General features: G+C 70.6%; 60 protein-coding genes and 3 tRNA genes (1 of these 63 running past the window's edge). 60 read left to right on the top strand and 3 right to left on the bottom strand.

The annotated features are described in order from the left end of the window. The 57 genes from O7633_RS15055 to truA form a co-directional block, all read left to right on the top strand. Positions 1-506, top strand: partial view of a class I SAM-dependent methyltransferase gene (locus O7633_RS15055; RefSeq protein WP_282328222.1) — the 3' portion only. 31 nt of this gene lie to the left of the window's left edge; 506 of the gene's 537 nt are visible here — the last part of the coding sequence; its start codon lies off the left edge, out of view; it ends in the stop codon at positions 504-506. Between the two features lie 464 nt (positions 507-970). Then, the gene (locus O7633_RS15050) at positions 971-1,117 is read left to right on the top strand and encodes a hypothetical protein (protein ID WP_158229434.1); all 147 of its coding nucleotides are present in this window, start codon (positions 971-973) and stop codon (positions 1,115-1,117) included. A gap of 121 nt (positions 1,118-1,238) precedes the next feature. Next, positions 1,239-3,779, top strand: coding sequence for a bifunctional diguanylate cyclase/phosphodiesterase (locus tag O7633_RS15045; RefSeq protein ID WP_282328221.1), 2,541 nt, complete (start codon positions 1,239-1,241; stop codon positions 3,777-3,779). A 126-nt stretch (positions 3,780-3,905) separates the two neighbouring features. After that, a tRNA-Thr gene (locus O7633_RS15040) sits at positions 3,906-3,978 on the top strand. 25 nt (positions 3,979-4,003) lie between these two features. Then, positions 4,004-4,076 (top strand) — tRNA-Met (locus tag O7633_RS15035). Positions 4,077-4,209: 133 nt separating this feature from the next. Continuing rightward, the gene (gene rpmG / locus O7633_RS15030; RefSeq protein ID WP_013288652.1) at positions 4,210-4,377 is read left to right on the top strand and encodes a 50S ribosomal protein L33; all 168 of its coding nucleotides are present in this window, start codon (positions 4,210-4,212) and stop codon (positions 4,375-4,377) included. 122 nt (positions 4,378-4,499) lie between these two features. Further along, positions 4,500-4,946 (top strand): MaoC family dehydratase N-terminal domain-containing protein, encoded by a 447-nt coding sequence (locus O7633_RS15025; RefSeq protein ID WP_043965472.1) that lies wholly within the window; start codon positions 4,500-4,502, stop codon positions 4,944-4,946. 1 nt (position 4,947) lies between these two features. Next, positions 4,948-5,340: a MaoC/PaaZ C-terminal domain-containing protein gene (locus O7633_RS15020; RefSeq protein WP_282328220.1), complete on the top strand. Its 393-nt coding sequence runs from the start codon at positions 4,948-4,950 to the stop codon at positions 5,338-5,340. 127 nt (positions 5,341-5,467) lie between these two features. Next, positions 5,468-5,540, top strand: a tRNA-Trp gene (locus tag O7633_RS15015). A gap of 209 nt (positions 5,541-5,749) precedes the next feature. Continuing rightward, positions 5,750-6,145, top strand: coding sequence for a preprotein translocase subunit SecE (secE, locus tag O7633_RS15010; protein ID WP_074472508.1), 396 nt, complete (start codon positions 5,750-5,752; stop codon positions 6,143-6,145). 38 nt (positions 6,146-6,183) lie between these two features. After that, positions 6,184-6,906: a transcription termination/antitermination protein NusG gene (gene nusG, locus O7633_RS15005; RefSeq protein WP_074472509.1), complete on the top strand. Its 723-nt coding sequence runs from the start codon at positions 6,184-6,186 to the stop codon at positions 6,904-6,906. A 193-nt stretch (positions 6,907-7,099) separates the two neighbouring features. Next, positions 7,100-7,531 carry a 50S ribosomal protein L11 gene (rplK, locus tag O7633_RS15000; RefSeq protein ID WP_074472510.1) on the top strand — a complete coding sequence of 144 codons (432 nt, stop codon included), beginning with the start codon at positions 7,100-7,102 and terminating at the stop codon, positions 7,529-7,531. A gap of 85 nt (positions 7,532-7,616) precedes the next feature. Continuing rightward, positions 7,617-8,330, top strand: coding sequence for a 50S ribosomal protein L1 (rplA, locus tag O7633_RS14995; RefSeq protein WP_282328219.1), 714 nt, complete (start codon positions 7,617-7,619; stop codon positions 8,328-8,330). Positions 8,331-8,408: 78 nt separating this feature from the next. Next, on the top strand, positions 8,409-9,293 hold the full coding sequence (locus tag O7633_RS14990; RefSeq protein ID WP_282328218.1) for an ATP-binding cassette domain-containing protein: 885 nt from the start codon (positions 8,409-8,411) through the stop codon (positions 9,291-9,293). Beyond that, positions 9,290-9,979, top strand: a complete 690-nt coding sequence (locus O7633_RS14985; protein WP_282328217.1) for a hypothetical protein — start codon at positions 9,290-9,292, stop codon at positions 9,977-9,979. Before O7633_RS14990 ends, O7633_RS14985 begins: the two co-directional genes overlap by 4 nt. Before the next feature lie 331 nt (positions 9,980-10,310). Beyond that, entirely contained in the window at positions 10,311-10,859 is a 549-nt protein-coding gene (gene rplJ, locus O7633_RS14980) for a 50S ribosomal protein L10 (protein WP_074472513.1), read from the top strand. Between the two features lie 54 nt (positions 10,860-10,913). After that, the gene (rplL, locus tag O7633_RS14975) at positions 10,914-11,303 is read left to right on the top strand and encodes a 50S ribosomal protein L7/L12 (protein ID WP_074472514.1); all 390 of its coding nucleotides are present in this window, start codon (positions 10,914-10,916) and stop codon (positions 11,301-11,303) included. Positions 11,304-11,882: 579 nt separating this feature from the next. Further along, positions 11,883-15,314 (top strand): DNA-directed RNA polymerase subunit beta, encoded by a 3,432-nt coding sequence (locus O7633_RS14970; protein ID WP_282328216.1) that lies wholly within the window; start codon positions 11,883-11,885, stop codon positions 15,312-15,314. A 121-nt stretch (positions 15,315-15,435) separates the two neighbouring features. Continuing rightward, on the top strand, positions 15,436-19,323 hold the full coding sequence (locus tag O7633_RS14965; RefSeq protein WP_178066444.1) for a DNA-directed RNA polymerase subunit beta': 3,888 nt from the start codon (positions 15,436-15,438) through the stop codon (positions 19,321-19,323). 164 nt (positions 19,324-19,487) lie between these two features. After that, entirely contained in the window at positions 19,488-19,856 is a 369-nt protein-coding gene (locus tag O7633_RS14960; RefSeq protein WP_074472837.1) for a hypothetical protein, read from the top strand. Between the two features lie 1,001 nt (positions 19,857-20,857). Next, positions 20,858-21,226: a hypothetical protein gene (locus tag O7633_RS14955; RefSeq protein ID WP_074472517.1), complete on the top strand. Its 369-nt coding sequence runs from the start codon at positions 20,858-20,860 to the stop codon at positions 21,224-21,226. A 622-nt stretch (positions 21,227-21,848) separates the two neighbouring features. Further along, positions 21,849-22,223 (top strand): 30S ribosomal protein S12, encoded by a 375-nt coding sequence (gene rpsL / locus O7633_RS14950; protein ID WP_014440718.1) that lies wholly within the window; start codon positions 21,849-21,851, stop codon positions 22,221-22,223. A 1-nt stretch (position 22,224) separates the two neighbouring features. Continuing rightward, positions 22,225-22,695, top strand: a complete 471-nt coding sequence (gene rpsG, locus O7633_RS14945; protein ID WP_013735957.1) for a 30S ribosomal protein S7 — start codon at positions 22,225-22,227, stop codon at positions 22,693-22,695. A 75-nt stretch (positions 22,696-22,770) separates the two neighbouring features. Beyond that, positions 22,771-24,867 carry an elongation factor G gene (gene fusA / locus O7633_RS14940; protein ID WP_278129415.1) on the top strand — a complete coding sequence of 699 codons (2,097 nt, stop codon included), beginning with the start codon at positions 22,771-22,773 and terminating at the stop codon, positions 24,865-24,867. A 223-nt stretch (positions 24,868-25,090) separates the two neighbouring features. After that, positions 25,091-26,284, top strand: a complete 1,194-nt coding sequence (gene tuf, locus O7633_RS14935; protein WP_043965499.1) for an elongation factor Tu — start codon at positions 25,091-25,093, stop codon at positions 26,282-26,284. A gap of 357 nt (positions 26,285-26,641) precedes the next feature. Beyond that, on the top strand, positions 26,642-26,950 hold the full coding sequence (rpsJ, locus tag O7633_RS14930) for a 30S ribosomal protein S10 (protein ID WP_007073037.1): 309 nt from the start codon (positions 26,642-26,644) through the stop codon (positions 26,948-26,950). Positions 26,951-26,961: 11 nt separating this feature from the next. Then, positions 26,962-27,627, top strand: a complete 666-nt coding sequence (rplC, locus tag O7633_RS14925) for a 50S ribosomal protein L3 (protein ID WP_074472519.1) — start codon at positions 26,962-26,964, stop codon at positions 27,625-27,627. Then, a complete protein-coding gene (gene rplD, locus O7633_RS14920) occupies positions 27,624-28,274 on the top strand; it encodes a 50S ribosomal protein L4 (protein ID WP_074472520.1) in 651 nt (216 codons plus the stop codon). Before rplC ends, rplD begins: the two co-directional genes overlap by 4 nt. Then, complete coding sequence (rplW, locus tag O7633_RS14915) at positions 28,271-28,573, top strand: 50S ribosomal protein L23 (RefSeq protein ID WP_007073034.1); 303 nt, start codon at positions 28,271-28,273, stop codon at positions 28,571-28,573. Before rplD ends, rplW begins: the two co-directional genes overlap by 4 nt. A gap of 12 nt (positions 28,574-28,585) precedes the next feature. Next, on the top strand, positions 28,586-29,425 hold the full coding sequence (gene rplB / locus O7633_RS14910) for a 50S ribosomal protein L2 (RefSeq protein ID WP_278129414.1): 840 nt from the start codon (positions 28,586-28,588) through the stop codon (positions 29,423-29,425). A gap of 12 nt (positions 29,426-29,437) precedes the next feature. Beyond that, on the top strand, positions 29,438-29,719 hold the full coding sequence (rpsS, locus tag O7633_RS14905; RefSeq protein ID WP_007073032.1) for a 30S ribosomal protein S19: 282 nt from the start codon (positions 29,438-29,440) through the stop codon (positions 29,717-29,719). A 39-nt stretch (positions 29,720-29,758) separates the two neighbouring features. After that, positions 29,759-30,217 (top strand): 50S ribosomal protein L22, encoded by a 459-nt coding sequence (gene rplV, locus O7633_RS14900; protein ID WP_043965515.1) that lies wholly within the window; start codon positions 29,759-29,761, stop codon positions 30,215-30,217. Next, on the top strand, positions 30,217-31,071 hold the full coding sequence (gene rpsC, locus O7633_RS14895) for a 30S ribosomal protein S3 (RefSeq protein WP_074472522.1): 855 nt from the start codon (positions 30,217-30,219) through the stop codon (positions 31,069-31,071). Before rplV ends, rpsC begins: the two co-directional genes overlap by 1 nt. Positions 31,072-31,074: 3 nt before the next feature. Next, a complete protein-coding gene (gene rplP / locus O7633_RS14890) occupies positions 31,075-31,500 on the top strand; it encodes a 50S ribosomal protein L16 (protein WP_043965519.1) in 426 nt (141 codons plus the stop codon). Beyond that, positions 31,500-31,736, top strand: a complete 237-nt coding sequence (gene rpmC / locus O7633_RS14885; protein WP_007073028.1) for a 50S ribosomal protein L29 — start codon at positions 31,500-31,502, stop codon at positions 31,734-31,736. The genes rplP and rpmC overlap by 1 nt, the downstream gene beginning before the upstream one ends. Further along, complete coding sequence (gene rpsQ / locus O7633_RS14880) at positions 31,733-32,014, top strand: 30S ribosomal protein S17 (RefSeq protein WP_178066442.1); 282 nt, start codon at positions 31,733-31,735, stop codon at positions 32,012-32,014. The genes rpmC and rpsQ overlap by 4 nt, the downstream gene beginning before the upstream one ends. A 97-nt stretch (positions 32,015-32,111) precedes the next feature. Then, entirely contained in the window at positions 32,112-32,480 is a 369-nt protein-coding gene (gene rplN, locus O7633_RS14875) for a 50S ribosomal protein L14 (protein WP_007073026.1), read from the top strand. Continuing rightward, positions 32,477-32,797: a 50S ribosomal protein L24 gene (gene rplX, locus O7633_RS14870; protein WP_007073025.1), complete on the top strand. Its 321-nt coding sequence runs from the start codon at positions 32,477-32,479 to the stop codon at positions 32,795-32,797. The genes rplN and rplX overlap by 4 nt, the downstream gene beginning before the upstream one ends. Next, positions 32,797-33,366 carry a 50S ribosomal protein L5 gene (gene rplE / locus O7633_RS14865; protein WP_007073024.1) on the top strand — a complete coding sequence of 190 codons (570 nt, stop codon included), beginning with the start codon at positions 32,797-32,799 and terminating at the stop codon, positions 33,364-33,366. The genes rplX and rplE overlap by 1 nt, the downstream gene beginning before the upstream one ends. Position 33,367: 1 nt before the next feature. Then, the gene (locus O7633_RS14860) at positions 33,368-33,553 is read left to right on the top strand and encodes a type Z 30S ribosomal protein S14 (RefSeq protein WP_007073023.1); all 186 of its coding nucleotides are present in this window, start codon (positions 33,368-33,370) and stop codon (positions 33,551-33,553) included. Between the two features lie 118 nt (positions 33,554-33,671). Continuing rightward, on the top strand, positions 33,672-34,079 hold the full coding sequence (gene rpsH / locus O7633_RS14855; protein WP_018784557.1) for a 30S ribosomal protein S8: 408 nt from the start codon (positions 33,672-33,674) through the stop codon (positions 34,077-34,079). 16 nt (positions 34,080-34,095) lie between these two features. Continuing rightward, positions 34,096-34,638, top strand: a complete 543-nt coding sequence (gene rplF / locus O7633_RS14850) for a 50S ribosomal protein L6 (protein WP_043965528.1) — start codon at positions 34,096-34,098, stop codon at positions 34,636-34,638. 8 nt (positions 34,639-34,646) lie between these two features. Next, entirely contained in the window at positions 34,647-35,024 is a 378-nt protein-coding gene (rplR, locus tag O7633_RS14845; RefSeq protein ID WP_176734116.1) for a 50S ribosomal protein L18, read from the top strand. 33 nt (positions 35,025-35,057) lie between these two features. Next, complete coding sequence (rpsE, locus tag O7633_RS14840) at positions 35,058-35,672, top strand: 30S ribosomal protein S5 (protein ID WP_007073019.1); 615 nt, start codon at positions 35,058-35,060, stop codon at positions 35,670-35,672. Beyond that, entirely contained in the window at positions 35,672-35,854 is a 183-nt protein-coding gene (gene rpmD, locus O7633_RS14835; RefSeq protein WP_043965530.1) for a 50S ribosomal protein L30, read from the top strand. Before rpsE ends, rpmD begins: the two co-directional genes overlap by 1 nt. Beyond that, the gene (gene rplO, locus O7633_RS14830) at positions 35,854-36,297 is read left to right on the top strand and encodes a 50S ribosomal protein L15 (protein ID WP_074472526.1); all 444 of its coding nucleotides are present in this window, start codon (positions 35,854-35,856) and stop codon (positions 36,295-36,297) included. The genes rpmD and rplO overlap by 1 nt, the downstream gene beginning before the upstream one ends. A gap of 235 nt (positions 36,298-36,532) precedes the next feature. Then, the gene (gene secY / locus O7633_RS14825) at positions 36,533-37,861 is read left to right on the top strand and encodes a preprotein translocase subunit SecY (protein WP_074472527.1); all 1,329 of its coding nucleotides are present in this window, start codon (positions 36,533-36,535) and stop codon (positions 37,859-37,861) included. Then, positions 37,862-38,515 (top strand): adenylate kinase, encoded by a 654-nt coding sequence (locus O7633_RS14820; RefSeq protein ID WP_043965534.1) that lies wholly within the window; start codon positions 37,862-37,864, stop codon positions 38,513-38,515. A gap of 133 nt (positions 38,516-38,648) precedes the next feature. Beyond that, positions 38,649-39,500, top strand: coding sequence for a type I methionyl aminopeptidase (map, locus tag O7633_RS14815; protein WP_074472528.1), 852 nt, complete (start codon positions 38,649-38,651; stop codon positions 39,498-39,500). A gap of 287 nt (positions 39,501-39,787) precedes the next feature. Next, complete coding sequence (gene infA / locus O7633_RS14810; RefSeq protein WP_007073013.1) at positions 39,788-40,009, top strand: translation initiation factor IF-1; 222 nt, start codon at positions 39,788-39,790, stop codon at positions 40,007-40,009. 96 nt (positions 40,010-40,105) lie between these two features. Then, a complete protein-coding gene (gene rpmJ / locus O7633_RS14805; protein WP_043965539.1) occupies positions 40,106-40,219 on the top strand; it encodes a 50S ribosomal protein L36 in 114 nt (37 codons plus the stop codon). 256 nt (positions 40,220-40,475) lie between these two features. Next, positions 40,476-40,856 carry a 30S ribosomal protein S13 gene (gene rpsM / locus O7633_RS14800; RefSeq protein WP_043965541.1) on the top strand — a complete coding sequence of 127 codons (381 nt, stop codon included), beginning with the start codon at positions 40,476-40,478 and terminating at the stop codon, positions 40,854-40,856. 18 nt (positions 40,857-40,874) lie between these two features. Then, entirely contained in the window at positions 40,875-41,282 is a 408-nt protein-coding gene (gene rpsK, locus O7633_RS14795) for a 30S ribosomal protein S11 (RefSeq protein WP_007073011.1), read from the top strand. A 14-nt stretch (positions 41,283-41,296) separates the two neighbouring features. Further along, positions 41,297-41,923, top strand: coding sequence for a 30S ribosomal protein S4 (rpsD, locus tag O7633_RS14790; RefSeq protein ID WP_043965544.1), 627 nt, complete (start codon positions 41,297-41,299; stop codon positions 41,921-41,923). Between the two features lie 98 nt (positions 41,924-42,021). Then, positions 42,022-43,044 carry a DNA-directed RNA polymerase subunit alpha gene (locus O7633_RS14785; protein ID WP_074472529.1) on the top strand — a complete coding sequence of 341 codons (1,023 nt, stop codon included), beginning with the start codon at positions 42,022-42,024 and terminating at the stop codon, positions 43,042-43,044. A gap of 34 nt (positions 43,045-43,078) precedes the next feature. Beyond that, positions 43,079-43,645, top strand: coding sequence for a 50S ribosomal protein L17 (rplQ, locus tag O7633_RS14780; protein WP_278129411.1), 567 nt, complete (start codon positions 43,079-43,081; stop codon positions 43,643-43,645). A 71-nt stretch (positions 43,646-43,716) separates the two neighbouring features. Then, positions 43,717-44,562: a tRNA pseudouridine(38-40) synthase TruA gene (gene truA, locus O7633_RS14775; protein WP_278129410.1), complete on the top strand. Its 846-nt coding sequence runs from the start codon at positions 43,717-43,719 to the stop codon at positions 44,560-44,562. A 50-nt stretch (positions 44,563-44,612) separates the two neighbouring features. On the opposite strand, the gene O7633_RS14770 is transcribed toward truA, so the two are convergent. Then, on the bottom strand, positions 44,613-45,698 hold the full coding sequence (locus tag O7633_RS14770) for a hypothetical protein (RefSeq protein ID WP_282328215.1): 1,086 nt from the start codon (positions 45,696-45,698) through the stop codon (positions 44,613-44,615). Positions 45,699-45,853: 155 nt separating this feature from the next. Between O7633_RS14770 and O7633_RS14765 the strand changes: the two genes are divergently transcribed. From O7633_RS14765 to O7633_RS14755, 3 genes are all read left to right on the top strand, one after another. Next, a complete protein-coding gene (locus tag O7633_RS14765) occupies positions 45,854-46,459 on the top strand; it encodes a methyltransferase (RefSeq protein ID WP_282328214.1) in 606 nt (201 codons plus the stop codon). A 56-nt stretch (positions 46,460-46,515) separates the two neighbouring features. Further along, on the top strand, positions 46,516-48,192 hold the full coding sequence (locus O7633_RS14760) for an ATP-binding cassette domain-containing protein (RefSeq protein WP_074472533.1): 1,677 nt from the start codon (positions 46,516-46,518) through the stop codon (positions 48,190-48,192). A gap of 88 nt (positions 48,193-48,280) precedes the next feature. Beyond that, entirely contained in the window at positions 48,281-49,225 is a 945-nt protein-coding gene (locus tag O7633_RS14755) for an aldo/keto reductase (protein WP_282328567.1), read from the top strand. A gap of 106 nt (positions 49,226-49,331) precedes the next feature. Here O7633_RS14755 and O7633_RS14750 read toward each other — a convergent pair whose 3' ends face one another. Together O7633_RS14750 and O7633_RS14745 are read right to left on the bottom strand one after the other, a co-directional pair. Continuing rightward, entirely contained in the window at positions 49,332-49,880 is a 549-nt protein-coding gene (locus O7633_RS14750; protein ID WP_074472534.1) for a hypothetical protein, read from the bottom strand. A gap of 79 nt (positions 49,881-49,959) precedes the next feature. Continuing rightward, positions 49,960-55,782: a ThuA domain-containing protein gene (locus O7633_RS14745; protein ID WP_282328213.1), complete on the bottom strand. Its 5,823-nt coding sequence runs from the start codon at positions 55,780-55,782 to the stop codon at positions 49,960-49,962. Positions 55,783-56,150 lie beyond the last annotated feature (368 nt).

Raw genomic sequence — 56,150 nt, 5'->3', positions numbered from 1 at the left:
AGCGCGGATACGACGCGTTGTCGCACCACTACCGAGCGGACGATGCCGGGGACGGCCAATACGCTCCGTGGCTCGCCGCTTTGCGCCGACGCCTGCCGGCTGCGGTGGCGGTTCTCGACCTCGGCTGTGGCGTGCCGGCCGCCCGCTTCCTCGCCGCCGCCGGGCACCGCGTCACGGGCGTCGACATCAGCGCCGTGCAGGTCGGGCGGGCCCGCCGCCCGGTGCCCACCGGGACCTTCCTGCCCGAGCAGCCCCGCCTCATCGGGCGGATCGCCACCTGGCTGCGCCCGGGCGGCTGGCTGCTGGCCACCGCCGGCGACAGCGCCTGGACCGGCACCGGGGAGAAACTGGCTCGGCGGTCCCGCCCCGATGTGGTGGAGCCAGGCCGACGCGTCGACCTACCGATCCTGGCTGCGGGAGGCCGGGCTGCTGGTCGCCGCCGAGGAGTTCGTGCCCGAGGGGACGAGCGGGCACGCCCTCTTCTGGGCCCGCCGACCCCGGCCTGACCAGGCGTTCTGTCCGATCGTCCCGATGTCGGGGAGGTGGCGGTGTCCCGGCCGCCGGATGCCCCCAGGTCGCCGACGTGCCGGGGCCGGCCCGGCCCGCCCGGGCCCGTCGCGCACCGCCCTGGAGGGGTCGACGTGGGTTCGGGACGAAGGTCCCTTTCGATATCTCGTCGTCTGTGGTGTGCTGTTTCCCGATGCGTGGCGCCAGGGGGCTGGAGCATGCATTCAATGAATTTCCATGATTGGCGCGCTAGGTCCGAGTGTTCGCCAAATGAAGGACAGCGTGGAACGCGGGAACGCAGGGGTATCACCCCGCCAGGCAGGGCGTCCTGCCGATCGGTCGGACTTGTTGCCGTCCAGGCGGAGCCAGGCCACCGAGGGCTTTGTTGCCCTCAGTGCGTGTGGCACCATCATGGAATCTTCACGCCCCCCGTGCTGCCCGTTTCGTGACAGGAGCCCCACAGATGCCTACTCAAAAGCTGGGTCGGCTGCTCGGCATGACCCTGATGCTGTTCGCGCTCGCCTCCGGGGTCGCCTCGGTCGCCTCTGTCGCCGGTGCCCCGGCCTCAGCCTCGGGCGGCCTGGTGAACCTCGAGTTCGAGTGGAACTAGGTTCTTCGCAGTTCGTGTGACGCCGCCGTCGCCCGGCCACCCACCGGGCGGCGGCGGCAGCGGCGAGACACGGGCCAGGCATCGGCGCGGAGTTCACTCTCGGTGACAACAAGGGAGCAGGATGACGAGCCGAGCGGCAGCCGTGCGACGACGCGGGACTGACCTGGCCTGGCTGATCACCGGGCCGCTGGCGTTCCTGGCGGTCATCTGCTGCCTGCTGATCGCGCTGGTCACCGAGGACAAGAAGGACGCCTACGGCGAGTGGGGCCTGGGCCTGCTGCTGCTCACCGCCCTGGTCGCCGCCCACCTGCCGGTGCTGAGCTTCATCGTCCGGCGCCAGACACTCTCGGCCACGATCACCGAGATTCCCCTGGTCCTGGCGCTCTACTATCTCCCGCCGCTGACCCTGGTGCTGGTGGCCACCCTGGCCGCCCTGATCGCCCAGTTCCGGCGGCGGCTCGGCCCGGCCAAGTTCGCGTTCAACGTCGCCCGGTCGGCCGCGGCCACGTCCCTGGCCGGCCTGGTGCTGCTGGCGTTGCCCCCGATCCGGGGGGTGGGCCCCGGCACGTGGGGCATCCTCTTCGCCGCGGTCAGCACCGTCACCCTGGTCACCCTCGCCGCCGTGGTCGGCGTGATCACCCTGCTCCAGGGCTGGCAGGCCGGCCTCGAAGTGGTCCGGACGTCCACCGTGCCGCTGCTCGCGGCGGCGGTGAACGCGACCGTCGGCCTGATCATCCTGCTCGCGCTGAAGGCCACCTACTGGTCGCTGCTGCTGCTCGCCGCGCTCGCGCTCACGGTGGCGCTGGTCTACCGGGCGTACGCCCAGTTCCTCCGCCAGCACCGCACGCTTGCCGACATCTACGACCTGACCCGGGCGATGACCCGCAGCGGCCAGGACGGCACCCTGCCGGATGCGCTGCTCGGCCGGGTCCGCGCCCTCATGCAGGCCGAGTACGCGACGCTGTGGCTGCCCGCCCAGGGCCGGCACCCCGAGGTGCTGCTGACCGCCCGGATCGACGGGCGGGGGCTGCTCGACTTCTCGAAGATCCCGGCGTCGGTGCGGGAACAGGTCGTCCAGCAGCGGCAGACCGTCGCGCTCGGCGCGCGCCTCGGCGGTGACCGCGTGCAGTTGGCCATGCTCCGGGCGGAGTCGACCAAGGACGCGATCGTCGTGCCGCTGCGCTCCGGCGAGGCGGTCATCGGCACGCTGGAGGTGGTCAACCGGCTCAGCGACGTCGGCCACTTCACCCCGTCGGACGTGCCGGTGCTCGAGACGGTCGCCGCGCACGCGGCGGTGGCCCTGGAGAACTCCCGGCTGGTCGACCGGCTGCGCCACGACGCCTACCACGACACGCTGACCAAGCTGCCCAACCGGCGGCGGATCAGCGCGGCGCTCGACGAGGCCGTGAAGATCCGGGCCCCGGGCGAGGTGGTGGCCGTCCTGCTGTTCGACGTCGACGGGCTGCGCCAGGTCAACGAGTCGCTCGGCCACGCCGCCGGCGACCAGGTGCTCGCCGAGGTCGCCGTCCGGCTGCGTGACTCCGCGCCCTCCTCGGCGCTGGTCGGCCGGGCTGGCGGCGACGAGTTCCTGGTGACGCTGCGGCTGGAGAACGCCGAGGCGGCGCTGGACCTGGCCGCCCGGCTGCGCGAGGAGATCCGCGCCGAGATGGTCTTCGACGCGTTCACGCTCGACGTCGACACCGCCGTCGGGGTGGCCGTGCACCCCGACCACGGCAGCGACGCCGCGACCCTGCTGCAACGGGTCGACCTGGCCGCGACCGCGGCGAAGTCCATGCCGGGCAGCATCCAGCTGTTCAACCCGGCGCTGGAGTCACGCTCGCTGCGCCGCCTCGGCCTCGCCGGCGACCTGCGCAAGGCCCTCGACGACGGCGCGCTGGAGGTCTACTTCCAGCCGAAGGTGACGCTGCGGCACCGCCGCCTGGTCGGGGTGGAGTGCCTGGCCCGCTGGGAGCACCCGGCGCACGGCGAGGTCGCCCCGGAGGACTTCGTGGCCGTGGCGGAGCACACCGGCCAGCTCGGCCGGTTGACCGAGATCGTGCTGCGGGAGGGGCTGCGGCGCAGCCGGGACTGGGCGCACGCCGAGCAGCCGCTCGCCGTCGCGGTCAACATCTCCGCACGTACGCTCACCGACCGGCACTTCCCCGACCGCGTGCGCGAGCTGCTCGCCGAGTACGACGTGCCCCCGCAGCGGCTCACCTTCGAGATCCGCGAGGCCGGGGTGCTCGACGGCACCGACCGCCCGATCCCGACGCTGCACCGGCTGCGCGACCTCGGGGTGCGGCTGTCGGTGGACGACTTCGGCACCGGCTCCTCCTCGCTGGCCTACCTGCGCCGGCTGCCCGTGCACGAGGTGAAGGTCGACCGCTCCTTCGTGCAGGGCATGGCCACCGACCCGGGCGACCTGGCCATCGTCAACGCCGTGGTCACCCTCTCCCAGCAGTTCGGCCTCGCGGTGGTGGCCGAGGGGGTCGAGAGCGAGCTGACCCTGGAGCTGCTCCAGGACATCGGCTGCGAGATCGGCCAGGGCTTCCTGTTCAGCCGGCCGCTGCCGTACGAGCGGCTGGAGGCGTGGTTCGGGGCCCAGCTGGAGTCCGAGGCGTTCGTCACCCCGGACGTCCGGCGGCTGCGCATCGTCCCCTGAATCCGCCGCAAACACGGTGCTGAGCTGGGGAAACGTTGCGACGCGCAAGGGTGGGGGGATCCGATTTCACCTCCGGCGCGGGGCCGTGTACTCTTACCTCTGCGCGGCCACCGAGTGATCGCGCAGGCCCCCTTAGCTCAGTCGGCAGAGCGTCTCCATGGTAAGGAGAAGGTCTACGGTTCGATTCCGTAAGGGGGCTCAAAGGGTCCGGCTGGACCCGCCACGGCGGTGTAGCTCAGATGGCAGAGCAAGCGGCTCATAATCGCTGTGTCGCCGGTTCAAGTCCGGCCACCGCTACTCTCGTCCTCCGGGCCAGCTTCCGGTGGTCGGTGGGATGGGCGCCATAGGCGCCCACTTTGCATGTCCGCGTCGCCAGCGCGTAGGCTGAGGCGCTGTAGTTGTTGTCCGTTAGCGAGGAAGGCACTCCGCCGTGGCGAAGGCTACCGATGTCCGGCCGAAGATCACTTTGGCGTGTGTGGAGTGCAAGGAGCGCAACTACATCACGCGCAAGAACCGCCGCAACGACCCGGACCGCATCGAGCTGAAGAAGTTCTGCCCCCGGGACGGCAAGCACACGGTCCACCGCGAGACCCGCTGACCGTCGCCGGCACCCGCCGGCCAGCACGACACCCCGATCGCCGATCCGGGGCGAGACACGGCCACCCGGCCGACCGTCCGCCCCCGGGTCGGCTTTCGTGCTTCCCGTGTAGGTTCTCGGGCATGTCCCTGGACCCGTCCTACGTCGGCCGGACCTATCCGCCGACCGCCCCCTACCAGGTGGGCCGTGAAAAGATCCGCGAGTTCGCCACGGCGATCGGCGCCGCCGACCCGGCGCACCACGACCCGGAGGCAGCCCGCGCGCTCGGGCACCCGGACGTGGTCGCCCCGCCGACCTTCCCCGTGGTGATCACGATGGCCGCCACCCGGCAGATCGTCGACGACCCGGCCCTCGGGGTCGACTACAGCCGGGTGGTCCACGGCGACCAGCGGTTCGCCTACACCCGGCCGGTGGTGGCCGGCGACGAGCTGGTCTGCGTGAACACCATCGAGGACATCACCAGCCGGGGCGGGCACGACTTCCTGACCACCCGCACCGACGTGAGCACGGCCGCCGGCGAGCCGGTGGTCGCCGTCTGGTCCAAGCTCGTCGTACGCGGGGAGGCCTGACATGGAGCTGTCCACCCGGACCTTCCGGGTCACCCGGGCCGACCTGGTCCGCTACGCGGGCGCGTCGGGCGACTTCAACCCGATCCACTGGAGCGACCGGGTCGCCACCGGGGTCGGCCTGCCCGGGGTCATCGCGCACGGCATGTTCACCATGGCCCTGGTCGGCCGGGCGGTCGCCGAGTGGGCCGGCGCGCCCGACGCGGTGGTCGACTACGGGGTCAGGTTCGCCCGTCCGGTGGTCGTCCCCGACGACGACGCCGGCACCGAGATCGAGGTGTCCGCGAAGGTCCGCGAGGGCGCGGGGGAGGGCCTGACCAGGCTCGACATCACCGCGACGTGCCGGGGCGAGAAGGTGCTCTCGCAGGCCCGGGCGGTGATCCGCACGCCCCGCTGAGGGGGTCGCGCCACGCGCGGGGGCAGACCGGTTGGGAAAGTCGGGTCGGTACCCGTACACTGGTCCGCCGTGGGGCAAGTGACCCCGCCCGGTGCGTCATGGCCGGGTCGGGCGAGCGTTGCCGCACAGGGGTGTAGCTCAATTGGCAGAGCAGCGGTCTCCAAAACCGCAGGCTGCAGGTTCAAGTCCTGTCACCCCTGCGCCTCAGGCCTGACCGTTCCCGTGGGTCGCGCCGCCAACCGGCGGCGTCCGGCCCGTGGTGGTGGCATCGGCGGGGTGGTTCCGAGGCATCGGGGCCGTCCGTCGATCCGCCGGCCGCGGCCCGTCGCGGGACGGTTGGTCCGGCCGGCGTGACCAGCGCCGCGCACGCCGCACGGCGTGCGACCCGATTCCCGCGACGGAGGGCGAAGTGGCCGAGAACAAGCGGCGCAGCGAGGACGCCGGCGACGACGACCGTCTGAACGACGAGGTCGCCGACGACGTTGCCGCCGACGACGACGCCACCGACGCGGACGAGCCGGTCTCCCGCGGTGGCACGGCCACCCGGGCGCGGGCCAAGGCCGAGTCGGCCGACGAGAGGAAGACCCGCAAGGACACCGAGCGGATCGGGCTGTTCGCCCGCATCGCGCGGTTCTTCCGCGAGGTCGTGGCCGAGCTGCGTAAGGTCATCTGGCCGACCCGCAAGGAGCTGCTGACCTACACCGCGGTGGTGGTCACCTTCGTCGCCGTGATGCTGACGATCGTGGCCGGCCTGGACTACGCCTTCGCGAAGGGCGTGCTGTGGGTCTTCGGCAACCCCAGCTGACCGGCTGATCCAGCCGATAGTTACGGAAGTGAGCGAGCGTGCCTGAGTACGACGAGACCGCCGGGACCACGGACGAGCAGTCCGCGGTGGCGACGGCGGCCAACGATGAGTCGGTCGAGGCCGCCAGCGAGCCGGACTTTCCGACCACCGAGCCCGCCCCGGACGAGGACTACGACCCGGTCGCGGAGCTGCGCCAGAAGCTGCGCTACGCACCGGGCGACTGGTACGTGGTGCACTCGTACGCCGGCTACGAGAACAAGGTCAAGACCAACCTCGAGACCCGGATCACGTCCCTCGACATGGAGGACTACATCTACCAGGTCGAGGTGCCGACCCGGGAAGAGGTCGAGGTCAAGAACGGCAAGCGGTCCCAGATCCAGGCGAAGGTCTTCCCGGGCTACATCCTGGTCCGGATGGAGCTGACCGCCGAGTCCTACTCCTGCGTGCGGAACACCCCGGGGGTCACCGGCTTCGTGGGGGCGACCGACCGGGCCGACCGGCCCGCGCCGCTGAGCCTCGACGAGGTCCTCAAGTGGCTGGCCCCGGCGGTCGAGACCGAGCAGAAGAAGGCCAAGCCCGAGATCAAGGTCCTCGACTTCGAGGTGGGCGACTCGGTGACCGTCACCGACGGCGCGTTCGCGTCGCTGCCGGCGACGATCAGCGAGATCAACGCCGACCAGCAGAAGCTCAAGGTGCTGGTGTCGATCTTCGGCCGGGAGACGCCGGTCGAGCTGAACTTCAACCAGGTCACCAAGATCTGACGTTCCGTCTCGCCGGCGGTGGGCAACGGCCTGCCGCCGGCGAGGCCGTTTCCGTGCCCGGTGCCGGCCCCGGCGGACCTCGCCGCATCCGGTGGCGGAGCCTTGCGCTAACCTAGAACGTCGACCGTCGCATCGCGCTGACCGTGCGCGCCCCGGCCGGCACCTTTCCCAGTTCCAAGCCCCAGGAAGAGACATGCCTCCGAAGAAGAAGCTCGTCAAGACGTTCACGCTTCAGCTGAAGGCGGGCCAGGCGACCCCGGCGCCGCCGGTCGGCCCCGCGCTCGGCCAGCACGGCGTCAACATCATGGAGTTCTGCAAGACCTACAACGCGCAGACCGAGGCCCAGCGGGGCGACATCGTCCCCGCCGAGATCAGCGTCTACGAGGACCGCAGCTTCACCTTCGTGCTGAAGACCCCGCCCGCCGCCCAGCTGCTGATCAAGGCCGCCGGTGTGCAGAAGGGCTCGGGCAACCCGCACAAGGAGAAGATCGGCTCCGTCACCCGCGCCCAGCTGCGGGAGATCGCCGAGAAGAAGATGGTCGACCTCAACGCCAACGACCTCGACCAGGCTGAGAAGATCATCGCCGGCACCGCCCGGTCGATGGGCCTGACCGTCGGCGACTGACCGCACCCCACCGCCTCACCCGATCAGTTCGTGGGAGGGCACGCGGAGCGCCGCGGCCCGCCATAGACCACAGGAGTAAGCAGAGATGCAGCGCAGCAAGACCTACCGCAAGGCCGCCGAGGTCATCGACCGGTCGAAGCTCTACACGCCGGCCGAGGCGGTCAAGATCGCCAAGGACACCACCAGCACCAAGTTCGACGCCACGGTCGAGGTCGCCATGCGCCTCGGCGTCGACCCCCGCAAGGCGGACCAGATGGTCCGCGGCGTGGTCAACCTGCCGCACGGCACCGGCAAGACCGCCCGCGTGATCGTCTTCGCCGCCGGCGCGAAGGCCGAGGAGGCCGTCGCCGCGGGTGCGGACGAGGTGGGCACCGACGAGCTCGTCGCCCGGATCCAGGGCGGCTGGCTCGACTTCGACGCGGCGATCGCCACGCCGGACCAGATGGCCAAGATCGGCCGGATCGCGCGGATCCTGGGCCCGCGCGGCCTGATGCCGAACCCGAAGACCGGCACGGTGACCATGGACGTCGCCAAGGCCGTCTCGGACATCAAGGGCGGCAAGATCACCTTCCGGGTGGACAAGCACTCCAACCTCCACCTGATCATCGGCAAGGCCTCGTTCTCCGAGACCCAGCTGATCGACAACTACGCGGCGGTCCTCGACGAGGTGCTGCGCGCCAAGCCCTCGGCGGCCAAGGGCAAGTACCTCAAGAAGGTCACCCTCACCACCACGATGGGCCCGGGCGTGCCGGTCGACCCCAACCTGATCAAGAACCTCCAGGAGGGCGTCGAGGCCTGAGCACCACCGCCTCGCCGGGGCCCCGCCACGACTCGTGGCGGGGCCCCGTCCGTCTGTCCGGTGTGGCAGGCTCACCGCATGCGCTGGGAGGATGTCTGGCTCCGCTACCACCGGCGCGGTCCGTGGGTGCTGCGGCAGGTCGACCTGCGGCTGGGCGCCGGCGAGGCCGCCGTGGTGCTCGGCCGCAACGGCGTCGGCAAGTCCACGCTGCTCCAGCTCGCGGCCGGGGTGCTCCGGCCGGCCCGGGGCCGCGTCGTCGACCGGCCCCGGCACGTCGGCTGGGTGCCGGAGCGGTTCCCCGCCGACCAGCCGTTCACCGTGGGCCGCTACCTCGACGGCATGGCCCGCGTCGCCGGCCTGGGCGGGGCCGAGGCCGGCGCGGCCGTGCGGCGGTGGACCGAGCGGCTGGGCCTGGGCCCCTTCCACGGGGTGCGGCTGCCCGAGCTGTCCAAGGGCACCGCCCAGAAGGTCGGCCTGGCCCAGGCCATGCTGCGCCGGCCCGGCCTGCTCATCCTCGACGAGCCCTGGGAGGGCCTCGACGCCGCCGCCCGCGACCTGGTCCCGGCCCTGATCGACGAGGTGCTGGCGGCCGGCGGGTCGGTGCTGGTCAGCGACCACCGGGGCGAGACCGCCCGGTTGCCGGGCGCGGCCCGCTGGACGGTCGCCGACGGCACGGTCTCCGCGCAGGCTCCGGCCGACACATCGCCGGGGGCGCTCGTCGTGGTCGAGGTGGCGGTCCCGGCCGCGCGGGCCGCGGGGGCCGTGGCCCGGCTCCGCGCCGACGGGCACCACGTCCTTCGCGTACGCGCCGACCCCGCCCCGCCCGACGCCCCCGTGCCCGCCGCCGCCCCGCCCGCCCCGGCTCCCGGGGGCGGCCCGCCGATCGCCCCGCAGGCGGGGGAGGCCGGCCCGGCGACCGGGCCGGTGGACGCCGCCGGGGCGGGCGGGCAGGTGCCCCGGTGACCGCGCTCGTGCTGCTGCGGCTGGCGGGCTTCCTGCGTACCGGCCGGGCGGTCGCCCCGCTGCTGGCCGGCCTGCTCGCCCTCGGCATCCTCTACGGCGGCGGCCGGGCCCAGCCGGCGGAGGCCTACGGCGTGTCGGCGGTGGTGCTCTTCCCCGTGCTGGCGTGGCAGACCAAGCTCCTGCTCGACGTCGAGCCGGACGTCCAGCGCCGGCTGGCCCTGGTGCTCGCCGGCGCCGCCCGGGAGCGGGCCGCCGGGCTGCTCGCGGCGCTGGTGGCCGGGCTCGGCACGGTCGCCGTCGCGCTGGTCTTCCCCTGGCTGGTGGGCGGAGTGACCGGCCAGGCGGAGCCGGGCGGCCCGTCGGTGGCCGCCGGGGTGGCCCTCGGCGTCTGGGCGCACCTGCTCGCCCTGCCCGCCGCGGTGGCGCTGGGCGCGCTGGCCAGCCGGGCGGTGACGGGCAGCGCCGGCTATGGCGTGGCGGTGCTGGCGCTCGGCGCGGTCGGCTCCTTGGTCCTCGGCCTGTCGGACTCGGTGGCCCCCTGGCTCGCGCCCCCGGTGCTGCCGGTCGCCCGGGCCGCGGCCGCCGGCCCGTCCCCCGCCGCGGTGGCCCTGTTCACCGCGTGGGCCGTCGCCTGGAGCGCGGCGGCGCTCACCGGGTACGCCTGGCGGCGGCGCGCCCGCGCCTGAGGGGCGCGGGCGGCGGGGGAGTGACGGGGCGCACCCGGGGGCGATTTGGTGCTCACGGGGCGTGTCGCGTAACCTTGCGGCGAAGTACCACCCAGAGACCGCTGGTCACCGTGCCCCGGCACGGTCGAAGGTCCCGATCCGACGGGCGACCCGCGCAGGGCGGCAAGCGAAACTCGGCTGTGTTCCCGTGGTCCGCCGACTGCGGTGCGACCGGCCGGCCCTCGCCCCGTGCGCCCTGCGCCGGGGCTTTTCTCGTTGTCGTGGCCCTCCGGTACCGGGAGGCCTGCCGGCCTGCTGGTGGATCAGCCTGGAGCAACGAGAGAGGAGGGACATGGCGGACAAGCCGATCCGGGCCGACAAGGCCACGGCAGTCGCTGAGATGACCGACAGCTTCCGCAACGCGGGAGCTACGGTGCTGACCGAGTACCGTGGTCTGACGGTTTCCCAGCTCACCCAGCTGCGGCGCTCGCTCGGCAAGGAGACCACCTACACGGTCGCGAAGAACACGCTGGCGAAGCGTGCCGCGGCCGACGCGGGCATCTCCGGCCTCGACGAGCTGTTCACCGGTCCTACCGCGCTGACTTTCGTTTCGGGCGACGTCGTCGAGGCGGCGAAGGGGCTTCGCGACTTCGCGAAGGCCAACCCGAAGCTCGTCATCAAGGGCGGCGTCTTCGAGGGCAAGGCCATCTCGGCGGCCGAGGTCACGAAGCTCGCCGACCTGGAGTCCCGCGAGGTGCTGCTGGCCAAGCTGGCCGGCGCCATGAAGGGCAACCTGAGCAAGGCCGCGGCCCTGTTCCAGGCGCCGCTCTCCAAGGCCGCCCGCGCGGCGGCCGCCCTGGCGGACAAGAAGCGCGAGCAGGAGGGCGCCGAGGCGGCCTGAGGCCGCGTCCGGCGCACCCACGTTCTTAGACAACCGTTAGAAAGGACGCCAGCCATGGCGAAGCTCAGCACCGACGAGCTGCTCGACGCGTTCAAGGAGATGACGCTGATCGAGCTCTCCGAGTTCGTGAAGCAGTTCGAGGAGACCTTCGAGGTCACCGCGGCCGCCCCGGTCGCGGTCGCCGCCGCCGGTGGTGCCGGTGGCGCCGCCGCCGCGCCGGCCGAGGAGGAGAAGGACGAGTTCGACGTCATCCTCGAGGCCGACGGTGGCAAGAAGATCCAGGTCATCAAGGTCGTGCGCGAGCTGACCGGCCTGGGCCTCAAGGAGGCCAAGGACGCGGTCGAGGCCGCGCCGAAGGCCATCCTGGAGAAGGTCAACAAGGAGACCGCCGACAAGGCCAAGGCCAAGCTCGAGGGCGAGGGCGCCAAGGTCACCCTCAAGTAATTGAGGTAGGACTCAGGCGCGCGCCCGGCTCGCCACGTGAGCCAGGGCACATCGCGTCGCGGCGGGCGGTGATCCGAATCCGGATCACCGCCCGCCGTGTTCGTGTGGTGACTCCCTGACAGCGTCGTGAGCAGGGCGGCGACGCTCCACGCCCGACGGCGGGGCGCTTCGGGGCCGTCGCCCACGCGTGGGAAACACCTGTCGCGCACGAGACGGGCCCTTGACGCGGCCCCCGGCTGCCAGGCACGCTGACACCTGCAAGACCTTCCGCGCTTGCGACGGCCACCATCCGGGTAATGGCAGCGGCGGCACCATCGCCCGCTGCACCTGGGCGGTCCGTGGGTATGCCGCGTTCCGAGCGGCCCGGTGAGGCCCCGTTTCGGGGGCCCCGAGGCACGTTCCGCGGCGACCTGCGGGTTGGGCTGGACAGCGGTTAGCCTCTCGGCTACACTGCTAGTTTGCGCTGCCTTCCGACTTGACCCCTGCGCAGAAATGTCCGATTACGGGTATTTCTGGTGGGGTCATTGGAGTGCACGCGTACCAGCCGTTCTGCAGCACCGGTCCTCGGAAGGACGCATCTTGGCAGCTTCCCGCCCTGCGAAGACCAGTCGTACGTCGAGCGCTTTCGCACCCCGCCGAGTTTCATTCGGCAGGATCACCGAACACCTCGAGGTCCCCAACCTCCTCGCCATCCAGAACGAGTCCTTCGACTGGCTCGTCGGCAACGAGGCTTGGCAGGGCCGGTCGGCGGACGACCCGCACGCACGCTCGGGTCTCGCGGAAATCCTCGACGAGATCAGTCCCATTGAGGACTTTTCCGGCACCATGTCGCTCTCCTTCTCGGCGCCGCGCTTCGACGAGGTCAAGGCCTCGATCGAGGAGTGCAAGGAGAAGGACCTGACCTACTGCGCCCCGCTGTTCGTGACGGCGGAGTTCACCAACAACACCACCGGCGAGATCAAGAGCCAGACGGTGTTCATGGGTGACTTCCCGATGATGACGCCCAAGGGCACCTTCATCATCAACGGCACCGAGCGCGTCGTGGTCAGCCAGCTCGTCCGGTCCCCGGGCGTCTACTTCGACAAGCAGCCGGACAAGACCTCCGACCGCGACCTCTCCAGCGTCAAGGTCATCCCGAGCCGGGGTGCCTGGCTCGAGTTCGACATCGACAAGCGCGACACCGTCGGCGTCCGCATCGACCGCAAGCGCCGGCAGGCCGTCACCGTCCTGCTCAAGGCCATCGGTTGGTCGGCCGAGCGGATCCGCGAGAAGTTCGGCTGGTCCGAGCTGCTGATGACGACGCTCGAGAAGGACCACATCGCCGGCCAGGACGAGGCGCTGCTCGACATCTACCGCAAGCTCCGCCCCGGCGAGCCGCCGACCCGTGAGAACGCCCAGACCCTGCTCGACAACCTCTTCTTCAACCCGAAGCGGTACGACGTCGCCAAGGTCGGTCGGTACAAGTTCAACAAGAAGCTCGAGCTGGACGTGCCGATCACCACCGGCACGCTCACCGAGGACGACATCGTCGCCACCGTGGAATACCTCTGCCGGCTGCACGCCGGTGAGGACGGCTACGAGGCCGACGACATCGACCACTTCGGCAACCGGCGCCTGCGCACCGTGGGCGAGCTGATCCAGAACCAGGTCCGCGTCGGCCTGTCCCGGATGGAGCGGGTCGTCCGCGAGCGGATGACCACCCAGGACGTCGAGGCGATCACGCCGCAGACCCTGATCAACATCCGTCCCGTCGTGGCGGCGATCAAGGAGTTCTTCGGCACCTCGCAGCTGTCCCAGTTCATGGACCAGACCAACCCGCTGGCGGGCCTGACCCACCGGCGCCGGCTGAGCGCGCTCGGCCCGGGTGGTCTGTCCCGGGAGCGGGCCGGCTTCGAGGTCCGCGACGTGCACCCGTCCCACTACGGCCGGATGTGCCCGATCGAGACGCCCGAAGGCCCGAACATCGGCCTGATCGGCGCCCTGTCCACCTTCGCCCGGGTCAACCCGTTCGGCTTCATCGAGACGCCGTACCGGAAGGTCGTCGACGGTCGGGTCACCGACCAGATCGACTACCTGACCGCGGACGAGGAGGACCGGTTCGTCAAGGCGCAGGCCAACGCGCCGCTGAAGGCCGACGGCACGTTCGCCGAGGACCGGGTCCTGTGCCGCCGTAAGGGTGGCGAGACCGAGGACGTGGTCCCGGCCGCCGTCGACTACATGGACGTCTCGCCGCGGCAGATGACCTCGGTCGCGACCGCGATGATCCCGTTCCTCGAGCACGACGACGCCAACCGGGCCCTGATGGGCGCGAACATGCAGCGCCAGGCGGTGCCGCTGGTCAAGGCGGAGTCGCCGCTGGTCGGCACCGGCATGGAATACCGTGCCGCCGTCGACGCCGGTGACGTGGTCGTGGCCGAGGTCGGCGGTGTCATCGAAGACCTCTGCGCCGACTACATCACCATCCACCAGGACGACGGCCACCGCCGGACGTACCTGCTGCACAAGTTCCGCCGCTCCAACGCCGGCTCCTGCGTCAACCAGAAGCCGGTCGTCTTCGAGGGCGACCGCGTCGAGGCCGGCCAGGTCATCGCCGACGGTCCCTGCACCGACGAGGGCGAGATGGCGCTCGGGCGCAACCTGCTGGTCGCGTTCATGTGCTGGGAGGGCCACAACTACGAGGACGCGATCATCCTGTCGCAGCGCCTCGTGCAGCAGGACGTGCTCACCTCGATCCACATCGAGGAGCACGAGGTCGACGCGCGGGACACCAAGCTCGGCCCGGAGGAGATCACCCGGGACATCCCGAACGTCAGCGAGGAGATGCTCGCCGACCTCGACGAGCGCGGCATCATCCGGATCGGCGCCGAGGTCGTCCCCGGCGACATCCTGGTCGGCAAGGTCACACCCAAGGGCGAGACCGAGCTGACCCCGGAGGAGCGGCTGCTCCGCGCGATCTTCGGCGAGAAGGCGCGCGAGGTCCGGGACACCTCGCTGAAGGTGCCGCACGGCGAGACCGGCACGGTCATCGGGGTGCGGACCTTCTCCCGCGAGGACGGCGACGAGCTGCCCCCGGGCGTCAACGAGCTGGTCCGGGTCTACGTCGCCCAGAAGCGCAAGATCCAGGACGGCGACAAGCTCGCCGGCCGGCACGGCAACAAGGGCGTCATCTCGAAGATCCTGCCGATCGAGGACATGCCGTTCCTGGAGGACGGCACCCCGGTCGACATCGTGCTCAACCCGCTGGGTGTGCCGTCTCGGATGAACATCGGCCAGGTGCTGGAGACGCACCTCGGCTGGGTGGCCAAGACGGGGTGGAGCGTCGACGGTGACGACGCCGAGTGGAAGCGCCAGCTGCGCTCCATCGAGGCGCACGAGTCCGAGCCGGACACCAACGTGGCCACGCCGGTCTTCGACGGCGCCCGCGAGGAGGAGATCTCCGGTCTGCTCGCGTCGACCCTGCCCAACCGGGACGGCAAGCAGCTGATCGGTTCCTCCGGCAAGGCGCAGCTGTTCGACGGTCGCTCCGGCGAGCCGCTGCCGGACCCGATCGCGGTCGGCTACATCTACATCCTGAAGCTCAACCACCTGGTCGACGACAAGATCCACGCCCGGTCGACCGGTCCGTACTCGATGATCACGCAGCAGCCGCTGGGTGGTAAGGCGCAGTTCGGTGGCCAGCGCTTCGGCGAGATGGAGTGCTGGGCGATGCAGGCGTACGGCGCCGCGTACGCCCTGCAGGAGCTGCTGACCATCAAGTCCGACGACGTCCTGGGCCGGGTCAAGGTCTACGAGGCGATCGTCAAGGGCGAGAACATCCCGGAGCCGGGCATTCCGGAGTCGTTCAAGGTGTTGCTCAAGGAGCTCCAGTCGCTGTGCCTGAACGTCGAGGTGCTCTCCAGCGACGGCGTGGCCCTGGAGATGCGCGAGACCGACGACGAGGTGTTCCGGGCCGCGGAGGAGCTGGGCATCGACCTGTCCCGGCGCGAGCCGAGCTCGGTCGAAGAGGTGTAAGTGGTGTGGGTTGGGGGCCGGCCGCCCCGCTCCGGGCGGTCAGGCTTGATCCCTCCGCGGGGCGGCCGGCCCCCAACCCCGCCCGTGATCTAGCTGTAAAGACGACGACATAGGGGACATAGTGCTCGACGTCAACTTCTTCGACGAGCTGCGCATCGGTCTCGCCACCGCCGACGACATCCGTCAGTGGTCGCACGGCGAGGTCAAGAAGCCCGAGACGATCAACTACCGCACCCTCAAGCCGGAAAAGGACGGGCTCTTCTGCGAGAAGATCTTCGGTCCGCAGCGGGACTGGGAGTGCTACTGCGGTAAGTACAAGCGGGTCCGCTTCAAGGGCATCATCTGCGAGCGTTGCGGCGTCGAGGTGACCCGCTCCAAGGTCCGCCGTGAGCGGATGGGGCACATCGAGCTGGCCGCTCCGGTGACCCACATCTGGTACTTCAAGGGCGTGCCGAGCCGGCTGGGCTACCTGCTGGACCTCGCCCCGAAGGACCTCGAAAAGATCATCTACTTCGCCTCGTACGTCGTGACGAGCGTGGACGCCGAGTCGCGTCACCGTGACCTCTCGACCATCGAGAACGAGATCCTCGCCGAGAAGCGGCAGTCGGAGAACAGCCGCGACTCGGAGATCGAGAAGCGGGCCGCCAAGCTGGAGGCCGACCTGGCCGAGCTGGAGGCCGAGGGCGCGAAGGCGGACGTCCGGCGCAAGGTCAAGGAGGGCGGAGAGCGCGAGATGCGCCAGATCCGCGACCGGGCCCAGCGCGAGATCGACCGCCTGGACGAGGTGCTCGACACCTTCCGCAAGCTGGAGCCGAAGCAGCTCGTCACCGACGAGCTGCTCTACCGGGAGCTGCGCGACCGGTTCGGCGAGTACTTCACCGGCGGCATGGGCGCCGAGGCGATCAAGGCGCTGGTCCAGAACATGGACCTCGACGCCGAGGCCGAGAGCCTGCGCGAGACCATCCGCTCCGGCAAGGGCCAGCGGAAGATCCGGGCGCTCAAGCGACTCAAGGTCGTCGCGGCGTTCCTGAACACCCGCAACTCGCCGCTCGGCATGGTGCTGGACTGCGTCCCGGTCATCCCGCCGGACCTGCGCCCGATGGTGCAGCTCGACGGTGGCCGCTTCGCGACCTCCGACCTGAACGACCTGTACCGCCGCGTGATCAACCGGAACAACCGCCTCAAGCGGCTGATCGACCTCGGCGCGCCCGAGATCATCGTCAACAACGAGAAGCGGATGCTCCAGGAGGCCGTCGACGCGCTGTTCGACAACGGCCGCCGCGGCCGGCCGGTCACCGGCCCGGGCAACCGCCCGCTCAAGTCGCTGTCCGACATGCTCAAGGGCAAGCAGGGCCGGTTCCGGCAGAACCTGCTCGGCAAGCGCGTCGACTACTCCGGCCGTTCGGTCATCGTGGTCGGCCCGAAGCTGAAGCTGCACCAGTGCGGCCTGCCCAAGCAGATGGCGCTGGAGCTGTTCAAGCCCTTCGTGATGAAGCGGCTGGTCGACCTCAACCACGCGCAGAACATCAAGTCCGCCAAGCGGATGGTCGAGCGGCAGCGCCCGGTCGTGTGGGACGTGCTGGAAGAGGTCATCGGCGAGCACCCGGTGCTGCTCAACCGCGCGCCGACCCTGCACCGCCTGGGCATCCAGGCCTTCGAGCCGCAGCTGGTCGAGGGCAAGGCCATCCAGATCCACCCGCTGGTCTGCACCGCGTTCAACGCCGACTTCGACGGCGACCAGATGGCGGTGCACGTGCCGCTGTCCGCCGAGGCGCAGGCCGAGGCGCGGATCCTGATGCTGTCGTCGAACAACATCCTCAAGCCGGCCGACGGCAAGCCGGTCACCATGCCCACCCAGGACATGGTCATCGGCCTCTACCACCTCACCCACCTCACCGCCGGTGAGAAGGGCGAGGGCCGGGCGTTCAGCTCGGACGCCGAGGCGCGGATGGCGTTCGACGCCGGCGAGCTGCACCTGCAGGCGCCGGTGCGGATCCGGCTGCGCGGGCTGGTCGGGGTCGACAACGGCGCCGGCGCGCAGCCGTGGGTCGCGCCGGAGGGCTGGGTCGAGGGTGAGCCGCTCACCGTCGAGACCACCCTGGGCCGGGTGCTGTTCAACGAGACGCTGCCGCAGGGCTACCGCTTCGTGAACTACGAGATCCGCAAGGGTCAGCTCTCCGCGATCGTCAACGACCTCGCCGAGCGCTTCCCGAAGGTCGCCCTCGCCGCGACCCTCGACGGGCTCAAGGAGGCCGGTTTCCACTGGGCCACCTGGTCCGGCGTGACGATCGGCATGGAGGACGTCATCGCTCCGCCGCGCAAGCGGGAGATCCTGGAGCGGTACGAGAAGGAAGCCGACCGGATCGACAAGCAGTACCAGCGTGGTCTGATGACCGCCGAGGAGCGTCGCGGCGAGCTCATCGAGATCTGGACCAAGGCGACCAACGAGGTCGCCAAGGAGATGGACACCGCGCTGCCGCAGGAGAACCCGCTGTGGAAGATGATCAACTCGGGTGCCCGCGGTAACCTGCTCCAGCTCCGCCAGATCGCCGCGATCCGTGGTCTGGTGGCCAACCCCAAGGGCGAGATCATCCCGCGACCCATCAAGGCGTCGTACCGCGAGGGTCTCTCCGTGCTGGAATACTTCATCTCCACGCACGGTGCCCGTAAGGGTCTCGCCGACACCGCGCTGCGGACCGCCGACTCGGGTTACCTGACCCGTCGTCTGGTGGACGTCTCGCAGGACGTCATCATCCGCGAGGAGGACTGCGGCACCGACCGGGCCATCCCGATGCAGATCGGCGAGCGGCGCGACGGCAAGCTGTACGTCCACGAGCACGCCGAGACCAGCGTCCACGCCCGGACCCTGGCCGACGACATCAAGGGCCCGGACGGCACCGTCGTCGCCCACCGGGGCCAGGACATCAACTCCATCCTGGTCGACGCGATCGTCGCCGCCGGGACGGAGACGGTGCGGGTGCGCAGCGTGCTCACCTGCGAGTCGAAGCTGGGCGTCTGCGGTGCGTGCTACGGCCGCTCGCTGCCGACCGGCAAGACCGTGGACGTCGGCGAGGCGGTCGGCATCATCGCCGCCCAGTCGATCGGTGAGCCCGGTACGCAGCTGACGATGCGTACGTTCCACACCGGTGGTGTCGCGGGTGAGGACATCACCCAGGGTCTGCCCCGGGTGCAGGAGATCTTCGAGGCCCGCGTCCCGAAGGGCAAGGCGCCCATCGCCGACACCCCGGGCCGGATCCGGATCGAGGACGGCGAGCGGTCGCGGAAGATCATCGTGGTGCCGGACGACGGCTCCGACGAGATCGTCTACGACAAGATCTCCAAGCGGGTCCGGCTGCGGGCCCACGACGGCGACCACGTCGAGGTCGGCGAGAAGCTCACCGAGGGCACCATCGACCCGCACGAGCTGCTGCGCATCCTCGGCCCGCGCGCGGTCCAGGTCCACCTGACCCAGGAGGTCCAGGAGGTCTACCGCTCGCAGGGTGTGCTCATCCACGACAAGCACATCGAGATCATCATCCGCCAGATGCTCAAGCGGGTGACGGTCATCGACTCCGGCTCGACCGAGTTCCTGCCGGGCGTGCTGGTCGACCGGGCGCTGTTCGAGTCGGAGAACCGCCGGCTCGTCGGCGAGGGCGGCGAGCCCGCCGCCGGTCGCCCCGTGCTGATGGGTATCACCAAGGCCTCGCTGGCCACGGACTCCTGGCTGTCGGCGGCCTCCTTCCAGGAGACCACCCGGGTGCTGACGGACGCGGCGATCCACGCCCGCAGCGACTCGCTGATCGGCCTCAAGGAGAACGTGATCATCGGTAAGCTCATCCCGGCCGGTACGGGCATCAGCAAGTACCGCAACGTCCGGGTCGAGCCGACCGAGGAGGCCAAGGCCAAGGTCTACTCGATGACCGGATACCCGGAGACCGACTACGGCTTCGGGCCGGCCAGCGGGCAGGCTGTGCCGCTGGACGACTTCGACTTCGGGTCGTACCGCTAAGGATCACGCACTGACGACGAGGCCCCCGGCGCACCGCCGGGGGCCTCGTCGCGTGGGGCCGTGCGCCCGCCATGTCGCCGACCTGGCGGGGACGCAGGCTCGGGATACCGCCATCTGTCCGGGGTCGACTGGAGTCGACGCGGGGGACGGGCATGATGGAGGGCATGACGATCGCACCCGGGCAGGTGCCCGTCGCCCCGCACGGGGCACGCCATCCGCTCGACCCCGACCCGGTGCGCTCCAGCAAGGCGCGGGCGGTCTTCGCGCTCGGCCTGATGGGCGCGCTGACCGGGCTGTTCGTCGGCGGTGTGGTGCCGGCCACGCTCGCTCTCGTGCTCGCCCGGCAGGCCCGCCGCGAGGCGTACGCCTCGGGGGGCTTCCTCACCGGCGCGGCCTGGTTGCGGCGCGGGGAGCGCCTGGCCTGGGCCGGGCTGGTCCTGGTCGCGGCGGTCGTGGTGGCGGCCCTGGTGATCGGCCTGGTCCGGTCGGCCGGCACGCCGTTCGGCCACGACTACGCCCCGAACGTGGACTGACCGCCCCGCGCGGGGGAGACGTCGACGCGCGACCACGGGGCTGGCCGGGCGGCGGTAGCCTGGCCGGTGTCCGTCGCGCGGCGACGGGCGACGACCGGTGACAGGAGGCCCTCGTGACGGAACCGGCGCGGCCCTCGGGCGAGTCGGCGGAGGGATCCGCCGCGCTCCCGGATCCGGCGGGGTCGCCGGCAGCGCCGGAGGAGTCCCCGTGGGCCCGGCCCCCCGCCGACGCCGATCCGCAGGCACCGGGCGTGCCCGCCACCGACGCCTCCTCGGTCTCCCCGCCGATCGGGAGCACCGGGCCTTCCGCCGGCGAGTTCCCGCAGCCCGATCCGTTCCCCGGGCCCGGTCCCGGCCCGTCGGCCGGCGCTCCGCCGCAGTTCGGTCCCGGTGGGGCGGCCGGCTCCCCACCGCAGCTCGATCCTGGCCGGGCGGCCGGCGCTCCGCCGCAGCTCGATCCTGGCCGGGCGGGCGGCTCGTCGCCGCAGTCCGGCCCCTTCGGCCCCGGCCCCGGTCTGGGAGCCGGCGACGTCGCGCGGTCGAGTTCCGGGGCACCGCCGGCCTCCGCCGTGCCGCCGGGTCCTTCGGCGGCGCAGCCTGACTCCTCTGCGCGGCCGGCTTCCCCTGCTCAGGCTGGTCCTCCTGTGCAAGCTGCTTCGCCTGTGCAAGCTGCTTCGCCTGCGCAGCCGGGTGCCTCGGCGCCGCCCGCCTCCTTCGGGCAGCCGTTCTCTCCCGTGCAGCCGGGCCCTGCCACGCAGTCGGCTCCTGCCACGCAGCCGGCTACCGCTGTGCAGCCTGGCCCAGCCCCACAGCCGCCGGCCTGGCCGCAGCCGGGTTCCGCCCCCTGGGCGGGACATCCCGTTGCCGCCCAGGCGGGGAGCGCGCCGGGGGGATACCCGGGCCAGGCGCCGGGCGGCGCCTGGGGCGGGCCGGGCACCGGCTGGGGGGCGGTGCCCCCGCCGCCGAAGGAGGCGGCCCGGCCGCCCAAGCGGGTCGACCCGGTGCCGGGCACCCCGTTCGGCGTGGTGCACCTCGACGTGCCCCCGGTGACGTCCGGGCTCGCGATCGGGTCCCTGGTGGCGGGCATCGCCTCCACCCTCGTGTCGTTCCTGGTGATCTGTCTCGGGGCGACCGCGGGCAGCCAGGGGGCCTGGGCCGCCGGCGTGTTCACGGTCCTGGGACTGCTCGCGGGCACGGCGGCGGTGGTGGCCGGCCTGCTCGGCCGGCGGCAGATCCGGCGTCCGGCACCCCCGCCCGCGGTGCGCTTCACCGGCGGTGGCCTGGCGGTGGCCGGGATCAGCTGCGGCGCGGTGGGTATGGTGCTCAGCCTCCTGGGTCTCGGCCTGGCCCTGCTGCTCGCCCTGGCCTGAGCCTCCGCCCTCCGGGTGTGGCCCGGCTTGATCGACTCCATGTCGGCGACATGGTGGGGTCGTGGGTGCCGGGATACCGCCATGTCGCCGACATGGCGGCTCAGCCCGGGGGCGGCTCGGGCCTGAACCGGGCAGGTGGCGGGCGGGGCGGGAGGCGTTCCCAGGGCCGACGGGCCGGGTGCCGGGGTAGCCGTTACACTTGTTTCTGTAGGTGCCCATCGCGGGTGGGCAGGCGCGACGGTTCGGCCGGCAGGGCGGTGACGCCGATCTCCGGGACCTCTCCGTTTTGACCTGTGCGGCTGTGATAGGTACTCTTTCCCCTTGTGCCCGGGCTCGCCCGGGCAACTCGTGCGTGCGTTGGAACCGGATGCCCGGTGATCGCGCGGCAGCACGACAGAGCCAAGAAGACCCGGCGCGCGGTGACCGTGTGCCGGTGACAGAAAGCCGGCGCGCGCGCGAGCGACTGCGCCGGGACCGTGAGTCGGGCGACACGCCCGACCGCGGGTGCCGGGACCTCCGCAAGGTGGGCCTGGCCGGAATGTAGGAGAGCCTTTCCACGAGGGATGGCTACGAGCAGACGGCGCGGTCGCCGGAAGGCGGCCGAAGGGAGCGGAGAAACCCGGTGCCCACGATCCAGCAGCTGGTCCGAAAGGGCCGCCAGGCGAAGACGAGCAAGACCAAGACCCCGGCGCTGAAGGGTTCCCCTCAGCGGCGCGGCGTGTGCACCCGCGTGTACACCACCACCCCGAAGAAGCCGAACTCGGCGCTGCGCAAGGTCGCTCGTGTCAAGCTCAGCAGCCAGATCGAGGTGACCGCCTACATCCCGGGCGTGGGTCACAACCTGCAGGAGCACTCCATCGTGCTCGTCCGCGGCGGCCGGGTGAAGGACCTCCCCGGCGTGCGTTACAAGATCGTCCGCGGCTCGCTGGACACCCAGGGTGTCCGCAACCGCAAGCAGGCGCGCAGCCGTTACGGCGCGAAGAAGGAGAAGAGCTGAGATGCCGCGTAAGGGACCTGCTCCGCGGAAGCCGCTGGTCGCTGACCCGGTGTACAACTCGCCGTTGGTCACCCAGCTGGTGAACAAGATCCTGCTGCGCGGCAAGCGCCAGCTCGCCGAGCGCATCGTGTACGCGGCCCTGGAGGGCTGCCGCGAGAAGTCCGGCACCGACCCGGTCGTCACCCTGAAGCGGGCGATGGACAACGTCAAGCCGACCCTCGAGGTGCGCAGCCGCCGTGTCGGTGGCGCCACCTACCAGGTCCCGGTCGAGGTCCGCCCGGCCCGGGCGACCACCCTGGGCCTGCGCTGGCTGGTCACCTACTCCCGCGCCCGGCGCGAGAAGACCATGGTCGAGCGGCTGATGAACGAGCTGCTGGACGCGAGCAACGGCCTCGGCGCCGCCGTCAAGCGGCGCGAGGACACGCACAAGATGGCCGAGTCGAACAAGGCCTTCGCGCACTACCGCTGGTAACACATCTGGTTCCGGCGCCCGCGGGCGCCGGAACCACCACCAGTTGTGTCGAGACGACGATAAGTAGGGATTGAAGTGGCCGCCGCAGACGCGCTCGCCAACGTACGCAACATCGGCATCATGGCGCACATCGATGCCGGTAAGACCACTACCACCGAGCGGATCCTCTTCTACACCGGTATCACGTACAAGATCGGTGAGGTCCACGAGGGCGCTGCCGTCATGGACTGGATGGAGCAGGAGCAGGAGCGTGGTATCACCATCACCTCCGCTGCCACCAAGTGTGAGTGGAAGGGCCACACGATCCAGATCATCGACACGCCCGGTCACGTCGACTTCACGGTCGAGGTCGAGCGGTCGCTGCGGGTGCTGGACGGTGCGGTCGCGGTCTACGACGGCGTCGCCGGTGTGGAGCCGCAGACGGAGAACGTCTGGCGTCAGGCGGACAAGTACAACGTCCCGCGGATGTGCTTCGTCAACAAGCTCGACCGGACCGGCGCGGACTTCTTCCGTTGCGTCCAGATGATGATCGACCGGCTGAACGCCACCCCGCTGGTGCTCCAGATCCCGATCGGTCTCGAGGGCGACCACATCGGCGTCGTCGACCTGATCGGCATGCGTGCCCTCACCTGGCGCGGGGAGACCCAGAAGGGTGAGGACTACGCGATCGAGGAGATCCCGGCCGACCTCGCCGACTCCGCTGCGGAGTGGCGCGAGAAGCTGATGGAGACCCTGGCCGACGTCGACGACGCGGTGATGGAGAAGTACCTGGAGGGCGAGGAGATCTCCGTCGAGGAGATCAAGGCCGCCATCCGGCGGGCCACGATCGCCAGCAAGGCCAACCCGGTGCTGTGCGGCTCGGCGTTCAAGAACAAGGGCGTGCAGCCCATGCTCGACGCCGTGGTCGACTTCCTGCCGTCGCCGCTGGACATCCCGGCCATCGAGGGCACCGCCACCGACGGCGAGACGCCGCTGCAGCGGAAGCCGTCGAAGAAGGAGCCGTTCTCCGGTCTCGCCTTCAAGATCCAGACCGACAAGCACCTCGGCAAGCTCACCTACGTCCGGGTCTACTCCGGCGTGGTCGAGTCCGGGTCCCAGGTGGTCAACTCCACCAAGGACCGCAAGGAGCGGATCGGCAAGATCTACCAGATGCACGCCAACAAGCGGGAAGAGCGCGGCTCGGCCCAGGCTGGCGACATCATCGCGGTGCAGGGTCTGAAGCAGACCACCACCGGTGACACGCTGTGCGACCCGGCGAACCCGGTCATCCTGGAGTCGATGACCTTCCCGGAGCCGGTCATCGAGGTCGCCATCGAGCCGAAGACCAAGGCCGACCAGGAGAAGCTCAGCACCGCCATCCAGCGGCTGGCCGAGGAGGACCCGACCTTCCGCGTCAAGCTGGACGACGAGACCGGCCAGACGGTCATCTCCGGCATGGGCGAGCTGCACCTGGACATCCTGGTCGACCGGATGCGCCGCGAGTTCAACGTCGAGGCGAACATCGGCAAGCCGCAGGTGGCGTACCGCGAGACCATCCGCCGCAAGGTGGAGAAGGTCGAGTTCACCCACAAGAAGCAGACCGGTGGTTCCGGCCAGTACGCCCGGGTCATCATCAGCCTGGAGCCGCTGCCGCTGGACAACGACGCGCCGACCTACGAGTTCGCGAACGCCGTCACCGGTGGCCGCATCCCCCGGGAGTTCATCCCGTCGGTGGACGCCGGCGCCCAGGACGCCATGCAGTACGGCATTCTCGCCGGCTTCCCGCTGGTGGGTGTCAAGCTGACGCTGGTGGACGGCCAGTACCACGAGGTCGACTCGTCCGAGATGGCGTTCAAGATCGCTGGCTCGATGGCGCTGAAGGAGGCGGCCCGCAAGGCCGACCCGGCGCTGCTGGAGCCGGTGATGTCCGTCGAGGTCACCACTCCCGAGGAGAACATGGGTGACGTCATCGGCGACCTCAACTCCCGCCGTGGCATCATCCAGGCGATGGAGGAGCGCAGCGGCACCCGCATCGTGAGGGCGCTGGTGCCGCTGTCGGAGATGTTCGGCTACGTCGGCGACCTGCGGTCGAAGACCCAGGGCCGGGCTAGCTACAGCATGCAGTTCGACTCCTACGCCGAGATTCCGGCCTCGGTGGCCAAGGAGATCATCGCCAAGGCGACTGGTGAGTGACGCTCGCCTGAGCTGATCCGATGAACCAGGGCTGGTCGCGGGAGGGTGCTCCCGCCCGCGGCCACCTCGGTCGGGTTGTGTGAGACCGGGCCTGTAGGCTTCATCGCCGCAGAACCCACAAAAGCTCTCCGGCCGCAAGGCCGGAAAGGCTGTCGACAGAGTCCTAAGCGCCTACCTGGCGTGCCGGGGCGAGAAGAACCAAGAAGTCCACAGGAGGACACCAGTGGCGAAGGCGAAGTTCGAGCGGACTAAGCCGCACGTCAACATCGGCACCATTGGTCACATCGACCACGGTAAGACGACGCTGACGGCGGCCATCACCAAGGTCCTGCACGACCAGTTCCCGGACCTGAACCCGTACACCCCGTTCGACGAGATCGACAAGGCGCCGGAGGAGAAGGCCCGCGGCATCACGATCTCCATCGCGCACGTCGAGTACCAGACCGAGGCGCGGCACTACGCGCACGTCGACTGCCCCGGGCACGCCGACTACATCAAGAACATGATCACCGGTGCCGCGCAGATGGACGGCGCGATCCTGGTGGTGGCGGCGACCGACGGCCCGATGCCGCAGACCCGCGAGCACGTGCTGCTGGCCCGTCAGGTCGGTGTGCCGTACATCGTCGTGGCGCTCAACAAGAGCGACATGGTCGACGACGCCGAGCTCCTGGAGCTCGTCGAGCTCGAGGTCCGCGAGCTGCTCTCCTCGCAGGAGTACCCGGGCGACGACCTGCCGGTCGTGCAGGTCTCCGCGCTGAAGGCGCTCGAGGGCGACCCGGTGTGGACCGAGAAGCTGCTCGAGCTGATGAACGCGGTCGACACCGCGATCCCGCAGCCGGAGCGCGAGACCGAGAAGCCGTTCCTCATGCCCGTCGAGGACGTCTTCACGATCACCGGTCGTGGCACCGTCGTCACCGGTCGTGTCGAGCGTGGCGTGCTGCTCCCGAACGAGGACGTCGAGGTCGTCGGCATCCGCGAGAAGGGCTTCAAGACCAAGGTCACCGCGATCGAGATGTTCCGGAAGACCCTGGACGACGCGCGCGCGGGTGAGAACGTCGGTCTCCTGCTGCGTGGCACCAAGCGCGAGGACGTCGAGCGCGGCATGGTCGTCATCAAGCCGGGCACCACGACCCCGCACACGGAGTTCGAGGCGACGGTCTACATCCTCTCCAAGGAGGAGGGCGGCCGGCACACCCCGTTCTTCCAGAACTACCGCCCGCAGTTCTACTTCCGCACCACGGACGTCACCGGCGTCGTCACGCTGCCCGAGGGCACCGAGATGGTCATGCCGGGCGACAACACCACGATGAGCGTCAAGCTCATCCAGCCCATCGCGATGGAGGAAAACCTCAAGTTCGCGATCCGGGAGGGTGGCCGTACGGTCGGCGCGGGTCGGGTCACCAAGATCGTCAAGTGAACTGGGTAACCCCGATTAGCGTGGCCGCCGGTCGTGCGGCATACTAGTCAGGTTGCGTAACGGCAGTTCCTCGCCCGTGTCCGGCATCCGTTGGACCTCCGGGTCGTTGAACAGTCGCGCGTAGGGTGGTTGGCCTGCCACTGGGCGGCCAACCACCCTCGCACGGCGTCCGGGTCGCGGTGAACGCGATCGGCGCCATCGACCCACCGCATGGCCAGCAGAGCTCCGGGGTCCCGGGGCGGAGCCTGGTCCGAGGGCGCGACACGCCCGACCGCGGGGGTCGGCGGAAGTGGGCCTGCACCAGCCGGTGCAGGCGCCCGCAACACAGCGGCATCGAGAGAAGGAACAGAAGCCACCATGGCGGGACAGAAGATCCGCATCCGGCTCAAGGCCTATGACCACGAGGTCGTCGACTCCTCGGCTCGGAAGATCGTCGAGACGGTGACGCGTACCGGGGCGCAGGTCGCTGGCCCGGTGCCGCTGCCCACGGAGATCAACCGTTTCTGCGTTATCCGCTCGCCGCACAAGTACAAGGACTCGCGCGAGCACTTCGAGATGCGTACGCACAAGCGGCTGATCGACATCATCGACCCGACCCCGAAGACGGTCGACTCGCTCATGCGCCTCGACCTGCCGGCTGGCGTCGACATCGAGATCAAGCTGTAGGGACCGGACAAATGGACAGGCAAGTCAAGGGGATCCTGGGCGCCAAGCTCGGCATGACCCAGGTCTGGGACAACAACAAGGTTGTGCCCGTGACCGTGGTTCAGGCCGGCCCGTGCGTCGTCAGCCAGGTTCGTAGCGCCGAGAAGGACGGTTACTCCGCGGTCCAGCTCGCGTACGGCACGATCGACCCGCGCAAGGCCAAGAAGCCGCTCGCCGGGCACTACGCCAAGGCGGACGTGGCGCCGCGCCGGCACATCGTCGAGCTGCGCACCACGGACGCCGCGGACTACTCGCTGGGCCAGGAGGTCACGGTCGAGGAGTTCCCGGTGGGCGTCACCATCGACGTCACCGGCAAGACCAAGGGCAAGGGCTACGCCGGCCCGATGAAGCGGCACGGCTTCCACGGTCTGCGCGCCAGCCACGGTGTCGAGCGCAAGCACCGCTCGCCGGGCTCCATCGGCGCCTGCGCCACCCCGGGTCGCGTCTTCAAGGGCACCCGGATGGCGGGTCGGATGGGTGGCGTGCGCTACACCGTCCAGAACCTGACCGTCCAGGCGGTCGACACCGAGAACAACCTCCTGCTCGTCCGCGGCGCCATCCCCGGCCCGAAGGGCGCGCTGGTCCTGGTCCGCACCGCGGCCAAGGTCAAGGCGAAGAAGGGCGGTGCGGCCAAGTGACCACCGTTGACGTGCTCAACGTCGAAGGCACGAAGAGCGGCACCGTCGAGCTGCCCGCCGACGTCTTCGACGTCCAGGCCAACATCGCGCTGATGCACCAGGTCGTGGTGGCCCAGCTCGCGGCCGCCCGGCAGGGCACGCACAAGACCAAGACCCGCGGCGAGGTCGCCGGTGGCGGCAAGAAGCCGTACAAGCAGAAGGGCACCGGTCGAGCCCGCCAGGGTTCGATCCGCGCGCCGCAGTTCGCCGGCGGTGGCGTGGTCCACGGCCCGGTGCCGCGCGACTACAGCCAGCGGACCCCGAAGAAGATGAAGGCCGCCGCCCTGCGTGGCGCCCTCTCCGACCGGGCCCGCGCCGGCCAGGTGCACGTCGTCGAGGCGTTCGTCTCGGGCGAGAAGCCGTCGACCAAGGCCGCCCTGGCCACGCTGACCAAGCTGACCGAGGCGCGGCGCGTCCTGGTCGTGCTGAGCAGCACCGACGAGCTGAACTGGGTGTCGCTGCGCAACGAGCCGCGGGTGCACCTGATCGAGGCTGGCCAGCTCAACACGTACGACGTGCTGGTGGCCGACGACGTGGTCTTCACCAAGGACGCCCTGGACGAGTTCCTGGGTGTGCCGGCCGAGACCACCGAGGAGGGTGACAAGTGAGCACGATCGCCGATCCGCGTGACGTCATCATCGCGCCGGTCGTCTCGGAGAAGAGCTACAGCGAGCTGAACCGGAACTGGTACACCTTCCTGGTGCACCCGGACGCCAACAAGACCGAGATCAAGATCGCTATCCAGCAGATCTTCAACGTCCGCGTCCTGACGGTCAACACGCTCAACCGCGAGGGCAAGCGCAAGCGCACCAAGACCGGCTTCGGTCAGCGCAAGGCCACCAAGCGGGCGATCGTGAAGCTGGCTGACGGTGACCGTATCGAGGCCTTCGGCGGCCCGGTCAGCTGAGGGGTGTAGACAATGGCTATCCGTAAGTACAAGCCGACGACGCCGGGCCGGCGTGGCTCCAGCGTCGCCGACTTCGCCGAGATCACCCGGTCGACGCCCGAGAAGTCGCTGCTGGTGCCGCTGCCGAAGAAGGGCGGGCGTAACGCCCACGGCCGGATCACCGCGCGGCACCACGGTGGCGGCCACAAGCGCCAGTACCGTCTGATCGACTTCAAGCGGGTCGACAAGGACGGCGTGCCGGCGAAGGTCGCGCACATCGAGTACGACCCGAACCGCACCGCGCGTATCGCGCTGCTGCACTACGCCGACGGCGAGAAGCGGTACATCATCGCGCCGAAGGACCTGAAGCAGGGCGACGCGGTCGAGTCCGGTCCGGGCGCCGACATCAAGCCCGGCAACAACCTGCCGCTGCGCAACATCCCGGTCGGTACGACGATCCACAACGTGGAGCTGCGTCCGGGTGGCGGCGCCAAGCTGGCCCGCTCGGCCGGCGTCGGCATCCAGCTGCTCGGCCGCGAGGGCGTGTACGCGACCCTGCGCATGCCGTCCGGCGAGATCCGGCGCGTCGACGTGCGCTGCCGCGCCAGCGTCGGCGAGATCGGCAACGCCGACCAGTCGAACATCAACTGGGGCAAGGCCGGCCGGATGCGGTGGAAGGGCAAGCGCCCGACCGTCCGTGGTGTCGCCATGAACCCGGTCGACCACCCGCACGGTGGTGGTGAGGGCAAGACCTCCGGTGGTCGCCACCCGGTCAACCCGCAGGGTAAGCCCGAGGGCCGCACCCGTCGTAAGGGCCAGCCGAGCGACCGGCTGATCGTCCGCCGCCGCTACGCCACGCGTAAGCGCGGCTGAGGGAGATAAGACATGCCTCGCAGCCTGAAGAAGGGCCCGTTCGTCGACGACCACCTGCTCAAGAAGGTGGAGACGCAGAACGACAAGGGCTCGAAGAACGTCATCAAGACCTGGTCGCGGCGCTCGACGATCATCCCCGAGATGCTCGGCCACACGATCGCCGTGCACGACGGACGCAAGCACGTCCCGGTGTTCGTCACCGAGGCGATGGTCGGGCACAAGCTCGGCGAGTTCGCGCTGACCCGCACCTTCAAGGGTCACGAGAAGGACGACCGGAAGAGCCGCCGGCGCTGAGCCGCGGGCATACGGATAGAGGAACAAGGGGTTACAGCGATGCCAGGAAAGGGCGACGCTCCGGTGCTTCCGGGCGCGCGGGCGGTTGCGCGGCACGTGCGCATCTCGCCGATGAAGGCGCGCCGGGTGGTCAACCTCGTCCGCGGCCTGCCCGCGAAGGAGGCGCTCACGGTGCTGCAGTTCGCGCCGCAGGCTGCGAGCGAGCAGGTTTACAAGGTGCTCGCTAGCGCGATCGCCAACGCGGAGAACAACGAGCGGCTGGACCCCGACGCGCTGCTCGTCAGCGAGGCGTTCGTCGACGAGGGCCCGACCATGAAGCGGTTCCGGCCGCGGGCGCAGGGCCGGGCGTACCGGATCCGCAAGCGCACCTGCCACATCACCGTGGCGGTCGAGGCGGTCGCGCCGGCCGCGCCGAAGAAGTCCGCGGCGAAGAAGGCCGCCCCGGCGCAGCAGCCTGCGGCCGCTGAGACGGAGAGCAAGACGGAGGGCGCCGAGTAATGGGTCAGAAGGTTCACCCCACTGGGTTCCGGCTCGGCATCTCGACCGACTGGAAGTCCCGCTGGTTCGCGGACAAGCTCTACAAGGACTACATCGGCGAGGACGTCAAGATCCGCCGGATGATGTCCAAGGGCCTGGAGCGGGCCGGCATCTCCAAGGTCGACATCGAGCGCACCCGGGACCGGGTCCGCGTCGACATCCACACCGCCCGGCCGGGCATCGTCATCGGCCGTAAGGGTGCGGAGGCCGACCGGATCCGCGGCGAGCTGGAGAAGCTCACCGGCAAGCAGGTGCAGCTGAACATCATCGAGGTGAAGAACCCCGAGTCGGACGCGCAGCTGGTCGCCCAGGGCGTCGCCGAGCAGCTCTCCAGCCGGGTCAGCTTCCGTCGGGCGATGCGCAAGGCGATGCAGTCGGCGATGAAGAACCCGGTCTGCAAGGGCATCCGGGTGCAGGTCTCGGGCCGCCTCGGCGGCGCCGAGATGAGCCGGACCGAGTTCTACCGCGAGGGCCGGGTTCCGCTGCACACGCTGCGGGCCAACATCGAGTACGGCTTCTTCGAGGCCCGTACCACCTTCGGCCGGATCGGCGTGAAGGTCTGGATCTACAAGGGCGACGCGGTGCCGGGTCGGGAGACCCCGGCCGAGGCTCCGTCGCGCCCGCGCCGTGAGCGCGGCGACCGCCCCGAGCGGCCGCGCCGTGGTCGGTCCGGTTCGTCCGGGACGACCGCCGGTGGCACCGAGGCCGGCCGGGCTGCCGCGACCACGATCGCGCAGCAGGCCGAGACGCCGAGTGGCGAGCCGGTGGACACGTCCGCCGTCGCCGCCGCGGCAGAAACGCAGCAGGAGGGCTGACAGATGCTGATGCCGCGCAAGCCCCCGAAGGGCTTCCGCAAGCCGCACCACCCGGACCGCCACGGCGCGTCCAAGGGTGGCAACCGCGTGGTGTTCGGCGAGTTCGGGATCCAGGCTCTCGAGCCGGCGTACGTGACGAACCGGCAGATCGAGTCGGCGCGTATCGCGATGACCCGTCACATCAAGCGTGGCGGCAAGGTCTGGATCTCGATCTTCCCGGACCAGGCCCTGACCAAGAAGCCGGCCGAGACCCGGATGGGTTCCGGCAAGGGCTCGCCCGAGTGGTGGGTCGCGAACGTCAAGCCGGGGCGGATCCTGTTCGAGATGTCCTTCCCCAACGAGCAGATCGCGCGAGAGGCGATGCGTCGCGCGATCCACAAGCTCCCGATGAAGTGCCGCATTGTTACGCGCGAAGTGGGTGAATCCTGATGGCAGCGGGCGTTAAGGCCTCCGAGCTGCGTGAGCTCTCCGAGGAGGAGCTGGTCACGAAGCTGCGCGAGGCCAAGGCGGAGCTGTTCAACCTCCGCGTGCAGGCCGCAACCGGTCAGCTGGACAACAACCGGCGGTTGCAGGTCATCCGTCGGGAGATCGCCCGGATCTACACGATCATGCGTGAGCGCGAGCTGGGTCTCTCGGCCGCGCCGACTGAGGTGACTGCGTCATGAGTGAGAACACCGCCACCACCGCCGCCGCGCGGGCCCGCCGTAAGGTGCGCGAGGGCCTCGTGGTCAGCGACAAGATGGACAAGACCGTCGTCGTCGAGGTCGAGGACCGGGTCAAGCACGCGCTGTACGGCAAGATCATGCGCCGTACCAGCAAGCTGAAGGTGCACGACGAGCAGAACGCCGCCGGCATCGGCGACCGGGTCCTGATCATGGAGACCCGGCCGCTGTCCGCCACCAAGCGGTGGCGGCTCGTGGAGATCCTGGAAAAGGCCAAGTAGCGAAGGCTCGAGCTCGCCCGGCGTCAGCCGGGCGCAGGTTCCGCCAGGCTCCGGCCGCGGCAGGCGGCCGGAGAACCGGCAGACATAGGAGATAGACGTGATTCAGCAGGAGTCGCGACTGCGCGTCGCCGACAACACGGGTGCCCGGGAGATCCTGTGCATCCGGGTTCTCGGTGGCTCCGGTCGGCGCTACGCGAGCATCGGCGACGTCATCGTGGCCACGGTCAAGGACGCGATCCCGGGTGCCGGTGTGAAGAAGGGCGACGTCGTCAAGGCCGTCGTCGTTCGCACCGCCAAGGAGAAGCGGCGGCCGGACGGCTCGTACATCCGCTTCGACGAGAACGCCGCCGTCATCATCAAGGACGGCGGGGACCCGCGCGGTACCCGCATCTTCGGCCCGGTGGGTCGGGAGCTGCGGGACAAGCGGTTCATGAAGATCATTTCCCTCGCGCCGGAGGTGTTGTGACCGTGAAGGTCAAGAAGGGCGACACGGTCGTCGTCATCGCCGGCAAGGACAAGGGCGCCAAGGGCAAGGTCATCGCGGCCTACCCGCGGCAGGACAAGGTCCTGGTCGAGGGCGTGAACCGGGTCAAGAAGCACACCCGCATCAGCACCACCCAGCGTGGCGCCAAGACCGGCGGCATCGTCACCCAGGAAGCCCCGATCCACGTCTCCAACGTGATGGTCGTGGACTCCGACGGGAACCCGACCCGCGTCGGATACCGCATCGACGACAACGGCCAGAAGGTCCGCATCGCGCGTAGCACCGGTAAGGACCTGTGATGACCACGGCTACCGAAACCAAGACCATGCCGCGCCTCAAGGAGCGGTACCGCAACGAGATCGTGGCCAAGCTGCAGGAGCAGCACAGCTACGGCAACCCCATGCAGGTGCCGCGGCTGGTCAAGATCGTCGTGAACATGGGTGTCGGCGAGGCCGCCCGGGACGCCAAGCTGATCGACGGCGCCGTCCGGGACCTGGCCACCATCACCGGCCAGAAGCCGCAGGTGCGGCGGGCGACCAAGTCCATCGCGCAGTTCAAGCTCCGCGAGGGCATGCCGATCGGCGCGAAGGTCACCCTCCGCGGCGACCGGATGTGGGAGTTCCTGGACCGCCTGCTCTCCATCGCGCTGCCGCGTATCCGCGACTTCCGCGGGCTGGACGGGCGCAAGCTCGACGGGCACGGCAACTACACGTTCGGCCTGACCGAGCAGTCGGTGTTCCACGAGATCGACCAGGACAAGATCGATCGCCAGCGGGGCATGGACATCACGGTGGTCACGACCGCCACGACCGACGACGAGGGCCGGGCGCTGCTCAAGCTCCTGGGCTTCCCGTTCAAGGAGAACTGAGATGGCCAAGAAGGCGCTGATCCTCAAGGCGGCCGCGAAGCCGAAGTTCTCGGTTCGCGCGTACACCCGCTGCCAGCGGTGCGGGCGTCCCAAGGCGGTCTACCGCAAGTTCGGTCTCTGCCGGGTCTGCATCCGGGAGATGGCCCACCGCGGTGAGCTGCCGGGCGTGTCCAAGGCTTCCTGGTAAGGGCGACCGCGCCCCGGCTGCCGGCCGGGGCCCCCTTGCACCGATCATGTATTGCTCTTCGCCGTAGGCCCGGGGCTGACCGCCCCGGGAACCCCGGCGAGAAAGGCTGACGAAATCCATGACGATGACCGACCCGATCGCAGACATGCTCACGCGTCTGCGTAACGCCAACCAGGCGTACCACGACCGGGTGACGATGCCCTACTCCAAGATCAAGGCGAACATCGCCGAGGTCCTGAAGTCCGAGGGCTACATCGCCACCTGGTCGGTCGAGGAGCCCGAGGAGGGCGCCGTCGGCAAGCGACTGGTCGTCGAGCTGAAGTACGGCCAGAACCGCGAGCGGAGCCTGGCCGGCATCAAGCGCGTGTCCAAGCCCGGTCTCCGGGTGTACGCCAAGTCGGACGGGCTCCCGCGGGTGCTCGGCGGGCTGGGCGTGGCGATCATTTCGACGTCCCAGGGGCTGCTCACCGACCGGCAGGCCCGCAAGCGGAGCGTTGGCGGGGAAGTCCTCGCCTTCGTCTGGTAACGGGAGACAGGTAGAAATGTCGCGTATTGGACGTAAGTCGATCCCGGTGCCTGCCGGCGTCGACATCACGATCGACGGCCAGGCCGTCAAGGTCAAGGGCCCGAAGGGCGAGCTCACGCACGTGCTCGCCGAGCCGATCACCGCGGAGCGGGCCGAGGACGGCCAGCTCCAGGTCAACCGGCCGAACGACGAGCGCAAGGCCAAGGAACTGCACGGCCTGAGCCGGACCCTGATCGCCAACATGATCGTCGGCGTGACCGAGGGCCACCGCAAGAGTCTGGAGATCGCCGGCACCGGTTACCGGGTCACGGCCAAGGGCAAGGACCTGGAGTTCGCGCTCGGGTTCTCGCACCCGGTGCTGGTCCCCGCGCCGGACGGCATCACCTTCACGGTGGAGAAGCCGACCGTGTTCCACGTGGCCGGCATCGACAAGCAGCTCGTCGGCGAGGTCGCCGCCAACATCCGGAAGATCCGCCCGCCGGAGCCCTACAAGGGCAAGGGCGTGAAGTACCAGGGCGAGGTCATTCGTCGTAAGGCCGGAAAGGCAGGTAAGAAGTGAGCGCCACGCTGCTCAAGCGTCGCCGCGGCGTCGCCGCCAAGCGCGCCGTCGGCCGTGCGCGTCGACACTTCCGGGTCCGCAAGAACGTCAGCGGCACCCCCGAGCGTCCCCGCCTGGTCGTCACCCGGTCGCTGCGGCACATCGTCGCGCAGGTCGTCGACGACACCAAGGGTCACACCCTGGCGTCGGCCTCGACCCTCGACGCGTCGGTGCGCGGCACCGAGGGCGACAAGAGCGCCCTGGCCGGCAAGGTCGGCGCCCTGCTCGCCGAGCGGGCCAAGGCCGCCGGCGTCTCGAAGGTCGTCTTCGACCGCGGTGGCAACCGGTACGCGGGGCGGGTCGCCGCGCTTGCCGACGCCGCCCGCGAAGCCGGGCTCGAGTTCTAGAAACCCCGTCACGAGAGATAAGGAAGGCTGCTGATGCCAGGTCAACAGCGCCGTGGCGGCGGGTCCGGTGGCAACGAGGGTGGTCGCCGCGACAACCGCCGTGAGGGCGGCCGCGGAAACGCGCCCGTCGAGAAGACCCCGCACCTCGAGCGGGTCGTCGCGATCAACCGCGTCGCCAAGGTCGTGAAGGGTGGTCGTCGCTTCAGCTTCACCGCCCTGGTGATCGTCGGCGACGGCGACGGCACCGTCGGTGTGGGCTACGGAAAGGCCAAGGAGGTGCCCGCGGCGATCGCCAAGGGTGTCGAGGAGGCCAAGAAGCACTTCTTCAAGGTGCCGCGGATCGCTTCCTCGATCCCGCACCCGGTGACGGGTGAGGCCGCCGCCGGTGTGGTGCTGCTCAAGCCGGCCTCCGCCGGTACGGGCGTCATCGCCGGTGGCCCGGTGCGTGCCGTGCTGGAGTGCGCGGGCATCCACGACGTGCTCTCCAAGAGCCTCGGCTCGTCCAACCCGATCAACATCGTGCACGCCACGGTGGCGGCGCTGAAGGGGCTGGAGTCCCCGGAGGCTGTCGCGGCCCGTCGTGGCCTGCCGGTCGAGGACGTCGCGCCGGCCGCGATGCTCGCGTCGCGGGCGGGGGTGGCGTCCTGATGGCTCGCCTGAAGGTCACCCAGCTCCGGTCCGAGATCGGTGCCAAGCGCAACCAGCGTGAGTCGCTGCGTTCGCTCGGCCTGAAGCGGATCAACGACGTGGTGGTCAAGGAGGACCGTCCCGAGATCCGGGGCATGATCTTCGCGGTCAACCACCTCGTGAAGGTCGAGGAGGTCGAGTAATGACGATCAAGGTCCACCACCTGCGCCCGGCGCCCGGTGCCAAGACCGCGAAGACCCGCGTGGGTCGCGGTGAGGGCTCCAAGGGCAAGACCGCCGGTCGCGGTACCAAGGGTTCCAAGGCCCGCAAGAACATCTCGGCGGCGTTCGAGGGTGGGCAGATGCCCATCCACATGCGCCTGCCGAAGATGAAGGGCTTCAAGAACAAGTTCAAGGTGGTCTTCCAGGTGGTCAACCTGGACAGGCTCGCCGAGCTGTTCCCGAACGGCGGCCAGGTCGGCCCGCAGGAGCTGGTCGAGGCCGGCGCGGTCCGCAAGGGCCACCCGGTCAAGGTGCTCGGCACCGGCGACCTCAACGGCGTGTCCCTCCAGGTGTCGGCGCAGGCGTTCAGCGCGTCGGCCAAGGAGAAGATCACCGCCGCCGGTGGCTCGGTCACCGAGCTGTAAGGCTGTGTCCGTGGCGCCCGCTCAGTTCTTCGTGACTGGGCGGGCGCCTCGGTCTACCCCGGGCGTCACCACCGGGTAATATCGGATTCGATTTATGTAGCCGGGCACACCTGCCCGGACCGGGACGGGGCTGTTAGGCTCCCATCCCAGCTATGGATATCGGGCGCTCGCCCGGCACCCACCCCGATCCGCCAGGGACCACCACCGGCGGCCCGCCTCGCGCAGGAGGAAGAAGTTGCTGTCCGCCTTTCTCAGTGCGTTCCGTACGCCTGACCTGCGCAAGAAGCTGCTGTTCACGGTAGGCATCATCGCGGTCTACCGGCTCGGCGCCACCCTGCCCAGCCCTGGTGTCTCGTACGGCAACGTCCAGAAGTGCCTCGACACCATCGGCAGCGCGAACACCGGGGTGCTGAACCTGCTGGACCTCTTCTCCGGCGGGGCGCTGCTGCAGCTCTCGGTCTTCGCGCTGGGCATCATGCCCTACATCACAGCGTCGATCATCCTGCAACTGCTCACCGTGGTCATCCCGCGGCTGGAGCAGCTCCGCAAGGAGGGGCAGGCCGGCCAGGCGAAGATCACCCAGTACACCCGCTACCTGACGCTGGGCCTGGGCATCCTCCAGTCGTCGGCGTTCGTGGCGCTGGCCCGGTCCGGGCAGCTGTTCAACAACCAGTGCGACCAGTTCCCGATCGTGCCCGAGGGCACCGGCATCCCGGACTGGCTGACGCTGACGATCCTGGTCATGACGATGACCGCCGGCACCGGCGTGGTGATGTGGCTCGGCGAGCTGATCACCGACCGGGGCGTCGGCAACGGCATGTCCGTGCTGATCTTCACCTCGATCGCGGCCCGCCTCCCCAGCGAGGGCTGGCGGATCAAGACCCAGCAGGGCTGGTGGAAGTTCTTCCTGGTGCTGGCGCTGGTCCTGGTGGTCATCACCGCGGTCACCTTCATCGAGCAGGCGCAGCGCCGGATCCCGGTGCAGTACGCCAAGCGGATGATCGGCCGGCGGATGTACGGCGGCACCTCGACCTACATCCCGCTGAAGGTCAACCAGGCGGGCGTCATCCCGGTCATCTTCGGCTCCTCGCTGCTCTACCTGCCGCAGCTGGCGCTCCAGTTCTTCGACCAGACGAACCCGGGCAAGACCCAGGCCTGGATCCAGAACAACGTGGTCGACCCGTCGAGCCCGCTGCACATCGCGATCTACTTCCTGCTGATCATCTTCTTCACGTACTTCTACGTGTCGATCACGTTCAACCCGACCGAGGTCGCGGACAACATGAAGAAGTACGGCGGCTTCGTGCCGGGCATCCGCCCCGGCAAGCCGACCGCCGACTACCTCGACTTCATCCTCAGCCGGATCACTCTGCCGGGCGCTCTCTACCTGGGCATCGTCTCGATCCTGCCGAACTTCTTCTTCATCTGGCTGAACAGCGAGCAGTTCCAGAACTTCCCGTTCGGCGGCACCGCTGTGCTCATCATGGTCGGCGTCGGTCTGGAGACCGTGAAGCAGATCGAGAGCCAACTCATGCAGCGGAACTACGAAGGGTTCCTGCGGTAGATGCGACTCGTTCTGGTTGGCCCGCCGGGCGCGGGCAAGGGCACACAGGCGGAGTTCATCGCCGCTCACCTCTCGGTGCCGAAGATCTCGACCGGTGACATCTTCCGGGCGAACGTCTCGCAGGGCACGCCGTTGGGTGTCGAGGCGAAGCGCTACATGGACGCGGGCAAGCTGGTTCCGGACGAGGTGACCATCAACATGGTCCGGGACCGGCTCGCCGAGCCGGACGCCTCGGAGGGCTTCCTGCTCGACGGCTTCCCGCGCACCACGCCGCAGGCCGCCGCGCTGGACAAGCTCCTCGCCGACCTGGGCACCGCGCTGGACCTGGTGCTGGAGCTGGTCGTCGACGACGACGAGGTGATCCGGCGGCTGTCGGGCCGGCGCACCTGCCGGGGCTGCGGCAAGATCTGGCACGTCGAGTTCGACGCGACGACCCGGGACGGCATCTGCGACCGCTGCGGCGCCGAGCTGTTCCAGCGCGACGACGACAAGCCCGAGACGATCGCCGCCCGGCTGCGCGAGTACGCCGACAAGACCGCGCCGCTGGTCGACTACTACGGCGCCCAGGGCAAGCTGGTGGGCATCGACGCCACCGGCCCGGTGGAGGACGTCACCGTCCGCGCCATCGACGCCCTGCGCTCGTACGGCGGCTGACGAACGGCCGCGCTGCGGCTGACGGAAGGTCGTCCGGCGACTGGCGGACGCCGGGGTCCCGGCGGATAGAGTGCGAACAGCGGGGTACGTGCGACGTGCCCCGCTGCTCCGCGCGACGAAAGGTAACGGCCCCATGCGTCGTCCCCAGCTGGACATCCAGCTGAAGACCCCCGACCAGATCGAGAAGATGCGCGCCGCCGGCCTCGTGGTGGCCGAGGCGCTGCGTCGGATGCGGGAGGCGGTGGCCCCCGGGGTCAGCACCGCCGACCTGGACGCGATCGCCGAGTCGACCATCCGGGAGGCGGGGGCCGTCCCGTCGTTCAAGGGCTACCACGGCTTCCCGGCCTCGATCTGCTCGTCGGTCAACGAGCAGGTGGTGCATGCGATCCCGTCGCCGGCCCAGGTGCTCCGCGAGGGTGACCTGATCTCGATCGACTGCGGCGCGGTGCTGGATGGCTGGCACGGCGACGCGGCGATCACGGTTGGCGTGGGGGAGGTGGACCCGGCGCTGCTGAAGATGGCCGCGGTGGCCGAGGACGCGATGTGGGCCGGGATCGCCGCGGCGGCGCGCGGGGCGGCCAGCGGCCGGGGCCGGCTCACCGACATCTCGCACGCGGTGGAGAACGCGGTCCGCCGGGGCGGCCGGTACGGCATCGTCGACGGGTACGGCGGGCACGGCATCGGCACCGAGATGCACCAGGACCCGCACGTGCTCAACCACGGCCGGCCCGGCAAGGGCCCCCGGCTGGTGCCGGGCCTGGCGCTGGCCATCGAGCCGATGATCACGATGGGCTCGCCCCGGACGGTGGAGCTGGCCGACGGCTGGACCGTGGTCACCCGGGACGGGTCGATGGCGGTGCACGTCGAGCACTCGATGGCGCTGCTCCCGGACGGGGTCTGGGTGCTCACCGCGTTCGACGGCGGCCGGGCGCGCCTGGGCGACCTCGTGACCGCCCGCCAGCCCGCCGACTCGCCGGCGATCTGACCGTCGGGTGGCCCCTCCGGTCGGCGAGCAGGGGTGACCCCGGTCACTCCCTGCCCCGGGCGGGGCGGGAAGTAACCCGGCCGGGTGACCTGGCGGGTGGCCGGTTTGGCGGCGGCGCGCAGGCGGGCGTACACTTTCTGATCGGCGCACAGCGTCCACTCCGGCATGCCCACCCTGCGCTTCGGTGGGGCCGGAGCCGCGGCTGGCGCGGGCACCCGATCACCGTCGGGGCCCGTGTAAGACGTTGTGGGCCGTCCGGAGTAACCGACGTCAGGACAGCGGAGGACATGCCGAAAAAAGACGGAGCCATCGAGATCGAGGGTCGGGTCATCGAGCCCCTGCCGAACGCCATGTTCCGGGTGGAGCTCGCGAACGGTCACAAGGTGCTGGCTCACATCAGTGGCAAGATGCGGCAGCACTACATCCGCATCCTGCCGGAGGACCGCGTCGTCGTCGAACTCTCGCCGTACGACCTGACCCGCGGGCGCATCGTCTACCGCTACAAGTAAGCGACCTGACGACGGCCGGGTAGTCCCCGTGTCCGTCCTCGACGTCCGGCGTCGCGCGTCGTCGCGCCTCCGGGCCAGATGGGAAGTAAGGCAACCGTGAAGGTCAAGCCGAGCGTCAAGAGGATCTGCAACAAGTGCCGGGTCATCCGCCGGCACGGCCGGGTCATGGTCATCTGTAGCGACCCGCGCCACAAGCAGCGCCAGGGCTGATCCAGCCCGACCGACCGTGAGTCCACGGCCGGTCGGTCCGGTCCCGGCGTCGCAGATCCAGCCAACACATCATCAGCTCGTCCCAGCCGCGAGCGGTGCGCATCGCGTACCCCTGCGTGGTTGACCCCCGGTCGGAGGCCGGGGCCCGCTCGGGCAGCGGTCGTTCCTCCCGGCGCCACGGCGCCGGTCGGACGACCGGAGCGGGGTGGGGCGGGTGCAGACCTCCGCCAGGAAACCACAAGGAGTACGCCCGCACATGGCTCGTCTAGTCGGCGTGGACCTCCCCCGCGAGAAGCGGATGGAGATCGCGCTCACCTACATCTTCGGGGTCGGCCGCACCCGTGCCCTGGAGACGCTCGCCGCGACCGGTATCTCGCCGGACAAGCGCGCTCGGGACCTCACGGACGAGGAGCTGGTCCAGCTCCGCGACCACATCGAGGGCAACTACAAGGTTGAAGGCGACCTGCGCCGCGAGGTCGCCGCTGACATCCGCCGCAAGGTCGAGATCGGCTGCTACGCCGGTATCCGCCACCGCCGTGGTCTCCCGGTGCGTGGCCAGCGGACGCGGACCAACGCCCGCACCCGCAAGGGCCCGAAGCGGACCGTCGCCGGCAAGAAGAAGCCCGGCAAGAAGTAATTAGGAGCGCACAGACTTATGCCACCGAAGGCTCGTGCCGGAGCCGCCGTCAAGAAGGTCCGGCGCAAGGAACGCAAGAACGTCGCCCACGGGCAGGCGCACATCAAGAGCACCTTCAACAACACCATCGTGTCCATCACGGACCCGACCGGTGCGGTCATCTCCTGGGCCTCGGCCGGCCAGGTGGGCTTCAAGGGCTCCCGCAAGTCGACCCCGTTCGCCGCGCAGCTGGCCGCCGAGGCCGCCGCGCGCCGGGCGATGGAGCACGGCATGCGCAAGGTCGACGTGTTCGTCAAGGGCCCCGGCTCCGGCCGGGAGACCGCCATCCGTTCGCTGCAGGCCGTCGGGCTGGAGGTCGGTCAGATTTCCGACGTGACCCCGCAGCCGCACAACGGGTGCCGTCCGCCGAAGCGTCGCCGGGTCTGAGAGGTTAGAGAGAGATGGCTCGTTACACCGGTGCTGACTGCCGCCGTTGCCGGCGGGAGAAGATGAAGCTGTTCCTCAAGGGCAGCAAGTGCGATGGCCCGAAGTGCCCGTTCGAGTCCCGGCCGTTCCCGCCCGGGCAGCACGGCCGCGGCCGCACGAAGGAGACGGAGTACCTGCTCCAGCTCCGTGAGAAGCAGAAGGCCCGCCGCGTCTACGGCGTGCTGGAGAAGCAGTTCCGCGGTTACTACGAGGAGGCCGTGGCCAAGCAGGCCAAGACCGGCGAGGTCCTCCTGCAGATCCTCGAGTCGCGGCTGGACAACGTGGTCTACCGGGCTGGCTACGCCAAGTCCCGGGACATGGCCCGCCAGCTGGTCAAGCACGGTCACTTCACCGTGAACGGCAAGAAGGTCGACATCCCGTCGTACCGCGTCAAGGAGCACGACATCATCGAGGTCCGGGGCAAGAGCAAGGAGCTCACCCCGTTCATCGTGGCGCAGGCCGAGGCCGGCTCCAAGACGGTTCCGGCGTGGCTGGAGGCCATCCCGAGCCAGATGAAGGTGCTCGTGCACTCGCTCCCGGCCCGCCAGGTGATCGACACCCAGGTCCAGGAGCAGCTGATCGTCGAGCTCTACTCCAAGTAGTCGGGCTCGTTGCGGTGGTCCGCCCTGCGGGGCGGGCCACCGGAACGGTTTGTGTCGCGGACGTCAAATAGCGGGCGTCCCGGAAGAGAAGAGAAGACATGCTCATCAGCCAGCGACCGTCTCTGTCCGAAGAGTCGATCAACGAGACCCGCTCCCGGTTCACCATCGAGCCGCTGGAGCCGGGCTTCGGCTACACCCTGGGCAACTCGCTGCGGCGCACGCTGCTGTCGTCGATCCCGGGTGCGGCGGTCACCTCCATCAAGATCGACGGCGTGCTGCACGAGTTCACCACGATCCCCGGCGTCAAGGAGGACGTGGTCGAGCTCGTCATGAACATCAAGGAGCTGTGCGTCAGCTCCGAGCACGACGAGCCGGTCAGCATGTACCTGCGCAAGCAGGGCCCGGGCGACGTGACGGCGGGCGACATCCAGCCCCCGGCCGGCGTCTCGGTGCACAACCCGGACCTGAAGCTCGCCACCCTCAACGGCAAGGGCCGGCTCGACATGGAGCTGACCGTCGAGCGGGGTCGCGGCTACGTGACGGCGGCGCAGAACAAGCAGGCCGGCGCCGAGATCGGCCGGATCCCGGTCGACTCGATCTACTCGCCGGTGCTGAAGGTGACGTACCGCGTCGAGGCGACCCGGGTCGAGCAGCGGACCGACTTCGACCGGCTGATCATCGACGTCGAGACCAAGCCGTCGATGGGCCCGCGCACCGCGCTGGCCTCCGCCGGTTCGACGCTGGTGGAGCTCTTCGGGCTGGCCCGGGAGCTGGACGAGACCGCCGAGGGCATCGACATCGGGCCGTCCCCGCAGGACGCGCAGCTCGCGGCGGACCTGGCCCTGCCGATCGAGGAGCTGGACCTGACCGTCCGCTCCTACAACTGCCTCAAGCGCGAGGGCATCAACTCCGTCGGTGAGCTGATCGGGCGCACCGAGGCCGACCTCCTCGACATCCGCAACTTCGGCCAGAAGTCGATCGACGAGGTCAAGATGAAGCTCGCCGGGATGGGTCTGGGGCTGAAGGACTCGGCCCCGAACTTCGACCCGGCGCACGTCGTGGACACCTTCGGCGAGGCCGACTACGACACCGACGACTACCGCGAGACCGAGCAGCTCTAGTCCGCGCTGCCGCCACACCTGAGGAGCACCAAGCATGCCCACGCCCACCAAGGGCCCCCGCCTCGGCGGCAGCCCCGCGCACGAGCGGCTGATGCTGGCCAACCTGGCCACCGCGCTGTTCCAGCACGGCAAGATCAAGACCACCGAGACGAAGGCCCGGCGGCTGCGTCCGCTGGCCGAGCAGCTCATCACCAAGGCCAAGCGGGGCGACCTCGCCTCCCGTCGGCGGGTGCTGGGCGTCGTCAAGGACAAGGACGTGGTCTACTCCCTGTTCGACCAGATCGCGCCCCGGTACGCCAACCGTCCGGGTGGCTACACCCGGATCGTGAAGACCGGCCCGCGCAAGGGCGACAACGCCCCGATGGCGATCATCGAGCTGGTCGAGGAGCTCCAGGCCGCCGAGCCGAAGGCGAACAAGAAGACCGCCGCCCGCAAGGCCGCGCAGCAGGACAAGGTCGAGGCGCTCGCCCCGGCCGAGGAGACCCCGGCGTCGGCCCAGGCCGACCAGGACTCCGAGGCGCCGGTGTCGGCGTCCGGTGACACCGCCGCCGCCCGCGAGGACAGCGACGAGGCCGCCGAGGGCACCGAGAACAAGGCCTGAGCAAACGGCAGCACCGTCGGGCCCGGCATCCCTTCCTGGGGTGCCGGGCCCGACCCGTGAGGAGGTACGAGGTGGACGAGCGGGTCCGGCTGCGGCTGTCGGTCGCGTACGACGGGACGGGTTTCTCCGGCTGGGCGGCCCAGCCGACCCGGCGGACGGTGGCCGGGGTGCTCGCCGAGACCCTGGACCTGGTCCTCGGCGCGGGCGTGGCGACGGGGCTGACCGTGGCCGGGCGGACCGACGCCGGGGTGCACGCCACCGGTCAGGTTTGCCACCTCGACCTGCCGGCCGCCGTGTGGCGTGAGCACGAGGGACGGCTGCTGCGCCGGCTGGCCCGGCTGCTCCCCACCGACGTGCGGGTGCGGGCGATGACGCCGGTGCCGGCGGACTTCGACGCCCGGTTCTCGGCGACCTACCGGCGCTACGAGTACCGGGTGACCGACGCGCCGTTCGGGGCCGAGCCGCTGCGCCGGCACGAGGTGCTGGCCTGGCCGAGGCCGCTCGACCTCGACCTGCTCAACGCCGCCGCGGCGGGGCTGGTGGGGGAGCACGACTTCGCCGCGTACTGCCGGCGCAAGGAGCACGCCACCACCCTGCGCGAGGTGACCCGGCTGGACTGGCGGCGCGACCCCGACGGGCTGCTGGTCGCCACCGTCCAGGCCGACGCGTTCTGTCAGGCGATGGTGCGCAGCCTGGTCGGGGCGATGCTGGTGGCGGGGGACGGGCGGCGTCCGGTGCAGTGGCCGGGCAGCCTGCTGACCCGGCGGGAGCGGTCCAGCGAGGTGACGGTGGCCCCGGCGCACGGGCTCACGCTGGTCGCCGTCGGCTATCCCGAGGACCCGGCCGAGTACGCCCGCCGCGCCGAGGCGACCCGCCGGCTCCGCGTCCCCACGGGCGGGCTCGCCGTCGAGGGCTGAGAGCCGCCCCGGCCGTTCCCGCCGTCGCCTCAGTCGTTCTCGCTGTCGTTTCAGTCGTTCTCGCTGTCGTTCTCGTCGCTGTCGTTGTCGCTCTCGCTGGGGGTGGCCGTCGGCTGCTCGGCGCTGCCGCCGGTGGCCCGGCGCTCCAGCACCCCCTTGGTGAGGTGCGTCTCGATCAGGTCGAAGAGGATCTCGCGTACCGCCGGGTCGGCGGCCTTCACCGGCTCGCCGTCGGCGCGGACCACGAGGCAGTACGCGAGGTAGTGGCCGCGTACCTGCCAGCCGACCCGGGCCGGGGCCTCGGTCAGCGCCTCGGTGTCGTCCCCGGCCGGCAGGCCACGGAAGCGGCCCTCCCGATCGTCGAGCAGTTGCCGCAGCCGGTCCCGGACGCGCTGTGCGGTGGCCTTGTCGGTGAGGTTGAACAGCCCGGCGGTGAGCAGGTGCTCCCCGTCGGGGGAGCGCAGGCTCGCCCGGACCACCTGGTTGCAGCCGAGCGTGGCGAGCAGGTCCGCCACCTCGCCGCTGGCGGCGAGCGCGCAGCTTCCGCTGGACTGGGTCTTGAGCACCTCGTACGGCTGTGCACCGTCGTCGACCGTGACCTGCCGGCCGGGGAAGACCTCCTTGACCGTCAGGGGAGCGGAGTCGGTGTCCCGGGAGTCGATGTCCTGCCGTTCGGTCGCGGACGGCGACGGGGCGGCGGCGGCCGGTGGGCTCGGCGCGACCTGGGGGTCGGTGGCCCGGTCGGCCAGCAGCGCGGCACCGCCGAGCCCGCAGAGGGCGAACAGCGCCAGGACCGCCGCCCCGCCGAACACCACCTGCCAGAGCCGGGCGCCGTGGCGGCCGTCGTCCCGGGCGCGCCGGGACCGGGGCAGGTGCAGCGGTTGCGTGGTGGCGTACCCGCCGGCCGGCGGGGCGGGTCGATGCGCGGCCGGTGGCGGCGGGTAGGCCGCCGGGGGCGGGGGCGGGGCGGCCGCGGGCAGCGCGATCCGGCTGGTCCGGGGCAGCGACGGCGTCGGGAAGCGGGACGGCGCGGGCCCGGTACGGGCGGGCGGGCGGTTCCAGGCCACCGACAGGTCCGACCCCGACCCGGGGTGCCCCTCGAAAGCGTCCTCATCGGACTCGTACCGATACACCATGCGACCCAGACTAGGGGCTATTGTCCCTTTAGGGGGTAATACCCGGAAACTGTGGCAGGTCCGCCGGCCGCCGCCGGTGGGCACGCCGGCCGCGCCCCGCGCGCCGCCCGAGACCCCGCCCGGCGGACGGCGACACCAGTGCGAGAATGCCGGGCGTGACCGGCGACCACTACTTCACCGCTGAACCCGGAACCGCCGCCCGCCCCCGGGAGGTCGAGTTCACCGTCGCCGGGCGCGACTACAGGCTGACCTCGGCCGGCGGGGTCTTCTCCGCCGCCCGCCTCGACCCCGGCACCGCCGTGCTGCTGCGCAAGGCCGACCTGCCGGCCCCCGACGCCGCCGGTGACCTGCTGGACCTGGGCTGCGGCTTCGGCCCGATCGCCTGCGTGCTGGCCGGCAGCGCCCCGGCGGCCACCGTCTGGGCCGTCGACGTCAACGAACGGGCCCGGGCGCTCGCCGCCGCCAACGCCGAGCGGGTCGGCGCGGCCGACCGGGTCCGGGCCGCCGCCCCCGACGACGTGCCGGCCGACGTGACGTTCGCCCAGCTCTGGTCCAACCCGCCGATCCGCATCGGCAAGGAGGGCCTGCACGAGCTGCTGCTGCGCTGGCTGCCCCGGCTCGCCCCCGACGGCGTGGCCTGGCTGGTGGTCGCCCGCCACCTCGGCGGCGACTCGCTGCACCGCTGGCTGACCGAGCAGGGCTGGCAGGTGGGCCGGCACGCCAGCCAGAAGGGCTACCGGGTGCTGCGGGTCACCCGCTGACCTGCGCACCGGTAATCGGCTGTCGCCGGGCCGGCCCGCTCAGGCAGGATGCCCGGGTGGGATACGTGGACGTGGCAGCCGTCGGGCACATCCTCCCCGACGGCCGGGAGCTCTTCACCGACGTGTCGTTCCGGGTCGGTGAGGGGGCCAAGGTCGCCCTGGTCGGGCCGAACGGAGCGGGCAAGACGACGCTGCTGCGGATGGTCGCCGGCGACCTGCCCGTGCGCAGCGGCGGGATCGCCCGCTCCGGCGGGCTCGGCGTGATGCGCCAGTTCATCGGCATGATCGGCGACGACTCCACCCTCGCCGACCTGGCCCTGTCGCTCGCCCCGCCGGCGCTGCGCGACGCCGGCCGCCGGCTCACCGAGACCGAGGCGGCCATGCGGGCGGCCGAGCTGCGCGGCACGCTCGGCGACGCCGCCGCCAAGGCCCAGCTCGCGTACGCGGACGCGCTCGCCGCCTGGGGCGAGGCCGGCGGGTACGACGCCGAGGTCGTCTTCGACACCGTCGCGACGATCGTCCTCGACGCGCCCTGGGAGGTGGCCCGGGAGCGCCCGGTGCGTACCCTCTCCGGCGGCCAGCAGAAGCGCTTCGCCCTCGAACTGCTGCTGCGCGGCCCCGACGAGGTGCTGCTGCTCGACGAGCCGGACAACTTCCTCGACGTGCCCGGCAAGCGGTGGCTGGAGGACCGGCTGCGCGAGTCGGCCAAGTCGGTGCTCTACGTCTCGCACGACCGGGAACTGCTGGCCCGCACCGCCGACCGGGTGGTCGCCGTCGAGGGCGGCAGCGCCTGGGTGCACCCGGGCGGCTTCGCGAGCTGGCACGAGGCGAGGACGGCCCGGCACGCCCGCCTCGACGAGCTGCGCCGCCGCTGGGACGAGGAACACCAGAAGCTGCGCGAGCTGATGCTGATGTACAAGCAGAAGGCCGCGTACAACGACGGGCTGGCGTCGCGGTACCAGGCCGCGCAGACCCGGCTGCGCAAGTTCGAGGAGGCCGGGCCGCCGCCCGTACCGCCGAAGGACCAGGACATCCGGATGCGCCTGACCGGCGGGCGGACCGGCAAGCGCGCGGTGGTCGCCGAGCAGCTCGAGCTGGACGGCCTGACCTACCCGTTCGACCTGGAGATCTGGTTCGGCGACCGGGTCGCGGTGCTCGGGGCCAACGGCACCGGCAAGTCGCACTTCCTGCGGCTGCTGGCCCGGGGCGGCACCGACCCGGACCCGGCCAACGGCCCGGTCGACGGGGCCGGCGCGCTGGCCGCGGTGGCGCACGACGGGGTGGTGCGGCTCGGCGCGCGGGTCCGCCCCGGCCACTTCTCGCAGACCCACGACCGGCCCGAGCTGATGCAGAAGACCCTGGTCGAGATCCTGTGGCGCGGCGACGACCACCGCGCCGGGATGGACCGGCACGCGGCGATGGCCGCGCTGAGCCGGTACGAGCTGGCCGGGCAGGGCGACCAGCGGTTCGGCACCCTCTCCGGCGGCCAGCAGGCCCGCTTCCTGGTGCTGCTGCTGGAGCTGTCCGGGGCGACGCTGCTGCTGCTCGACGAGCCGACCGACAACCTGGACCTGGCCAGCGCGGAGGCGCTGGAGGCCGGCCTCGCGGCGTTCGCGGGCACGGTGATCGCGGTGACCCACGACCGCTGGTTCACCCGCTCCTTCGACCGCTTCCTGCTGTTCGGCAGGGACGGCGAGGTCACTGAGACCCCGGACCCGGTCTGGGACGTGTGAGCGGTGCAAGGAAGGGCCCCCTGTTAACGCATAACGGTGTAGAAGGGGCCCTTCCTTGCGCCTGGCATAGGGTTGGCGCGTGACTGAGATGACGTACCGCCGGCTGGGCGACTCCGGGCTCGTGGTGTCCGTGGTGGGCATCGGCTGCAACAACTTCGGCCGCAAGCTCGACCTCGACGGCACCCGGGCGGTGGTCGACGCGGCGCTCGACGCCGGCATCACCCTGTTCGACACCGCCGACATCTACGGCGAGCCGCAGGGCGCCTCCGAGGAGCTGCTCGGCCAGGCGCTCAAGGGCCGCCGCGACGAGGTGGTGCTGGCCACCAAGTTCGGCATGGACATGCAGGGGGCCAACGGGGCCGACTTCGGCGCCCGGGGCTCGCGGCGCTACATCGCCCGGGCGGTCGAGGCGTCGCTGCGGCGGCTGGGCACCGACCACATCGACCTGTACCAGATGCACGCGCCCGACCCGGGCACCCCGGTCGACGAGACCCTCGCCGCCCTCGACGACCTGGTACGCGCCGGCAAGGTGCGCTACCTGGGCAACTCCAACTTCGCCGGGTGGCAGATCGCGGACGCCGACTGGGTGGCCTCGTCCAACGGGCACACCCGGTTCGTCAGCGCGCAGAACCACTACTCGCTGCTGGAACGGGGCGTCGAGGCCGAGGTCGTTCCCGCGTGCGAGCGCTTCGGCCTGGGCCTGCTGCCGTTCTTCCCGCTGGCGAACGGCCTGCTCACCGGCAAGTACCGGCGCGGGGAGGCCGCCCCGGCCGGCAGCCGGCTCTCCGGCGGCGGCCGGTACGCCGAGCGTCTCGCCGCCGCCCGCTGGGACACCATCGAGGCGATCGGGGCGTACGCCGCCGAGCGGGGGCTCACCATGCTCCAGGTGGCCATCGGCGGGCTGGCGGCCCGGCCCGCGGTGACCTCGGTCATCGCCGGGGCCACCACCCCCGAGCAGGTGCGCGCCAACGCCGGTGCCGGCGCGTGGCAGCCCGGCGACGACGACCTGGCAGCGCTCGACGCCGTCCTCTGAGCGGGGTCGGGGAACGACGCCGACCGCGGAGACGGCGAGGGGCGAAACGGACGAGGGACGCCGGGGGCGGTTCGCCCCGGCGTCCCTCGTCCGGCTGCCGGCCCGGTCAGGCCGTCGGTCCTCCCGGCCCGGCCGGCCGACGTCGGCGCACGAGCAGCAGCGGCACTGCGGCCAGCAGCGCGACGGCGACGAGCCCGCCGGCCGCGTACGTCCACCAGCCGCCCCCCGACCGGTCCCGATCCTCCGGCCCGGCCTGCACGGCGACGGGCCGGGGCGCGGGCGGCGTCTGGGCGGCGCGCGCCTGCACCGTCGCGGTCGCCGACGTCTTGTACGGGGCCGGCGCGGTGACCGTCACCCGCCAGCGGCCGGGGGAGAGCAGCGGGCCGCTGGAGTAGAAGCCCTGCCCCTCCCCGGCCATTTCGAGCTGCACCGGCCCGGCCGTCCGGTCGCCCTCGCCCTTGGCGGTGAGGGTCAGCCGCACCGGCTGGTCCAGTCGGTGACCGTCGGAGTAGACGGCGAGCACCGTGACCCCGCCGGCCCCGTCGCCGCCCACCGACAGCTTGAGCTTTCCGCCGTGCGCCGCCGCCGGGCCCGCCGGCAGCGCCACCAGGCACGCCGCGACGAGCGCGGCGGCGAGGATCCTGAGGGTACGCATCACACGTGCTCCACTCGTTCGGTTCGGGTGGGGCCGCCCCCGCCGTCGTGGTGCACGGCGGGAGCGGCCCCGTCTTCCGTTACAGCGAACCGCCCTCGGCGATCCGGGTGGGGTCGGCGCCGAGCCGGCCCGCCCCGTCGACCGACTTGTTGTCGTTCGCCTTGACGCCGGCCTTGGTGGCCGCGCCGCCGAGCCGGACGATCATGGCGTCGGCGTCACGGACCAGCACGTCCCGGACGTCCGTGTCGGTGACCAACGTGGCATCGGTGGCCAACGCCTTGAAGGCGGTCAACTGCTGCACCGCCCGCTTGTCGTTGCCCTCCGCCTCGGAGGCCCGCACCGCGTCCAGCTTGTTGGACAGCTTGCGGTGCGCCACGTTGGAGAGTCGTCCGGTCGCCTTGAACCGGTCCAGCAGGTTCTGCATGTCCCGGAACGAGGTGGTGACGTAGAACCGGACCGTCGAGGTGGTGGAGTTGCCCGCCTTGTCGGTCGCGGTCACGACCAGCTCGTGCAGGCCGAGCGGCAGCTCGTACATGGGCTGCAGGGTGCCGCTGGCGTACGTCTTGCCGTCCAACGTGCCGGACATCGTCTTGATGCCGGAGGTCGGGTCGACAGACTGCCACGAGATCCGCACGTCCTGGCTGTCGCCGTAGAGCTGGCCGTCGGCGATGCCGGAGACCAGCAGCGTCGGCTTGTCACCGTCGATCTTCACGACGGCCGACTTGAGCGCCTCCGCGTTGCCGGCGGCGTCGGTGGCCCGGTAGAGCAGCTCGTGCGAGCCGTTCCCGGTCACCTCGACCGGCTCGGTGTACGCCGTCCAGGCCCCGCCGTCGAGCGACCACTCCAGCTTCTTGACCCCGGAACCGGCGTCGGTGGAGGTGAGCACCACCGGGACGGTGCCGGCGTGCCAGCCGTCGTCGTTCGCCGGGGCGAACGCCGCCGAGCTGACCGGCGCGGTGGCGTCGATCTTGACGTTGACCTTCTTGGCCTCCTCCACGTTGCCGGCGGAGTCGGTCGACCGGAACCGCACCTCGTGCGCGCCGTCACCGGTGACCTGCACCGGCTCGGTGTACGCGGTCCACGTCGTGGCCCCGTCGAGCTGGTACTCGGTGGAGGCCACCCCGCTGCCGCCGGCCTCGTCGGCCGCCGCGAGCGTGACCGTGACCGGCGCGTTGTGCCAGCCCTCGGTCGGGGTGCCGGAGACCGTGGCGGTGGTCACCGGCGCGGCAGTGTCGGCGGTCTTGGTGGAGAGGCGGAAGTAGTCGAACGACGCCGTCTTCGACGTGGCCGCGTTGGCCCCGAGAGTGAACAGACCGATCTTCGGGGTGGCCCCGACGGCGGTGTTCGTCAGCGTCTCGAAGGTCGTCCACTCCTGCCCGTCGGCCGAGTACGACGCGGTGAAGGTGTCACCGGCCCGGGCGAGCCGCAGGTGCCACACGCCCGAGGTCAGGTTGGAGACCTGCGGCTGCGGGTTCTGCGTCACCCCGGCGACCTCGCCGCGGAACTCGATCCGCCGGGAGACGGCCTGACCGGCCTGGTTGTCCACGATGTAGTCGAACTTGACGTAGTTGTCGTCGTCGGCGTGGACGATCAGACCCGCCTGCTGGTACTGCTCGGCCAGCAGGCTGCCGTCGACCTTCGTCTCCAGGGTCCAGTCGCCGGACGGCGCGGTCTGGAGGATGAAGTTCGTCGGGCCGGTGTTGCTGGTGCCGTAGATGTCACCCTTCGGCACGTCGATCTGCAGCGCCCCGCCGGTCACCCGGTAGGTGGCCGCGTCCTCCCGCAGGATCGCGTTCCAGCGGCACTTGTCGAGCGCGGTGCCGCCGAACTCGTCCGACGGGTCGACCGGGCCGGCCGGCTCGTCGGGCGTGACCTGGAAGAAGTCGAACGCCGCGTCCACCACCGGCGCGGTGGTGGCGCCGTTGAGGGCGAACAGACCGATCCGGGGGTTGCTGATCCCGGCGAGCGCGGCGGACCGGCCGACCGGGGTGAACGTGGTCCCGTCGCCGGACATCTCCGCCGTCAGGTTGGTGCCGTCGCTGGTCATCCGCAGCCAGACGGTGTCACCGGCCGGCGCGGCGGTGGCGTCCGCCCCCTCGTTGCGGGGCGACCCGGCCGTCTCCCGGATGAACTCCACCCGGCGGGAGCCGGAGTAGAGCAGGTCCAGCTTGGCGTAGTTGTCGTCGTCGCCGTAGATCAGCAGGCCGGCCTGCTGGTAGTTGGCGGTGACGGGCAGCGTGACCTTCGTGGTGGCCTGCCAGGATCCGCTGGGCGCGGGCTGGAGGACCAGGTTGGTGGCCCCGTTGGTCGTGCCGTACAGGTCACCGGACGCGGTGGGCAGCCGCAGCGACCCGCCCGAGACCGAGTAGAGCTGGTTCTCCCGGACCACGGTCCAGCGGTCCTTGTCCAGGCTGGTGCCGACGAAGTCGTCCGAACGCGCCCCGAAGCAGGACGTGTTGGCCGCCTCCACCTTCACCGGGACGGTCACGTACGCCTTCGCGCCCCGGGCGTCGGTCACCGTCAGGGTGGCGGTGAAGGTGCCCGGCACGGTGTACGTGTGGGTGGCGTCGAGGGTCGACGCCGTCTTGCCGTCGCCGAAGTCCCAGGCGTACGTCAGCGGGGTGTCGCCCTCGGCGTCGGTGGCCGTGCCGTCGAAGGCGACGGTGACCGGCGCGGTGCCGGTGGTCGGCGTCGCCGTGGCGCTGACCTGCGGCGGCGCGTTCTCGGTGACGCCGCGGCCGATGAAGTCCATCCAGTTGACGTTGAACAGCGAGCCGGTGCCGCCGGCCGGGTCCTTGGCGAGGAAGTAGAGCGTGCCCTCAGCCGTGCCGGTGACCGGGGCGGTCACGTCGACGAACTGCTGCCAGCCGCCGGTGCCCGGCACGTTCGCGGACGCGACCAGCGGGCCGTCGACCGTGCCCGAGCGGACCTCGATCCGCCCGCCCTGGACCTCCGAGGCCACCCGGAAGCGGATCGAGTCGATCCCGGTCAGGCTGGCCGGGGCGAGCGACCACCAGTCACCGTCCTCGATGAAGCCGATGTTCTGGTTGCCGCCGGCGGTGTCGGTGGTGGTCTCCTTCTGCACGCCCGGGTCGCCGCCGCCGGTGCTGCCGGGGGCCCGGCCGGTGGCGGTGAAGTACTCGGCCTGCTTGCGCTTGGGCTGGAGCTGCTCGATCGCCCGGCCGGTCAGCTCGCCGGCGCCGCCGGCGCCGCCCTTGTCGGTGTAGGTCGCCTCGAAGACGCCGAAGACGTTCGCCTCCGCGCCGTGGCCGGAGGCCAGCGAGGTCTGCACGGTGCCGGTGCAGCCGGTGTGCTGCTCCAGCGGGTGGGCGTGCTCGTCGTGGCCGAGCAGCACCTGGAGCTGGACCCGGTCACAGTCGATGGTGCCGTCCTCCGGGTCGGTCACCTTGATCGTGTAGTTGATCTGGTCGCCCCACTCGAAGAAGCCGCCGTTCGGCGGGAACTCGATGGTCACCGTCGGGGCGGTGTTGCCGACCGTCACCGGCACGTTCGCCACGGCGGTACGGCCCGCGGGGTTGGTGACGGTGAGCTGGGCGGTGTAGTCGCCGGCGGTGGCGTAGGTGTGCGTCGGGTTCGCCTCGGTCGAGGTCTGCCCGTCACCGAACGCCCAGGAGTAGGTCAGCGTGCCGCCGTCGGGGTCGCGGGAACCGGCGCTGGAGAAGTTCACGGTCAGCGGCGCGGGCCCGGAGGTGGGGTCGGCGCTGGCCTGGGCGATCGGGGCCCGGGAGCCGGCGGTGTAGTCGATCCGGTAGACGCCGGAGTTGTCGTTGTTGCCGCCGAAGCCGCTGCCCCACTCGATCATGTAGAGCGCGCCGTCCGGCCCGAACTCGAAGTCCATCGGGCGGACCATGGTCATGCCGGTGAGCAGCTGGTTGATGTCGATCAGCGACTTGCCGTCCTGGCTGACCTGCATCGTGTACATCTTCGACTGGTTCCACTCGCCGAGGAGCGCCTTGCCGTCGTAGTACGCCGGCCACTTGCGGTCCGACGTGCTGTCGGCGTCGTACCGGTAGACCGGGCCGCCCATCGGGGCGCCGCCGCCGCCGATCTCGGGGAAGCGCGGGTCGCCCGCGTAGCCGTAGTCCACGGTCGCCGGGATGGCCGGCGGCAGGTTCGTCAGGCCGGTGTTGTTCGGCGAGTCGTTCACCGGCGCGGCGCAGTTGAACTTCGCCCCGCTCGGCCCGTTCGGGAAGGTGTAGTCGTTGTACGCCTTGTTGTTGCCGGTGCAGTACGGCCAGCCGTAGTTGCCGGCGGTGGCGACGATGTTCCACTCCACCAGGCCCTCGGGGCCGCGGTCCGGGTTGGCCGAGTTGGCGTCCGGTCCGTAGTCGGCGACGTAGAGGGTGTCGGTCTTCTGGTCGACGCCGATCCGGAACGGGTTACGGAAGCCCATGCCGAAGATCTCGGGGCGGGTCTTCGCGGTGCCCGGCGCGAACAGGTTCCCCGTGGGGATCGTGTAGGTGCCGTCGTCCTCCGGGTGGATCCGGATCACCTTGCCGCGCAGGTCGTTGGTGTTGCCGGCGCTGCGCTGCGCGTCGTAGTCCTGCCGGCCGGCCCGCTCGTCGATCGGCGTGAAGGCGCTCGACTCGAACGGGTTGGTGTTGTCACCGGTGGCCAGGTACAGGTTGCCCTTCGAGTCGAAGGTCATGCTGCCGCCCGCGTGGCAGCACGTGTTGCGCTGCGTGTCGACCTGGAGGACGACCTTCTCGGTGGCCTTGTCGATGGCGTCACCGTTGACGGTGAACCGGGACAGGTAGTTGCGGGGGCCGCCACCGGCCGGCGCGTAGTACAGGTAGATCCACTTGTTGGTGGCGAAGTCCGGGTCGAGGCGGAGGCCGAGCAGGCCGTCCTCGTTGCCGGTGAAGACGTCCAGCTTGGTCGCGGTGACCGTGTTGCCGGTGTCCGGCTTGATGATCTGCACCCGGCCGTCACGCTCGGCGTAGAACACCCGACCGTCCGGAGCGATGTCCAGCTCCATCGGGTTGTTGGTGTTGCTGTCCAGCGTCACCTTGTCGAAGTTCGAGGTCTTCGAGGCGCCGCAGTCGGCCTTCTCCACGCCCGCGGCGGTGCGGATGCCGCCGAGCAGGTGGGCCAGGAACTCGGGCTCCTGGTACGACTGCTGGGTGTGGCCGCCGCCGGTGTACCAGGCCCGGCCGCCGTCGTAGTCCTGGCACCAGGCGGTCGGGTGGTCGGCGCCCATCGCGCCGGTGCCCGGGGTGTAGGACTTCTCGTCCAGGCTGGCCAGCACGTGCACGTTGGCGCGCGGGTTGGTCCGGAAGTTGTACCACTCGTCGAACCGGGACCACTTGTCCGGCAGCGTGGCCGTGGACGGGTGGGCGTGGTCCTCGACCTTGACGGTGGCCTGCTGGTTGGCCGGGTGGTTGGAGAAGTACGCGCCGACCAGCTTGCCGTACCAGGGCCAGTCGTACTCGGTGTCCGACGCGGCGTGGACGCCGGCGTAGCCGCCGCCGGCCTGGATGTAGCGCTCGAACGCGGCCTGCTGGTCGGCGGTGAGGACGTCACCGGTGGTCGACAGCCAGATCACGGCCTGGTACTTCGCGAGGTTGGCGTCGTTGAACGCGGCGCCGTCCTCGGTCGTGTCGACGGTGAAGCCGTTGTCGGTCCCGAGCTTCTGGATCGCGGCGATGCCGGCCGGGATCGCGTCGTGCCGGAAGGCGGCGGTCTTGGAGAAGACGAGCACCGAGAACGGGTCCGTGGCGGCGGCCGCCACGGGGGCCGCCGCCAGGGGCGCCGCCTGCGCGGCGGCCGGTGCCGCCTGGGCGGGGGTGCCGGCGACCAGGCCGGTGGCGACGAGGGACAGGCTGAGAAGTGAGGAACTGAGGATGCCGCGAGGTATGCGGCGGCGGCGGGATGGAGACACTCCATGCTCCTTTTGTCCGAGCTGGACAGTGGTGGGCTCGGGGACGACTTCGCCGCAGACCGTCCCCGGTCGGTGCGGGTGCCCGGGTCAGACCAGAACCCGGGCACCTGTAACGTCGGCGCGGGCCTGGGCCCGCGCCGGTCGGACCGGCACGCGAGGGGGTCGCGTGCCGGTGGTCGGTGGGCGGTCACGCCAGGGCCGTCCACCGGTCGGATCGGGGTGGACGACCACGCCAGGGCCGCTCACCGGTAGGTCGGTGCGGGCCACGCCGAGGCCACGCGCCGAAATATGTCGATCGGTTGAACAAATTAGCGCCGCTGGACTCGTTTCCGGCAAGGCGTCGGCGTGTAACGATTCGGTATCGGCGA

It is taken from the genome of Micromonospora sp. WMMD712 (assembly GCF_029581295.1).
GTDB lineage: Bacteria > Actinomycetota > Actinomycetes > Mycobacteriales > Micromonosporaceae > Micromonospora > Micromonospora carbonacea.
The sequence above is the reverse complement of the archived record's forward strand: the minus strand, read 5'-3'. Positions and strand labels throughout refer to the sequence as shown.

Coding starts and splice junctions, on each gene's coding strand:
- O7633_RS15050 (WP_158229434.1), top strand. CDS start 971: ATGCCTACTCAAAAGCTGGGTCGGCTGCTCGGCATGACCCTGATGCTG.
- O7633_RS15045 (WP_282328221.1), top strand. CDS start 1,239: ATGACGAGCCGAGCGGCAGCCGTGCGACGACGCGGGACTGACCTGGCC.
- O7633_RS15025 (WP_043965472.1), top strand. CDS start 4,500: ATGTCCCTGGACCCGTCCTACGTCGGCCGGACCTATCCGCCGACCGCC.
- O7633_RS15020 (WP_282328220.1), top strand. CDS start 4,948: ATGGAGCTGTCCACCCGGACCTTCCGGGTCACCCGGGCCGACCTGGTC.
- rplK (WP_074472510.1), top strand. CDS start 7,100: ATGCCTCCGAAGAAGAAGCTCGTCAAGACGTTCACGCTTCAGCTGAAG.
- rplA (WP_282328219.1), top strand. CDS start 7,617: ATGCAGCGCAGCAAGACCTACCGCAAGGCCGCCGAGGTCATCGACCGG.
- O7633_RS14990 (WP_282328218.1), top strand. CDS start 8,409: ATGCGCTGGGAGGATGTCTGGCTCCGCTACCACCGGCGCGGTCCGTGG.
- rplJ (WP_074472513.1), top strand. CDS start 10,311: ATGGCGGACAAGCCGATCCGGGCCGACAAGGCCACGGCAGTCGCTGAG.
- rplL (WP_074472514.1), top strand. CDS start 10,914: ATGGCGAAGCTCAGCACCGACGAGCTGCTCGACGCGTTCAAGGAGATG.
- O7633_RS14960 (WP_074472837.1), top strand. CDS start 19,488: ATGACGATCGCACCCGGGCAGGTGCCCGTCGCCCCGCACGGGGCACGC.
- rpsG (WP_013735957.1), top strand. CDS start 22,225: ATGCCGCGTAAGGGACCTGCTCCGCGGAAGCCGCTGGTCGCTGACCCG.
- rpsJ (WP_007073037.1), top strand. CDS start 26,642: ATGGCGGGACAGAAGATCCGCATCCGGCTCAAGGCCTATGACCACGAG.
- rplC (WP_074472519.1), top strand. CDS start 26,962: ATGGACAGGCAAGTCAAGGGGATCCTGGGCGCCAAGCTCGGCATGACC.
- rplB (WP_278129414.1), top strand. CDS start 28,586: ATGGCTATCCGTAAGTACAAGCCGACGACGCCGGGCCGGCGTGGCTCC.
- rpsS (WP_007073032.1), top strand. CDS start 29,438: ATGCCTCGCAGCCTGAAGAAGGGCCCGTTCGTCGACGACCACCTGCTC.
- rplV (WP_043965515.1), top strand. CDS start 29,759: ATGCCAGGAAAGGGCGACGCTCCGGTGCTTCCGGGCGCGCGGGCGGTT.
- rpsC (WP_074472522.1), top strand. CDS start 30,217: ATGGGTCAGAAGGTTCACCCCACTGGGTTCCGGCTCGGCATCTCGACC.
- rplP (WP_043965519.1), top strand. CDS start 31,075: ATGCTGATGCCGCGCAAGCCCCCGAAGGGCTTCCGCAAGCCGCACCAC.
- rpmC (WP_007073028.1), top strand. CDS start 31,500: ATGGCAGCGGGCGTTAAGGCCTCCGAGCTGCGTGAGCTCTCCGAGGAG.
- rpsQ (WP_178066442.1), top strand. CDS start 31,733: ATGAGTGAGAACACCGCCACCACCGCCGCCGCGCGGGCCCGCCGTAAG.
- rplE (WP_007073024.1), top strand. CDS start 32,797: ATGACCACGGCTACCGAAACCAAGACCATGCCGCGCCTCAAGGAGCGG.
- O7633_RS14860 (WP_007073023.1), top strand. CDS start 33,368: ATGGCCAAGAAGGCGCTGATCCTCAAGGCGGCCGCGAAGCCGAAGTTC.
- rpsH (WP_018784557.1), top strand. CDS start 33,672: ATGACGATGACCGACCCGATCGCAGACATGCTCACGCGTCTGCGTAAC.
- rplF (WP_043965528.1), top strand. CDS start 34,096: ATGTCGCGTATTGGACGTAAGTCGATCCCGGTGCCTGCCGGCGTCGAC.
- rpsE (WP_007073019.1), top strand. CDS start 35,058: ATGCCAGGTCAACAGCGCCGTGGCGGCGGGTCCGGTGGCAACGAGGGT.
- rpmD (WP_043965530.1), top strand. CDS start 35,672: ATGGCTCGCCTGAAGGTCACCCAGCTCCGGTCCGAGATCGGTGCCAAG.
- rplO (WP_074472526.1), top strand. CDS start 35,854: ATGACGATCAAGGTCCACCACCTGCGCCCGGCGCCCGGTGCCAAGACC.
- O7633_RS14820 (WP_043965534.1), top strand. CDS start 37,862: ATGCGACTCGTTCTGGTTGGCCCGCCGGGCGCGGGCAAGGGCACACAG.
- map (WP_074472528.1), top strand. CDS start 38,649: ATGCGTCGTCCCCAGCTGGACATCCAGCTGAAGACCCCCGACCAGATC.
- infA (WP_007073013.1), top strand. CDS start 39,788: ATGCCGAAAAAAGACGGAGCCATCGAGATCGAGGGTCGGGTCATCGAG.
- rpsM (WP_043965541.1), top strand. CDS start 40,476: ATGGCTCGTCTAGTCGGCGTGGACCTCCCCCGCGAGAAGCGGATGGAG.
- rpsK (WP_007073011.1), top strand. CDS start 40,875: ATGCCACCGAAGGCTCGTGCCGGAGCCGCCGTCAAGAAGGTCCGGCGC.
- rpsD (WP_043965544.1), top strand. CDS start 41,297: ATGGCTCGTTACACCGGTGCTGACTGCCGCCGTTGCCGGCGGGAGAAG.
- O7633_RS14785 (WP_074472529.1), top strand. CDS start 42,022: ATGCTCATCAGCCAGCGACCGTCTCTGTCCGAAGAGTCGATCAACGAG.
- rplQ (WP_278129411.1), top strand. CDS start 43,079: ATGCCCACGCCCACCAAGGGCCCCCGCCTCGGCGGCAGCCCCGCGCAC.
- O7633_RS14770 (WP_282328215.1), bottom strand. CDS start 45,698: ATGGTGTATCGGTACGAGTCCGATGAGGACGCTTTCGAGGGGCACCCC.
- O7633_RS14755 (WP_282328567.1), top strand. CDS start 48,281: ATGACGTACCGCCGGCTGGGCGACTCCGGGCTCGTGGTGTCCGTGGTG.
- O7633_RS14750 (WP_074472534.1), bottom strand. CDS start 49,880: ATGCGTACCCTCAGGATCCTCGCCGCCGCGCTCGTCGCGGCGTGCCTG.